The organism is Streptomyces sp. NPDC001549, assembly GCF_042894025.1.
GTDB classification, from domain to species: Bacteria; Actinomycetota; Actinomycetes; order Streptomycetales; family Streptomycetaceae; genus Streptomyces; species Streptomyces kutzneri.
In genome coordinates this window covers 55,347-112,254 of the sequence record NZ_JBIAVJ010000024.1, presented here as the reverse complement: position 1 = coordinate 112,254, position 56,908 = coordinate 55,347, and the positions used below count along the sequence as shown (strand labels likewise).

The window sequence follows — 56,908 nt, the reverse complement described above, 5'->3', positions numbered from 1 at the left end:
CGCCGGGCCGCCTGTACGTTCCCTGCCATGCCAGCCGAACGAACCGCCACGCACACCGTCCCGGTCGCCGCCGCGCGCCGGCGGCGACTGCGCGCGGACCAGGCTCGCCAGCTCGCCGACCTGCTGCGTGACGGGTACGCCCGTACCGCGGTGGCGGCCCTGGCCGACCCCGCCTGGCAGGTCCGGGCAGGGGCGGCGGCCGGGCTGTCGGCGGCCACCCCGGAAACGGCGGTACCGGCCCTGGCCAAGGCCTTGGCCGACGCCAACGCGGATGTCCGCAAGGCGGCGGTGCTGTCCCTGCTGGCGCATCGGGACGCCACGGAGGCCCGTGCGGCCCTCGCCACGGCGGTCTCCGACCCGGACGCGGACGTCCGCGCGTACGCCGCCCGCGCGGCGTGACCCTCACGCGGTGTCAGGCGGTGGTGTCGGCCCCCCGTTCGGGGGCCCGCGGCGTGCAGGGTCCGCGGGGCGCCGGGATGGTGGACGAAAGCCCGTCGACGGCAGGAGTCCCCATGTCCCCCCATGTCCGCAAGGCCGCCCTCGTGATCACCGCCGCCGTGTCGCTGGGCCTGGCCGCCGTGGTCCCGGCGCACGGGGTGGAGGGGCCCGCGCCCGACCCGCGCAACGCCAAGGCCATGCGGGACATGGCGACGGCGATCGCGGTGACGGCCAAGTACGCGGACGAGCGGGCGGCGCTCAGGGACGGGTACGTCCCGCACGGTGAGGAATGCATGACCAACCCGTTCGGGGTGGGCGCCATGGGTTACCACTACGTGAAGCAGGCCAACTGGGGTTCGAAGGACCCCGCCAGGCCGACCGCGCTCCTCTACAGCAAGGACAAGGACCGCAACGGCCGCCGCAAGCTCGAGACGGTGGAGTGGATGGCCACGGACCGGGACCAGGACCTGAAGACCAGCGACGACCGGCCGAGCATGTTCGGGCTGCCCTTCGACGGTCCGATGCCGGGCCACTGGGCGGGCATGCCCAAGCACTACGACCTGCACATGTGGGCGTACAAGGAGAATCCGGCCGGCCGCTTCCACAACTGGAACCCGGCGCTGACCTGCCCCAGGAAGAGCCCGGCCCCGGGAGGCGCCGGCCACCCGCACGGCCACTAAGGGCTCTCCCGGCCCGTGCGGTCAAGTGGCATGCACATATCTCCCCACACGCGACGGGCCCGGCTCCCCCGAAGGGGGCCGGGCCCTGTCCCGTACGACGAACCGGTCAGCGGACGAAGGTGCTCGCCTGCCCCGCCAGGTCCAGGAAGTACTGCGGGGCGAGGCCCAGGACCAGGGTGACGGCGACGCCCACCGCGATGGTGGTCATCGTCAGCGGCGAGGGGACCGCCACCGTCGGGCCGTCGGCCTTCGGCTCGCTGAAGAACATCAGGACGATCACCCGGATGTAGAAGAACGCGGCGATCGCGGACGAGATGACACCGATCACGACCAGCACCCCGGCGCCGCTCTCCGCCGCCGCCCTGAACACGGCGAACTTGCCCGTGAAGCCGGAGGTCAGCGGGATGCCCGCGAAGGCGAGCAGGAACACCGCGAAGACGGCCGCCGTCAGCGGCGAACGCCGGCCGAGCCCCGCCCACTTGGACAGGTGCGTGGCCTCGCCGCCCGCGTCGCGCACCAGCGTGACCACCGCGAAGGCACCGATCGTCACGAAGGAGTAGGCGGCCAGGTAGAAGAGGACGGACTGGACGCCCTGCGCCGAGGTCGCGATCACACCGGCCAGGATGAAGCCCGCGTGCGCGATCGAGGAGTAGGCGAGCAGTCGCTTGACGTCCGTCTGGGTCACGGCGATCACCGCGCCCGCGAGCATGGTGACGATGGCCACCGCCCACATCACCGGACGCCAGTCCCAGCGCAGCCCCGGCAGGACCACGTAGAGGAGGCGCAGGAGGGCGCCGAACGCGGCCACCTTGGTCGCCGCCGCCATGAAGCCGGTGACCGGGGTCGGAGCGCCCTGGTAGACGTCCGGGGTCCACATGTGGAAGGGGACCGCGCCGACCTTGAAGAGCAGGCCCGTCAGGATCAGCGCGCCGCCGATCAGCAGCAGCGCGTCGTTGCCCATGGTGGAGGCCAGCGCCGGGTCGATCTTCGCGACCGTGCCGTCGACCACGTCGGCGATCACCGCGTACGAGACCGAGCCCGCGTACCCGTAGAGCAGCGCGATGCCGAAGAGGAGGAAGGCGGAGGAGAAGGCGCCCAGGAGGAAGTACTTCACCGCGGCCTCCTGCGACATCAGCCGCTGGCGGCGGGCGACGGCGCAGAGCAGGTACAGCGGGAGGGAGAACACCTCAAGGGCGATGAACAGCGTCAGCAGGTCGTTGGCCGCCGGGAAGATCAGCATGCCGGCGATCGCGAACAGGGCCAGCGGGAAGACCTCGGTGGTGGTGAAGCCCGCCTTGACGGCGGCCTTCTCGCTGTCGCTGCCCGGTACGGACGCCGCCTGGGCGGCGAAGGAGTCCACCCGGTTGCCGTGCGCCGCGGGGTCCAGGCGCCGCTCGGCGAAGGTGAAGACCGCCACGACCGAGGCCAGCAGGATGGTGCCCTGCAGGAAGAGCGCCGGGCCGTCCACGGCGATGGCGCCCATCGCGGCGATGTGGGCCTTGCCGGACCCGTACCCGCCGGCCGCGAGGCCGACGACCGCGGCGAAGGCCGAGGCCAGCGCGGCAACGGTGAGGAACACCTGGACGTAGTAACGGGACTTGCGGGGCACGAAGGCCTCGACCAGGATCCCGAGCACCGCCGCACCCACCACGATCAGCGTGGGCGCGAGCTGTGCGTACTCGATGGTCGGTGCCGGGATCCGGTCGGCCGGTGCCTCGGCCGCCAGTGTCCACAGGCTGTGGGCGGAAGTCAGCGTGCTCACTTCGCCACCTCCCCATTCTTGGCGTGCTCGGCCTCAACGGCGATCTCGGGCTGCGGGTCCGTCTGCTTCACGTCCGACATGGTGTGCTCCACCGCCGGGTTCACGATGTCGGTGAGCACCTTCGGGTAGACGCCCAGCCCGATCAGCAGGGCGATCAGCGGGGCGACCACCAGCACCTCCCGCAGGCGCAGGTCCGGCATGGTGCGGACCTCCTCCTTCACGGGGCCGGTCATCGTGCGCTGGTAGAGGACCAGGGTGTAGAGCGCGGCGAGCACGATGCCGGTGGTGGCGATGATGCCGACGACCGGGTACCGGGCGAACGTGCCGACCAGGACCAGGAATTCACTGACGAAGGGCGCGAGGCCCGGCAGCGAGAGGGTGGCGAGGCCGCCGATCAGGAAGGTGCCGGCGAGGACCGGGGCCACCTTCTGGACGCCGCCGTAGTCGGCGATGAGCCGCGAGCCGCGCCGCGAGATCAGGAAGCCGGCCACCAGCATCAGCGCCGCCGTCGACAGGCCGTGGTTGACCATGTAGAGGGTGGCGCCGGACTGGCCCTGGGAGGTCATCGCGAAGATGCCCAGGATGATGAAGCCGAAGTGCGAGATCGAGGCGTAGGCGACCAGCCGCTTGATGTCCCGCTGGCCGACCGCGACCAGCGCGCCGTAGACGATGCTGATCAGGGCCAGCACCAGGATCACCGGCGTGGCCCACTTGCTGGCGTCGGGGAAGAGCCCGAGGCAGAAGCGGAGCATCGCGAAGGTGCCGACCTTGTCGACGACCGCGGTGATCAGTACGGCGACCGGAGCGGTGGACTCGCCCATCGCGTTCGGCAGCCAGGTGTGCAGCGGCCACAGCGGGGCCTTGATCGCGAAGGCGAAGAAGAACCCCAGGAACAGCAGCCGCTCGGTGTTGGTCGACATGTCGAGCGTGCCCGCGGCCCGGGCGGCGGTGATCTCCTGGAGGGAGAAGTTCCCCGCGACCACGTAGAGGCCGATGACGGCCGCCAGCATGATCAGGCCGCCGACCAGGTTGTAGAGGAGGAACTTGACCGCCGCGTACGAGCGCTGCGTGGCCGCGTTCTCCTCGGAACCGCCGTGGGCCCGGTCCCCGAAGCCGCCGATGAGGAAGTACATCGGGATGAGCATGGCTTCGAAGAAGATGTAGAAGAGGAAGACGTCGGTGGCCTCGAAGGAGATGATCACCATCGCCTCGACCAGCAGGATCAGGGCGAAGAAGCCCTGGGTCGGCCGCCACCGGGAGCTCTTGGTCTCCAGGGGGTCGGCGTCGTGCCAGCCGGCCGCGATCACGAAGGGGATCAGCAGCGCGGTGAGCCCGATGAGCACCACCCCGATCCCGTCCACGCCCAGCTCGTAGCGGACGCCGAAGTCGGCGATCCAGGGCCGGGATTCCGTGAGCTGGTAGCGGTCACCGCTCGGGTCGAAGCGGACCGCGACGAGCACGGCCAGGGCCAGTGTCGCCAGCGAGAAGAGCAGCGCGAGCCACTTGGCGGCGGTCCTGCGGGCGGCCGGTACGGCCGCCGTCAGGATCGCGCCGACCGCGGGGACCGCGGCCGTCACCGTCAGAAGCGGGAAACTCATTTCACACCGCCCTCATCAGCAGGGTCGCGGCGATCAGGACCACCGTGCCCCCGAACATCGAGACCGCGTAGCTGCGGGCGTAGCCGTTCTGCAGCTTGCGCAGGCGGCCCGAGAGCCCGCCGACCGAGGCGGCCGTCCCGTTGACCACCCCGTCGACCACGCTGTGGTCGAGGTATACGAGCGAGCGGGTCAGGTGCTCCCCGCCGCGCACCAGCACGACGTGGTTGAAGTCGTCCTGGTAGAGGTCCTTGCGGGCCGCCCGGGTGAGGAGCGAGCCGCGCGGGGCGACGACCGGGACGGGCTTGCGTCCGTACATGGTCCAGGCGATGGCGACGCCGATGACGAGGACCACCATGGTGGCCGCGGTGATCGTCATGGCGCTGACCGGCGGGTTGCCGTGCTCGTAGCCGGTGACGGGCTCCAGCCACTTCAGGAAGCGCTCGCCGATCTCGAAGAAGGCTCCGGCGAAGACCGAACCCAAGGCCAGGATGACCATCGGGATGGTCATGGACTTCGGGGACTCGTGCGGGTGCGGCGGGTGGCCCTCGGCGTCCGGCTGCCAGCGCTTCTCGCCGAAGAAGGTGAGGAGCATGACCCGGGTCATGTAGAAGGCGGTGATGCCGGCGCCCAGCAGGGTGACCCCGCCGAGGATCCAGCCCTCGGTGCCGCCCTTGGCGAAGGCCGCCTCGATGATCATGTCCTTGGAGAAGAAGCCGGACAGGCCCGGGAAGCCGATGATGGCCAGGTATCCGAGTCCGAAGGTCGCGAAGGTGACCGGCATGTACTTCCGCAGGGCCCCGTACTTGCGCATGTCGACCTCGTCGTTCATCCCGTGCATCACGGAACCCGCGCCGAGGAAGAGGCCTGCCTTGAAGAAGCCGTGCGTCACCAGGTGCATGATCGCGAAGACGTAGCCGATCGGGCCGAGGCCCGCGGCGAGGATCATGTAGCCGATCTGCGACATCGTCGAGCCCGCCAGGGCCTTCTTGATGTCGTCCTTCGCGCAACCGACGATCGCACCGAAGAGGAGCGTGACCGCGCCCACGACGGTGACCACCAGCTGGGCGTCCGGCGCCCCGTTGAAGACCGCGGCCGAGCGGACGATCAGGTACACGCCCGCAGTCACCATGGTGGCCGCGTGGATCAGGGCCGAGACCGGGGTCGGGCCCTCCATCGCGTCCCCGAGCCAGGACTGCAGCGGGACCTGGGCCGACTTGCCGCAGGCGGCCAGCAGGAGCATCAGGCCGATGGCCGTCAGCGTGCCCTCGGAGACCGGAGCGGTAGCGACTGATGTCCCTGTGCCCACGGAGGCGAACACCGGCTCGAAGGCGAAGGTGCCGAAGGTGGTGAACATCAGCATGATCGCGATCGACAGGCCCATGTCGCCGACGCGGTTGACCAGGAAGGCCTTCTTCGCGGCCGTGGCCGCGCTGGGCTTGTGCTGCCAGAAGCCGATCAGGAGGTACGAGGCGAGGCCCACGCCCTCCCAGCCGAAGTACAGCAGGAGGTAGTTGTCGGCGAGGACCAGGAGCAGCATCGCCGCGACGAACAGGTTCAGGTAGCCGAAGAAGCGGCGGCGGCGCTCGTCGTGCTCCATGTACCCGATCGAGTACACGTGGATGAGCGTGCCGACCCCGGAGATCAGCAGGACGAAGGTCATCGACAGCTGGTCCAGCTGGAAGGCCATGTCCGCCTGGAAGCCCTCGACGGGGATCCAGGTGTACAGGTTCTGGGTCAGGGTCCGGTCCTCGGCCGTGCGCCCCAGCATGTCGGCGAACAGTACGGCGCCGATCCCGAAGGAGACGGCCGCGAGCAGGGTGCCGATCCAGTGACCGACCTTGTCGAGGCGCCGGCCGCCGCAGAGCAGCACCACCGCTCCGAGCAGGGGCGCCGCGATCAGCAGCGCAATCAGGTTCTCCACAGCGACCCCTTACAGCTTCATCAGGCTGGCGTCGTCGACCGAGGCCGAGTGGCGGGTACGGAACAGCGACACGATGATCGCCAGGCCGACCACGACCTCCGCGGCGGCGACGACCATCGTGAAGAACGCGATGATCTGGCCGTCGAGGTTGCCGTGCATCCGGGAGAACGCGACGAAGGCGAGGTTGCAGGCGTTGAGCATCAGCTCGACGCACATGAACAGCACGATCGCGTTCTTGCGGATCAGGACCCCGGTGGCACCGATCGTGAACAGCAGGGCCGCCAGGTACAGGTAGTTGACCGGATTCACTTCGAGGCCTCCTCACGGCCGAGGCGCTCCGAGGAGGCCTGCTCCAGTGCCTTGAGGTCGTCGATGGCCTGGCTGGAGACGTCCCGGATCTGGCCCCGGGCGCGCAGCGTCCGGTTGACGGTCAGCTCGGAGGGGGTGCCGTCCGGCAGCAGACCGGCGACGTCCACCGCGTTGTGCCGGGCGTAGACGCCGGGCGCGGGCAGCGGCGGGAGCTGGACACCCTCGCGGACCCGCTTCTCGGCGAGTTCGCGCTGGGTGGCGGCCCGTTCGGTGCGCTCGCGGTGGGTGAGCACCATCGCGCCGACGGACGCGGTGATCAGCAGCGCGCCGGTGATCTCGAAGGCGAAGACGTACTTGGTGAAGATCAGCTGCGCCAGGCCCTCGATGTGCCCGCCGGAGTTGACCCGGCCGAGCCCGTTGAAGTGGGTGAGCCCGGCGTGTGAGATGCCGCCGATCAGCAGGGTGCCGAAGCCGAGCCCGCACAGGACGGCCAGCCAGCGCTGTCCCTTGATGGTCTCCTTCAGGGAGTCGGCGGCGGTGACGCCGACGAGCATGACCACGAAGAGGAAGAGCATCATGATCGCGCCGGTGTAGACGATGACCTGGACGACGCCCAGGAAGTACGCCCCGTTGGCGAGGTAGAAGACGGCCAGGATGATCATCGTCCCGGCCAGGCTGAGGGCGCTGTGCACGGCCTTCTTCATCAGGATCGTGGCCAGTGCGCCGATGACGGCGACCGTGCCGAGGATCCAGAACTGGATCGCCTCGCCCGTGGAGGTCATGGAGGTGGCGGTGGCGGCGATGGTGCTCACGCGTCCACCTCCTCGGACTGCCCGTTCTCCGGGGCGACTTCGCCCTTGGAGACGGCGACCTGCCGGACGGTGCCCGGGGCGGCCCCGGTCACCAGTCCTCGGTAGTAGTCCGTTTCGTCCATGCCGGGGAAGATCGAGTGCGGTGCCTCGACCATGCCCTCGGTCAGGCCGGCCAGCAGCTGCTCCTTGGTGTAGATGAGCGATTCGCGGCTGGAGTCGGCCAGTTCGAACTCGTTCGTCATGGTGAGCGCCCGCGTCGGGCACGCCTCCACGCACAGCCCGCACAGGATGCAGCGGGCGTAGTTGATCTGGTAGACGGCGCCGTACCGCTCACCCGGGGAGTAGCGCTCCTCCTCGGTGTTGTCCGCGCCCTCCACGTAGATCGCGTCGGCGGGACAGGCCCAGGCACACAGCTCGCACCCGATGCACTTCTCCAGACCGTCGGGGTGCCGGTTGAGCTGATGCCGTCCGTGGAAGCGCGGTGCGGTCGTCTTCTGCTGCTCCGGGTACTGCTCGGTGAGGCGCTTCTTGAACATGGCCTTGAAGGTCACGCCGAAGCCCGCCACCGGGTTCTGCCACTTCTCGTCGGACATCTCTCAAGCCTCCTCTCGGTCACTGTCAGTATTCGTCCCGCCACTGACAATCAGCTCCCGCTCGGCGCGGGACCGCCTGCGCGGTACGGGTGCCAGGTGCTGGCCGGGCTTCGGCGGTACGGGGAATCCGCCCGCCAGCGGGTCGAAGGGCTCGGCGTCGTGCACCGCCTCGGTGGCCGCCGTCTTCTTCTCGCGCTTGTCGCGGAAGACGTCCGCGACGAAGGAGAGCAGCAGGATCGCCACGACCGCGCCGCCGACGTAGAGGACGATCTCGCTGAAGTCGTACGCCTCGTTGCGCAGCGCCCGGACGGTGGCCACCAGCATCAGCCAGACCACCGAGACGGGGATCAGGACCTTCCAGCCGAGCTTCATCAGCTGGTCGTAGCGCACGCGGGGCAGCGTGCCGCGCAGCCAGATGAAGAAGAACAGCAGGAGCTGCACCTTGAGGACGAACCAGAGCATCGGCCACCAGCCGTGGTTCGCGCCCTCCCAGAAGGAGCTGATCGGGTACGGGGCCCGCCAGCCGCCCAGGAAGAGGGTGACCGAGACCGCCGAGACGGTGACCATGTTGACGTACTCGGCCAGCATGAACAGCGCGAACTTGATGGACGAGTACTCGGTGTTGAAGCCGCCGACCAGGTCGCCCTCGGACTCCGGCATGTCGAAGGGGGCGCGGTTCGTCTCGCCGACCATCGTGATGACGTAGATGATGAAGGACACCGGCAGCAGGACGATGAACCAGCGGTCCGCCTGGGCCTCGACGATCGCCGAGGTCGACATCGACCCGGAGTAGAGGAAGACCGAGGCGAAGGCCGCGCCCATCGCGATCTCGTAGGAGATCATCTGCGCGCAGGAGCGCAGGCCGCCGAGGAGCGGGTAGGTGGAGCCGGAGGACCAGCCCGCCAGCACGATGCCGTAGATGCCGACCGAGGCGACCGCGAGGATGTAGAGCATCGCGATGGGCAGGTCGGTCAGCTGCATCGTGGTGCGCTGGCCGAAGATGGAGACCTCGTCGCCCGGGGGCCCGAAGGGGATCACCGCGATGGCCATGAAGGCCGGGATCGCCGCGATGATCGGGGCCAGGACGTAGATGACCTTGTCGGCCCGCTTGACGATCAGGTCTTCCTTGAGCATCAGCTTCACGCCGTCGGCGAGCGACTGGAGCATGCCCCAGGGGCCGTGCCGGTTCGGGCCGATGCGCAGCTGCATCCAGGCGACGACCTTGCGCTCCCACACGATGGAGAAGAGCACCGTCACCATCAGGAAGGCGAAGCAGAACACCGCCTTGACGACCACGAGCCACCAGACGTCCCGGCCGAACAGGGACAGGTCCTCGGCAGCGAGTTGAACGGTGTTCACGCGCCCACCTCCGCAGTGGTGTCGCCTGCGCCGGCCGGGGTCGCCGGGCCGATGCGTACGAGGGTGCCCGGGCGGGCGCCGGCATCGGCGAGGACGCCGGAGCCGGTGGAGTTCAGCGGGAGCCAGACCACGCGGTCGGGCATCTCGGTGATCCGGAGCGGGAGTTCCACGGAGCCGGCCGGGCCGGTGACCGCGAGGACGTCGCCGTCCTTGACGCCGGTCTCGGCGGCCGTGGCGGCCGACAGCCGGGCGCTCGCCTCGTGCCGGGTGCCGGCCAGGGCGTCGTCGCCCTCCTGCAGCCGGCCGAGGTCCAGGAGGAGCCGGTGGCCCGCGAGGACCGCCTCGCCGGTGCCCGGGCGGGGCAGCACCGCCGTGTCCGCGCTCTGCGCGGCGGCACGCTCACCGGCCCACGGGCCGAGCCCGTCGATCTCCCGGCGTACGGCGTGTACGTCGGGCAGTGCGATCGGCCGGTCGGCGGCCTCGGCCAGCATGTGCAGCACGCGGGCGTCGGCCGGGGCGAGCCGGCGGGTCATCTGGTCGGGCTTGAGCGCGGCCTCGAACGGCCTGACCCGGCCCTCCCAGTTGATGAACGCGCCCGCCTTCTCGGCCACCGCGGCGACCGGCAGGACCACGTCCGCGTGGTCCGTGACCTCGCTCGGCCGCAGTTCCAGGGAGACCACGAAGGCCTCCTGGAGGGCGGTCCGCACACGGGCCGGGTCCGGCAGGTCGGCGACCTCGACACCCGCGATCAGCAGGGCCGAGAGCTCCCCGGTCGCCGCGGCCTCGACGATCTGGCCGGTGTCGCGGCCGTAGCGGTGCGGGAGTTCGTCCAGGCCCCAGGCGGTGGCGACCTCGTCACGGGCCCGCGGGTCGGTGGCCGGACGGCCCCCCGGCAGCAGGGTCGGCAGCGCGCCCGCCTCGATGGCGGCCCGCTCGCCGGCCCGGCGCGGGATCCACACCAGGGTGGCCCCGGTGACCCCGGCGGCCCGTACGGCGGCGGTCAGCGCGCCCGGCACCCCGGCGAGGCGCTCCCCGACGAGGATGACCGCGCCGGGCAGCCGCAGCGCCTCGGCGGCTTCGGCGCCGCCGGTCTCCAGCCCGGTCCGGGAGGCCAGCGCGTCGAGCCACTCGGGCTCGGTGCCGGGGGCGGCGGCCAGCAGGGTGCCGCCGGCCTTGTCCAGGCCGCGCGTGGCGAAGGGGGCCATGGAGAAGGTCCGCTGCCCCCGCTTGCGGTGGGCCTTGCGCAGCCGCAGGAAGACGCCGGGGGCCTCCTCCTCCGCCTCGATGCCGGCGAGCAGCACCGCGGGGGCCGCCTCCAGGGCGGTGTACGAGAGCCACTGACCGCCGAGGTCGACCCCGTACCCGGCGACCTCCGAGGCCAGGAACTCGGCCTCCTCCGCGCTGTGCACGCGGGCCCGGAAGTCGATGTCGTTGGTGTCCAGCACCACCCGCGCGAACTTGGCGTACGCGTAGGCGTCCTCGACGGTGAGCCGGCCGCCGGTCAGCACCCCGGCCCGGCCGCGCGCGGCGGCGAGGCCGTTCGCCGCGGCCTCCAGGGCCTCGGGCCAGCTCGCCGGCTCCAGCACCCCGGCGGCGCTGCGCACCAGCGGGGTGGTCAGCCGGTCCGGGCGCTGCGCGTAGCGGAACCCGAAGCGGCCCTTGTCGCAGATCCACTCCTCGTTGACCTCGGGGTCCTCGGCGGCGAGGCGGCGCAGCACCTTGCCGCGGCGGTGGTCGGTGCGGGTCGCGCAGCCGCCCGCGCAGTGCTCGCACACGCTCGGGGAGGAGACGAGGTCGAAGGGGCGGGAGCGGAACCGGTAGGAGGCCGAGGTGAGGGCGCCGACCGGGCAGATCTGGATGGTGTTGCCGGAGAAGTACGACTCGAAGGGGTCGCCCTCGCCGGTGCCGACCTGCTGGAGCGCGCCGCGTTCCAGCAGCTCGATCATCGGGTCGCCGGCGATCTCGTTGGAGAAGCGGGTGCAGCGCGCGCACAGCACGCAGCGCTCGCGGTCCAGCAGCACCTGGGTGGAGATCGGGACCGGCTTCTCGTAGGTGCGCTTCTTGCCCTCGAACCGTGATTCGGCGTTGCCGTGCGACATCGCCTGGTTCTGCAGCGGGCACTCGCCGCCCTTGTCGCAGACCGGGCAGTCCAGCGGGTGGTTGATGAGCAGCAGCTCCATCACCCCGCGCTGGGCCTTGTCGGCGACCTCGGAGGTCAGCTGGGTCTTGACGACCATGCCGTCGGTGCAGGTGATGGTGCAGGAGGCCATCGGCTTGCGCTGGCCCTCGACCTCGACGATGCACTGGCGGCAGGCGCCGGCCGGGGAGAGGAGGGGGTGGTCGCAGAACCGGGGGATCTCGATGCCGAGCTGCTCGGCGGCCCGGATGACGAGGGTGCCCTTGGGTACGGACAGCTCGACCCCGTCGATGGTCAGCGAGACGGTGTTCTCCGGTGGAACCGCCGCTCCGCCCCCGGAGGCCGCTGGAGTGGTGACGGTCATGCGTTCACCTCCGTGTCGGCCCAGAGGGTCGACTTCCTGGGGTCGAAGGGGCAGCCCTTGCCCGTGATGTGCTGCTCGTACTCCTCGCGGAAGTACTTGAGCGAGGAGAAGATCGGGCTGGCCGCGCCGTCGCCGAGCGCGCAGAAGGACTTGCCGTTGATGTTGTCGGCGATGTCGTTCAGCTTGTCGAGGTCGGACATGACACCCCGGCCGGCCTCGATGTCGCGGAGCAGCTGGACCAGCCAGTACGTGCCTTCGCGGCACGGTGTGCACTTGCCGCAGGACTCGTGGGCGTAGAACTCGGTCCACCGGGTCACGGCCCGCACCACGCACGTCGTCTCGTCGAAGCACTGCAGGGCCTTGGTGCCGAGCATCGAGCCGGCGGCGCCCACGCCCTCGTAGTCGAGCGGGACGTCGAGGTGCTCGTCCGTGAACATCGGGGTGGAGGAGCCGCCCGGGGTCCAGAACTTCAGCCGGTGCCCGGGTCGCATGCCGCCGCTCATGTCGAGGAGCTGGCGCAGGGTGATGCCGAGCGGGGCCTCGTACTGGCCGGGGCCGACGACGTGCCCGGAGAGCGAGTACAGCGTGAAGCCGGGGGACTTCTCGGTCCCCATCGACTTGAACCAGTCCTTGCCCTTGTTCAGGATCGCGGGAACCGAGGCGATCGACTCCACGTTGTTGACGACAGTGGGGCACGCGTAGAGCCCCTCGACCGCCGGGAAGGGGGGACGCAGCCGGGGCTGGCCGCGTCGGCCTTCGAGGGAGTCGAGCAGCGCCGTCTCCTCGCCGCAGATGTACGCGCCCGCGCCCGCGTGCACCGTGATGTCGAGGTTGCGTCCGGTGCCGTCGATGTCCTTGCCGAGGTATCCGGCCGCGTACGCCTCGCGCACGGCCTCGTGCAGGCGCCGCAGGACGGGCACCGTCTCCCCGCGCAGGTAGATGAAGGCGTGCTCCGAGCGGATCGCGTAGCAGGCGATGATCATTCCCTCGATGAGGGAGTGCGGGTTGGCGAAGAGGAGGGGGATGTCCTTGCAGGTTCCCGGCTCCGACTCGTCGGCGTTCACGACGAGGTAGTGCGGCTTTCCGTCGCCCTGCGGGATGAACTGCCACTTCATTCCGGTGGGGAAGCCCGCGCCGCCGCGTCCGCGCAGACCCGAGTCCTTCACGTAGGCGATGAGGTCGTCCGGGGTCATCGCGAGCGCCTTGCGCAGGCCCTCGTACCCCTCGTGCCGCCGGTAGGTCTCCAGCGTCCACGACCGCGGCTCGTCCCAGAAGGAGGACAGCACGGGGGCGAGGAGCTTCTCCGGGCTGGTCCCTCCGCCGGTCCCCGGGTGGGAGGTGCCCCCGTTGCCCCCGTTGCTCAGTTCGGAAGACACCGACATCACTCCCCTCCCTCGGTGGTGGCCTCGCCGCGCGGGTGGACGATCGGGGTGTGCGCGGACTCGCCGCGCGCGATGCGCAGCCCGATCAGGGAGGCGGGGCCGGCGCCGCCGGTCGCCTCGACCGCGCCCTCGCGCTCGTCCGGGAAGCCGGCCAGGATCCGGGCGGTCTCCTTGTACGTGCACAGCGGCGCGCCGCGGGTCGGCGAGACCTCGCGGCCGGCCAGCAGGTCGTCGACCATGGCCTTGGCGGACTGGGGGGTCTGGTTGTCGAAGAACTCCCAGTTGACCATCACCACGGGGGCGTAGTCGCAGGCCGCGTTGCACTCGATGTGTTCGAGGGTGACCTTGCCGTCGGGGGTGGTCTCGTTGTTGCCGACCCCGAGGTGCTCCTTGAGCTCCTCGAAGATGGCGTCGCCGCCCATCACCGCGCACAGGGTGTTCGTACAGACGCCGACCTGGTAGTCGCCGGAGGGCTTGCGGCGGTACATCGTGTAGAAGGTCGCCACGGCCGTGACCTCGGCGGTGGTCAGGCCCAGTACCTCGGCGCAGAAGCGGATGCCGGTGCGCGAGACGTAGCCCTCCTCGGACTGGGTCAGGTGCAGCAGCGGCAGCAGCGCGGAGCGGCTGTCGGGGTAGCGGGCGATGACGTCCCGGGCGTCGGCTTCGAGGCGCTCGCGTACCTCCGCCGGAAAGTCGGGGGCCGGCAGCTGGGGCATGCCCAGCGCGACCCCTTGGTTCGAAGGACTGGCGGTCATCGGTCGACGCCTCCCATCACGGGGTCGATGGAGGCGACGGCGACGATGACGTCGGCGACCTGGCCGCCCTCGCACATCGCGGCCATGGCCTGCAGGTTGGTGAAGGACGGGTCGCGGAAGTGGACCCGGTAGGGGCGGGTCCCGCCGTCGGAGACGACGTGCACACCGAGCTCGCCCTTGGGTGACTCGACGGCCGCGTACGTCTGGCCGGGCGGTACCCGGAAGCCCTCGGTCACCAGCTTGAAGTGGTGGATGAGGGCCTCCATGGAGGTGCCCATGATGTTCCTGATGTGGTCGAGCGAGTTGCCGAGACCGTCCGGGCCCATCGCGAGCTGCGCAGGCCAGGCGATCTTCTTGTCGGCGACCATCACCGGTCCCGGCTCCAGCCGCTCCAGGCACTGCTCGACGATCCGCAGCGACTGGCGCATCTCCTCCAGGCGGATCAGGAACCGCCCGTAGGAGTCGCAGCTCTCGGTGGTCGGTACGTCGAACTCGTAGTTCTCGTAGCCGCAGTACGGGTCCGACTTGCGCAGGTCGTGCGGCAGGCCGGCGGAGCGCAGGATCGGGCCGGTGGCGCCGAGCGCCATGCAGCCGGTGAGGTCGAGGTAGCCGACGTCCTGCATGCGGGCCTTGAAGATGGGGTTGCCGGTGGCGAGCTTGTCGTACTCCGGCAGGTTCTTCTTCATGGTCTTGACGAACTCGCGCAGCTGGTCGACGGCGCCCGGGGGCAGGTCCTGGGCGAGGCCGCCGGGGCGGACGAACGCGTGGTTCATGCGCAGTCCGGTGATCAGCTCGAAGATGTCGAGGATCAGCTCGCGGTCGCGGAAGCCGTAGATCATGATCGTGGTCGCGCCCAGCTCCATGCCGCCGGTGGCGAGGCACACCAGGTGGGAGGAGATCCGGTTGAGCTCCATGAGCAGGACGCGGATGACGGTGGCGCGGTCCGGGACCTGGTCGGTGATGCCGAGCAGCTTCTCGACGCCGAGGCAGTACGCCGTCTCGTTGAAGAACGGCGTCAGGTAGTCCATGCGCGTCACGAAGGTGGTGCCCTGCGTCCAGTTCCGGAATTCGAGGTTCTTCTCGATGCCGGTGTGCAGGTAGCCGATGCCGCAGCGGGCCTCGGTGACCGTCTCGCCGTCGATCTCCAGGATCAGGCGCAGCACTCCGTGGGTGGACGGGTGCTGCGGACCCATGTTGACGACGATCCGCTCGTCGTCGGCCCTGGCCGCGGACTGGACGATCTCGTCCCAGTCGCCGCCGGTGACGGTGTACACGGTGCCCTCGGTCGTCTCGCGCGCGGAGGCGTGATCGGCGGAGGCGTGGTTTGACGTGGACATCAGCTGTACGACCTCCGCTGGTCGGGAGCCGGGATCTGGGCGCCCTTGTACTCGACGGGAATGCCGCCGAGCGGGTAGTCCTTGCGCTGCGGGAAGCCCTGCCAGTCGTCCGGCATCATGATCCGGGTGAGGGCCGGGTGCCCGTCGAAGATCAGGCCGAAGAAGTCGTACGTCTCGCGCTCGTGCCAGTCGTTGGTCGGGTAGATCGAGACGAGCGAGGGGACGTGCGGGTCGCTGTCCGGGACGGACACCTCCAGCCGCAGGATCCGGCCGTGCGTGAGCGAGCGCAGGTGGTAGACGGCGTGCAGCTCGCGGCCCTTGTCTCCGGGGAAGTGCACGCCGGAGACGCCGGTGCAGAGCTCGAAGCGCAGGGCCGGGTCGTCGCGCAGGGTGCGCGCGACCCGGACGAGGTGCTCGCGGGCGATGTGGAAGGTGAGCTCGCCGCGGTCGACCACCGTCTTCTCGATGGCGTTCCCGGGGACCAGGTCCTGCTCCTCCAGGGCGCCTTCGAGCTCGTCGGCCACCTCGTCGAAGTAGGAGCCGTACGGTCGGCCCGTCGCGCCGGGCATGGCCACGGTCCGCACGAGGCCGCCGTAGCCGCTGGTGTCCCCGCCGCCCGCGGCACCGAACATGCCCTTGCGGACGCCGATGACCTCGGGGCCCTGGGCGCGCGGCGCAGGGACGTTGCTGCCGTTCTCCGGCTCTTGGGTCTCGCTCACCGGAGCAGCCCCTTCATCTCGATGGTGGGGAGGGCCTTGAGGGCCGCCTCCTCCGCCTCACGGGCCGCTTCTTCCCGGTTCACGCCGAGCTTGGAGCCCTGGATCTTCTGGTGGAGCTTGAGGATCGCGTCCAGCAGCATCTCGGGGCGTGGCGGGCAGCCGGGCAGATAGATGTCCACCGGGACGATGTGGTCGACGCCCTGGACGATCGCGTAGTTGTTGAACATTCCGCCTGAAGATGCACAAACCCCCATGGAAATGACCCATTTGGGAGCGGGCATCTGGTCGTACACCTGCCGCAGCACCGGCGCCATCTTCTGGCTGACCCGCCCGGCCACGATCATCAGATCGGCCTGGCGCGGGGAGCCGCGGAAGACCTCCATGCCGAAGCGGGCCAGGTCGTACCGGCCCGCTCCGGTGGTCATCATCTCGATGGCGCAGCAGGCCAGACCGAAGGTCGCCGGGAAGACGGACGACTTGCGCACCCATCCCGCGGCCTGTTCGACGGTGGTCAGCAGAAAGCCGCTCGGCAGCTTCTCTTCCAGTCCCATGGAAAATTCAGCCCCTCAGTCCCATTCCAGGCCGCCGCGGCGCCACACGTAGGCGTAGGCGACGAAGACGGTGAGCACGAAGAGCAGCATCTCGACGAGCCCGAAGATCCCCAGGGAGTCGAAGGTGACGGCCCAGGGGTAGAGGAAGACAACCTCGATGTCGAAGACGATGAAGAGCATCGCCGTCAGGTAGTACTTGATGGGGAAGCGGCCACCGCCGGCCGGCATCGGCGTCGGCTCGATGCCGCACTCGTAGGCTTCAAGCTTCGCCCGGTTGTACCGTTTTGGGCCGATCAGCGTGGCCATGACCACGGAGAAGATCGCAAACCCTGCGCCGAGGGCGCCGAGCACGAGGATGGGTGCGTACGCATTCACGCTCCTCGCTCCTTCCAGTCGTCCTTGACCGTTGGACCGCTGCCGGCCGGGGGCACCTCCCAGCGGTAGCTGGGGGCGTGAGCTGCCTCGCGAGGATCACGCTTTCGATCAAGCGCTTGCATGTGAGGCAGTTCACAAGCCGGACTGCTGCGCATCTTATGCCCGCTCCTCTGTGATCTGCGACACGGGTTGCAACACCGAGTTTGTGATCTCCACCACCTGACGAACGATCATGAAGTCCGATGAGTGGTGATCTTCATACGCGAAGCATCCGCATGGTTACCAAAGGTGACATCTGAGCCCATTACCGCAGGTAGAAGGCGGCTCGCCCTATCAAACGATGCTCAGTGCAGGCAAATTGGCAGGAGGGGTTTGGGGATGGTAAGGGGATCGGCGTCCCCCGGTCGGGGGAGCCCTTGTGTACGGAGGTGGACGCGGGGCAGACGCGGGGAGCGGATGGAGGGCGGGCGGGGGTGCCGGCGAGGGGCGCGGGACCGCCCGGGGGGCACATCGATGTCCGCACCGCCGCCGGCGCGGGGGACCGCGCGAGTGCGTGCATCCGTTCACGAACCTCTCGGCACGTTCACAGGAAGGTCACGGGAGGGGCACAGCGTCCGCATGGCGTGACGTTGCTGTGACCTGCGCCACTCTGAATCGAGCCTTCCGAAAGAGGGCTTGGCCATCTGTACGGAGTGATGGTAGGTCAAGGATCAATTCGGACTTAATTCCGAAACCCCATGATCACAGCCTTGTGAAGGCCTGTCCGATTCGCCCGTTACGGCGTCAATAAGAAGCCAGAGGCGCCCGGTTCGCGCCCTTCTCGCGCAACTGTGGCGCAACCCACGTTTCTTGAAGGGAACCCGGGCACCCTGATAGCGGTTGTCCTCATGTCCCACACCGCTCACATACCCAGCCACCGGAAGCCCCGCCGAAGCGCCTCGAAGCTCGCGGTCCGCGCCGGAGTTGCCGGTGGCGTCCTCAGCACCCTGGCCATGGCCGGCACCGCGAGCGCGTCCCCGTCCGCCGAGCCCGTGGCCGAGACGACGCTCGAAATGCCGGTCCTCAACCTGGACCTGGGCGCCGACGTCTCCTCCGCCGTCACCGTGGCCGCCGAGAACACCCGTCTCGCCGCCGTCGCGGGCGAACTGACCGCCCAGGAGGAGAGCGCCCGTACCGGCGCCGCCGCCGAGGCGAAGCAGGCCAAGGAAGAGGCCCAGAAGAAGGCCGACGCCGAGAAGGCCGAGAAGACGGCGAAGGAAGAGGCCGTCCGCAAGGCCGAGGCCGAGCGCTCCAGCCGCAGCTCCGGCTCCGAGCGCACGACGCTCAAGAGCACCGCCGCCCCGCAGGGCACCGGCACCGTCTCCGCCCCGGCCACCGGCTCCGCCGCGGCCATCGTCAACTTCGCCCGCGCGCAGGTCGGCAAGGCGTACGTGATGGGCGGCACCGGCCCGTCCTCGTTCGACTGCTCCGGTCTCGTCCAGGCCGCCTACCGCCAGGCCGGCATCAGCCTGCCGCGCATGTCCCAGGCGCAGTCCTCGGCCGGCACCTCGGTGTCGCTGAGCGCCCTGCAGCCGGGCGACATCCTGTACTGGGGCTCCAAGGGCAGCGCGTACCACGTCGCCATCTACGTCGGCGGCGGCAAGTTCGTCGGCGCGCAGAACCCCAGCACGGGCATCGTCGAGCGCAACCTCAGCTACGACAAGCCGACGGGCGCCGTCCGCCTCCTCTGAGCACGGCTCGGTCCACGGCACCAGGCACAGCCGAGAACGGCCCTGCGGCCGGTACTCCCCCGCTCGGGGGTGGAGTACCGGCCCTGGGGCCGTTCTCGGCGTTTCCCGGGCCGCCGGGGCGTGCTCCAGGGCTCCCCAGGGCTTCTCAGGCCAGCGAGGCCGCCAGCTTGAAGCGGGCCTCCCGCTGCTTCTTGTAGAGCGCGAGCGTCTCGGCGTGCTCCTCGACGAGCCGCTCCTGGTACGCCTTCTCGACCGCGCCCCAGATCCCGACGAGGTTCACCTCGCGCTTGCACGCGACATCGGCCTTGGCCGCCGTCACGGCCTTCGGACCGCCCTTGTCGTCCTGCAGGCCGAGCTTCTCCACGACGTCGTACGGCGATTCGATCCCGGTGTATCCCGACTTGTCCATGCATGACGACCACTTCTTGAGGGCGTCGACGACCCGGGAGTCCTGCCGGGAGCGGTCGTGCGCCTCCGAGGCCAGCCCGAACGTGAAGAGCAGGTCCACGCTGTCCTTGGCCGGGGCGTACAGCTTGCGGAACCCCTCGCGCCCGCACCCGCCGGCCGGCACCTTCTGCCCGGCCGCCGTCAGGCCGCTGTCCACCAGCGCGGCCTCCTCCTCGGTCTTCGCGTCGGGAGCCCGGCCGCCCTGCGCCCCGGGCTGCTCGCCGTTCATCACGACGTACGCGCTGTCGCTCAGCGGCGGCGGAGCGGGCTTCGCCGGACTCCCCTCCCCCGCGGACTTGTCGTACCCGTGGGCCGCCGCGTACGCCGGATCGGCCAGCCCGAAGAGGTACTCGTGCCGGTCCTCGGCCCCGGCGCCGGGGGCCTCGGCCGATCGCACGCCCTCGTAGGTGAACCCGTAGCGGGCCATGCACCGGGAGACCAGGGCCTGCTGGACCTGGCCCATCCGGATCCGTTCGGCCTCGGTGTCCGTGTACGCGTCCATCGGGAGGGACAGCGTGGCCGTCGCCGGGTTCACCTCGACGGGACCGAGCTCCGGTTCACCGCCCCCGGAGCCGCCGGTACCGGCGCAGCCGGCCAGGAGGGCGGCCGCCAGCAGGACGGCGGCCGGGGCGGCGGCCGCGGCGGGCCGGCGGCGCCGGGAGGTGTTCATCGCGTGGAACTCCTTCTGCCGGGTCCGGATCCGGATTACGGGTGGAGGGTGTACTTGGCCGAGCTGATCTTGTTCTTGAAGTTGGCCGAGGCGTTGCCCGTGTAGTTCGACGGGATCTCTCCGACGTTGCCGCCCAGGTCCTTGTCGGTGCCGACCTTCCAGGCGTAGATGTCCCGGTTCCGGTAGGACTCGGTGGTGTCGTTGATCCAGTTCCCGCTGGCCGAGCAGGAGCCCTGGTACTTGTCGTCGCCGAAGTTCAGGTCATTCGTCACCAGGTCGAAGACACAACCGGACTGGTTCTGCCAGTAGAAAAGTCCGAACTCCTGGTTCTCCAGATTTCCGTCGCGCCCCCAGGCGCCCGCCGGACCTGCGGTTCCCAGCAGAATGGCACCGGCCGAAACGGCGGCGACGCAGCCGGCGGTCAGCTTGCGCATTGCGTTGTCCATCACGCTTACCTCACTCCTCGGGTGAAAATCGGGGCGTTCGGGGCGGACCGGGGTCAGGCATTTCCGCCCGGCGGGATTCAACATCGAACCCCGTGCCGATTCAAGGTTCTTCTCAGCTGATGCACAGTCATGTCCGTTGTCCGATAGGTAACTTGTCGCGAACGGCCCCAGGTATCTACCATCTGGCGCGCGCCCTCCCCCACCCGCCAAACGGATGCACGTAATCCACTCCTACCGTCGCAAGGGAAGCCCGTCGTGCACGCGAGATATGTGACTCCTCTGCTTCTTCTGTGCATTTCACTGACGGGATGCGGCGGCGGCGGCAAAGAACCCGCGGCAAGCGACAGCCCGCCTCCCACCGCGGAGGAAATCGCTTACTACGACTGCCTGAAGAAGCAGGGCGTGGCGATCGTTTATACGGACTACGGCGCTCCGCGCGAGGACAAGTCGAAGCCCTGGAACGACGAGGCGCACAAGACCTGCGCACCGATGCTGCCGCCCCCGCCGAAGCCCCGGCCGGCCGACCCCGCCCGGATCGCCGCCGCGCAGAAGGAGTCCGTGTGCCTGCGGGCCGAGGGCATCTCCTGGTACCCGGACCCGGACCCGGTCACCGCCCAGATCGACGACCGCAAGGGCACTCCCGAACAGTGGAGCTCGCTCAAGCGCGACCACCTCGACGCGTTGAAGAAGTGCCGGCCCGAGAGATGAGCGAACCGGAGCAGGCCGTGGAGCACGCCGAGGCCCCGGCGGCCCCCGAGGACGACCGCGCCGGTCTCGCGCGCGGGCGGCGCGTGGTGCTCGCGGTCGTCGGCGGGGCCGCGCTGATGGCGGTCGGCGGACTGCTGGCGACCACGCTGGTGAAGTCCCCCGCGCAGGTGGCCGCGGAGACCGGCCCGCCCGCGCAGGGGGCCCTGACCGCGGACGTCGAGCGACGGGTGCTCGCGCAGACCGTGGTCATGCGCGGGACGGTGGTCGCCGACCAGAGCGTCGCCGTGACCCCGCAGGGGGTGCGCGCCGGCGAGGGGACGGGCGCGGCCCTGGTGACCAAACTGCCGCTGAAGGCCGGGGACCCGGTCACGGCGGGGCAGCTGATCGCCGAGGTGTCCGGGCGGCCGGTGTTCACCCTGCACGGCGCGCAGCCGATGTACCGCGACCTCAAGCCCGGGGCCACCGGCGACGACGTCGCGCAGCTGCAGCAGGCGCTGCGCGAGCTCGGGCACGGCACCGGCGGCGACGCGAAGGGCGTCTTCGGGCCCGGTACGAAGGCCGCGCTCGCCGCCCGCTACCGGGCCATCGGGTACGAGCCGCCGCCCGCGGTCGCCGACGGGGGCGCGGCCCTCAGATCGGCGCGGGAGGCCGTGCGGTCCGCGACGTGGGCCCTGGAGGACGCGAGCAGCCCCACCGGCCCGGTGGGCGCGCCCGCGGAGGGCGGGTCCGGCAAGGGCGGCGCCACGCCGGGCCCCGGCACGACAGCGAGCCCCGGCCCCGGCCTGCGCTCCGGCTCCGGCCGGGAGCTCGCACGGGCGCGGCAGGCCCTCGGCGAGGCCCAGGCCGCGCTCGCGGCCGCCGAGGCCGCCGACGGGCCGATGCTGCCCACCGCCGAGACCGTGTTCCTGGGTTCCTTCCCGGCCCGCGTCAGCTCCGTCGGAGCCCGCGCGGGCTCCCCCGTGGCCGGGCCGGTGCTCACGCTCTCCGGCGGGGAGCTCGTCGTCGAGGCCTACCTCAAGGACGACAAGAGGCAGCTGCTGCGTGCCGGAATGACCGTGGTGATCTCCTCCGAGCTCTCCGGCACCGATGTCCGCGGCAAGGTGGCGGTCGTCGCCACCGAGCGGTCCGCCGCGCAGCCCGCCGGACCGCAACCGCAGCAGGACCCCGGCCAGAACCCCAAGGGCGGCGGGAGCGGTGGCACGGGCGTCGGCGGTGCCGACCTCGGCTACCGGATGGTGGTCCGCGCCGACCAGCCGCTGCCCGCCGGCTTCGCCAGGCAGGACGTCCGGCTGACCGTCGAGTCGGCCGCCACCGACGGCGAGGCGCTCGTCGTCCCGGTCACCGCCGTCTCGGCGGGCGCGGACGGACGTACGGTCGTCACCGCCGTGTCCGCCGAAGGCACCCAGCGGCGCATCGAGGTGCGGACCGGCACCAGCGGCGACGGCTTCGTGGCCGTCACCCCGGCCCAGGCGGGCGCCCTCGCCGCCGGGACCAAAGTGGTGATCGGGGTCGCACCCCGCGAGACCCGGGGGAAGACCAGGTGAGGCTCCTGTCCCGGCAGGCGCGGCAGTCGCGGCAGTCCCGGCGGCCCCAGCAGTCCTCCGGCCGCGATGGCGGCAAGGGCGGCAACGGCGGCGATGGCGGCGACGACGAAAGCCCCGTGATCGAACTCCGCGGGGCCGGCCTCACCTACCCCGGGCCGCCGCCCGTCGCGGCCCTGCACCCCTGCGACCTGACCGTCCGGCGCGGCGAGTTCATCACCGTCGTCGGCCCCTCCGGCTCCGGGAAGTCCACCTTCCTCAACGTCGCCGGGCTGCTCGACTCCCCCACCAGCGGCCGGTACCTGCTCGACGGGATCGACACCGCCGCGCTCCCCGACCGGGAGCGCACCGCCCTGCGCGGCCGCCGGATCGGCTTCGTCTTCCAGTCCTTCCACCTCCTCCCCCACCGGTCCGCCCTGGAGAACGTCACCCTCGCCATGCTCTACACCCAAATCCCGCGCGCCCAGCGCCTCGTACGGGCCCGCGAGGCCCTCGACCGGGTCGGTCTCGGGCACCGGGCCAGCGCCGTGCCCGGCCGGCTGTCGGGCGGCGAGCGCCAGCGGGTGGCGATCGCACGCGCCCTGGTCGGGCGCCCCTCGCTCCTGCTGTGCGACGAGCCGACCGGCAATCTCGACTCCGTGAACGCCGCGTCCGTCCTCGGGCTGCTGGACGAACTGCACGGAGCCGGGTTGACCGTCCTCGTCATCACGCACGACCCCGAGGTGGCCCGGCACGGCGCCCGGACCGTCACCATCCGCGACGGGCGGCTGGATCCTTGAGCGCCGTCGCCCCCACCCGGCTGTCCGTGCGCGACGCCCTGGCCGAGGCCGTCGCCGGGATGCTGCGCCGGCCCGGCCGGGCCGCGCTCACCGCCCTCGGCACCGTCCTCGGCGTGGGCAGCTTCGTGGCCGTGCTCGGCCTCACCGCCACCATCTCCTCGCAGATCGACTCCAGGTTCAACGTCCTGACCGCCACCGAGGTCAGCATCGAGGACGTCGCCGCCCAGCAGAACGAGTTCGCCGGGACCGGCTTCCCCGCCGACGCCGAGCAGCGGCTGCGCGCCGTCGCGGGCATCGAGCACGCCGGGGTGCTGTGGACGGTGCGGCTCGGCTCACGCACCGCCGTCGGCCCCCTGCCGTCCGGCGCCGGCGACCCGACCACCGGCGCGGCCGTCGTGGCCGCCTCCCCCGGCGCCGTCGCCGCCCTCGTACCGACCCTCCAGCAGGGCCGGCTCTACGACGACTTCGCCGAGCGCGGCCACGAGCGCGTCGTCGTCATCGGCAGCGGGCTCGCCGCCCGCCTCGGCATCACCACCCTGGCCACCCGGCCCGCCCTCTACATCGGCCAGGAGCCGTTCACCGTGGCGGGCATCGTGGCGGACCTCCGGCGCCGGCCCGAACACCTGATGTCGGTGCTCGTCCCGCGCACCACCGCCGAGCAGCTCTGGGGGCCGCCCTCGCCCGGCGGCGCGTCCATGCTGATCTCCACCGAACTCGGCGCCGCCCGCCAGGTCGCCGACCTCGCCCCGCTCGCGCTGCGCCCCGACCACCCCGAGTACCTGAAGGCCGTCCCGCCGCCCGATCCGCGGGTGCTGCGCTCCGGTGTCACCGCCGACCTGAGCGCGCTCTTCCTGCTGCTCGCCGGGATCTGCCTGGTCATCGGCGCGGTCGGGATCGCCAACACCACCCTGGTCGCCGTACTGGAGCGGACCGGGGAGATCGGGCTGCGCCGGGCGCTCGGCGCCCGGGGGCGGCACATCTCGGCCCAGTTCCTCACCGAGTCCGCGGCCCTGGGGGCTCTCGGCGGCCTGGTCGGGACCTCGCTGGGCGAGCTGACCGTGGTCGCCGTCGCCCTCGCCCGGGACTGGACCCCGGTGATCCATCCGGCCACCGTCGCCGCGGCCCCGCTCGCCGGCCTGGTCACCGGGCTGCTGGCCGGGCTCTATCCCGCCTGGCGGGCGGCCCGTGTGGAACCGGCCGAGGCCCTGCGAAGATAGCGGGAGCGCGCCCGGCCGTCAGGGCCGCCCCGGCCCGCACCTGGAGGTGGTGGTCCCGTGAACCCGAAGCCGTACGCATCCCACGGCGTCGGCGACCCCACCGCGGTCCCGGCCGCGCTCGGGCTCGGCCTGCTCGCGGTGGGCGGCTGGCTGCTGACCACCGCCCGCCCCTGGCAGAAGCCCGGCCACCCGCTCACACTGGGCCTCGGCTGGACCGCCTCGGGGGCACTGCTGGTGTGCGGGCTGGTCCTGCTGGCCAGGTGCGTCCGTACCGTCCACCGCCGCCCGGTCCCGGGCGCGGACCCGGGCGCCGACCCGGGCGCGGACCGAGGCGCGGACGCGGACGTGCCCGCACCCACCGAAGCGGGCACGGGCACGGACGGCTGACCGGTCGGCTCAGGCCTTCGGGGCCACCTTCGAGAGGCCGTTGATGATGCGGTCCATCGCGTCGCCGCCCGTCGGGTCGGTCAGGTTGGCGAGCATCTTCAGGGTGAACCGCATCAGCACCGGGTGGGTCAGACCGCGCTGGGCGGCGATCTTCATGACCTTCGGGTTGCCGATCAGCTTCACGAAGGCGCGGCCCAGGGTGTAGTAGCCGCCGTAGGTCTCCTTGAGCACCTTCGGGTAGTTGTGCAGCGCCAGCTCGCGCTGGGCCGGGGTGGCCCGGGCCTGGGCCTGCACGATGACGTCGGCCGCGATCTGGCCCGACTCCATGGCGTACGCGATGCCCTCGCCGTTGAACGGGTTGACGAGCCCGCCCGCGTCGCCGACCAGCAGCAGGCCCTTGGTGTAGTGCGGCTGCCGGTTGAAGGCCATCGGCAGGGCCGCGCCGCGGATCGGCTGCGTCATGTTCTCGGGGGTGTAGCCCCAGTCCTCCGGCATGGAGGCGCACCAGGCCTTGAGGACCTCGCGCCAGTCCAGCTCCTTGAAGGCGGAGGAGGAGTTGAGGATGCCGAGGCCGACGTTGGAGGTGCCGTCGCCCATGCCGAAGATCCAGCCGTAGCCGGGCAGCAGCCGGTCCTGCGCGCCGCGCCGGTCCCACAGCTCCAGCCAGGACTCCAGGTAGTCGTCGTCGTGCCGCGGCGAGGTGAAGTACGTCCGCACGGCCACGCCCATCGGGCGGTCCTCGCGCCGGTGCAGGCCCATCGCCAGGGACAGCCGGGAGGAGTTGCCGTCGGCCGCGACGACCAGCGGTGCGTGGAAGGTGACCGGGGTCTTCTCCTCGCCGAGCTTCGCGTGCACGCCGGTGATGTGGCCGGTGCGCGCGTCGCGCACGGGCTCGCCGACGGTGCAGCGCTCGTACAGCCGGGCGCCGGCCTTCTGCGCCTGGCGGGCCAGGGTCTCGTCGAAGTCGTCACGCTTGCGGACGAGTCCGTAGTCCGGATAGGAGGCGAGTTCCGGCCAGTCCAGCTGGAGCCGCTGCCCGCCGCCGATGATCCTCAGGCCCTTGTTCCGCAGCCAGCCGGCCTCTTCGGAGATGTCGATGCCCATGGCCACCAGCTGCTTGGTGGCGCGCGGGGTCAGGCCGTCGCCGCAGACCTTCTCGCGCGGGAACGCCGTCTTCTCCAGCAGCAGGACGTCCAATCCGGCCTTGGCGAGGTAGTAGGCGGTGGTCGAGCCGGCGGGCCCGGCCCCGACGACGATCACGTCCGCGGAGTGTTCGGAGAGGAGCTCGGTCACTGCGGGATCTCCCGAAGGCTCGATATAGGGTGCCAGGCGGCACCGGACATGTGCAGTCTATGCAGCGAGAGAGATCGCGATCCGAAGGGTGCCTCCGATGACCACCTCGCCGACCCGGCCGCTTCCCGCCGTACAGCTCCGCGTGCCCACCGACGAGGACGCGCACGCCTGGCACGCGGCCTTCGCCGACCCCGACGTCATGGAGTTCCTCGGAGGTCCCGCGGAACTGTCCGCGTACGAGGAGTTGTCCGCGCGCCAGCGCATGCACGACGCCCAGCTGGGCTACTGCCTGTGGACCCTGGTGGACGCGCAGGGTGCGGTGATCGGCTTCACCGGCGCCCAGCCGTGGCCCCGGGAGAAGGAGTGGGGCCCGGTCGGAGAGATCGAGATCGGCTGGCGGCTGGGCCGCTCCGCGTGGGGCCGGGGCTACGCGTACGCCGCCGCGCTCGCCACGCTGGAGCGGGTCCGCGCGGCCGGTGTCCCGCACGTGGTGGCGATGATCGACGCCCGGAACGCGCGTTCGGTGGCGGTGGCGGAGCGTCTGGGCATGACCCTGGCCGAGGAGTTCACCACGCCGGGCGGCAACCCGGGCCGCCGCTACGACCTGTCCCTGCGGGGCGAGTGACCGGGCTGCGCAGTTTCGGCCCCGCCGGCGTTTGAGGCGCGGGCGCCGAGCGCCGTGTGGGAAGCCGCGGTTCAGAAGACGGACAGGCCCGTCAGGGTCGTGAACCGGTCCAGCGCCGCCACGCCCGCCACCGAGTTGCCCCGGGCGTCCAGGCCCGGGCTCCACACGGCGAGGGTGCACTGGCCCGGGACGACGGCGACGATGCCGCCGCCCACCCCGCTCTTGCCGGGCAGCCCGACGCGGTAGGCGAACTCGCCCGCCGCGTCGTACGTCCCGCAGGTCAGCATCACCGCGTTGATCTGCTTGGCCTCGCTGCGCGTCAGCAGCCGTGTGCCGTCGGCGCGGAGCCCGTGCCGGGCCAGGAAGCGCCCGGCACGGGCCAGGTCGGCGCAGCTCATCTCGATGGAGCACTGCCAGAAGTAGTGCTCCAGCAGCGCGGGCACCGGATTGTCGATGTTCCCGTACGAGGCCATGAAGTGGGCGACGGCCGCGTTGCGGTCGCCGTGCTCCTGCTCGGAGGCCGCGACCTCGGCGTCGAAGCCGATGTCCGGGTTCTGGCTCTCCTGCCGCAGGAACTCCAGCAGCTCGCTGCTCGCGTCGCCCGTCAGGGTCTGGAGCCGGTCGGTGACCACGAGGGCCCCCGCGTTGATGAACGGATTGCGCGGAATGCCGTTTTCGTACTCCAGCTGTACGAGCGAGTTGAACGGGTTGCCGGAGGGCTCCCGGCCGACCCGCTCCCACAGGCTGTCGCCGCCCTCCGCCAGGGCCAGGGCGAGCGCGAAGACCTTGGTGATGGACTGGGCGGAGAAGGGGACCCGCCAGTCCCCCACCCCGCAGACGTTGCCGTCGAGGTCGGCGATGGCCATCCCGAACTGCCGCCGGTCCACGGAGGCCAGCGCCGGGATGTATTCGGCCGGAGTGCCGCTGCCGATCAGCGGGGCGATGTCGGCGGCGATCCGCTCCAGCAGGGGCCCGTAGTCCGCGGGCGCGACGTCTGGCACGGCGGTCAGTCCTTGATGCCCCGGTGCAGCGCGACGATGCCGCCGCTGAGATTGCGCCAGGCGACCTTGGACCAGCCGGCCTTCTGCAGCAGGGCGGCCAGCGCCGGCTGGTCGGGCCATTCGCGGATGGACTCGGCGAGGTACACGTACGGGTCGGGGTCGGACACCACCGTGCGGGCCACCGGCGGCAGCGCCCGCATCAGGTACTCCATGTAGACCGTGCGGAACGGCGCCCAGGTGGGCTGCGAGAACTCGCAGATGACGACCTGCCCGCCGGGCTTCGTCACCCGGTACAGCTCGCGCAGGGCGGCGTCGGTGTCCTGGACGTTGCGCAGCCCGAAGGAGATCGTGACGGTGTCGAAGACGTCGTCCTTGAACGGCAGCTTCGTCGCGTCACCGGCGGTCAGCGGCAGCCAGGAGTGCCTCTTCTTGCCCTCCATGAGCATGCCCAGGGAGAAGTCGCAGGGGACGACGTACGCGCCGGTGGCGGCGAAGGGCAGCGAGGAGGTGGCGGTTCCGGCGGCCAGGTCGAGGACCACGTGCCCGGGGCGCGCGCCGACCGCCTTGGCGACCTCCTTGCGCCACAGCCGGGCCTGGCCCAGCGAGATGACGTCGTTGGTGAGGTCGTATTTCGCCGCGATGCCGTCGAACATGGAGGCGACTTCGTGCGGCTGCTTGTCCAGGGAAGCCCTTGTCACTGGCGTTCGCCCCTCGGTGTGCGATGCGGATCGGCGGGTACGCACCCATCCTCTCAGGCCGGGCCCCCCGCGAGCCGCGGGGGCTCCCGCCACCCCCGCCCGCCTTACCCACCGGACAGGTGTCGGAAACTGTTCCGAAGGACAGTTACGCGACGCCCCGGCGGACACGTTGACTGACACAGTGCGGCCCGGTGAGGGTCACCCACTGGATCGGTGACCGAATCGTGGCCGGTCCGGCAGGGGCCGCCGCGAACAGGAAGCTTCACGATGCCGGCAGGCCATTCCAGCGGTCGCTCCCGCCGCAGCAGCCCGCGCGCCCAGCGCCGGGCCGAGCGGCGCAAGCGGCTGCGGCGCACGATCCTCCTCGGCTCGGCGGCCCTCGCCGTGGTCTCGGCGACCGCGTACACGCTGCTGCCCCAGGACGACGACGCGAAGGCCGCCGCGGGCCGGACCGCGGCCAAGCCCGACCCGACGGCCGGGGAATCCGGCGACGGTTCCGCGAACGCGGTCCCGCAGGGCGGCCAGCAGTCCCCCTCCGCACAGCCGTCCAGCTCACCCGCGGCGTCTCCCCCGGCCTCGCCCACGCCGTCGCCCGACGCCGCGACACCTGCCCAGCCGGGTGCCTTCAAGGCCTCCGCCACCGCCGGCAAGGCGCAGGGCAAGGGGCCCGCGCGCCGCTGGCGGATCGAGGTCGAGGAGGGCAGCGGAGTCGAACCGGAGTCGGCCGCCCGCTCGGTCGAGGCGATCCTCGGGGACCGGCGCGGCTGGACCCAGGACCCGAAGTACGGCTTCCAGCTCGTCGGGGCGGGCCAGCCGGTCGATTTCACCATCAAGATCGCTACGCCCAAGACCACCGACCGCCTGTGCGAGGTGGTCACGCCCGAGCTCATCGGCGAGACCAACTGCAGCACGGGGCACACCGTCGTGGTCAACCTCAAGCGCTGGCAGGAGGGTTCGCCGCAGTTCAACGGCACGCCCGAGGAGTACCGGGCCCTGATCATCAACCACGAGGTCGGGCACGAGCTCGGCCGCGGGCACGAGGGCTGCCCGGGCGCCGGAAAGCCCGCTCCGGCGATGATGCAGCAGATCAAGGGACTTCAGGGCTGCAAGTCCAACGCCTGGCCGTACGACTCCGATGGAACCTACCTGTCCGGTCCACACGTCCTATAGGGGGGAGAGCCGGCCACAGGACGGACCGGCCGGGGGGCAAGGAGAAAACGTGCGCGTCGTCAGCTTCAGCGTCCCGGCGTGGTTCCCCTCGTACGAGGAGCCGGGCGCGGAGGCGCAGGCGCCGCGCGAGGACGTGCCGGGCGGCTCCGTGCCGGGCGGCTCCGTGCCCGACGGGGACCGGCCCGCCGACGTCCAGCTCACCGAGCAGGAATCGGCGGTGTTCCTGTGCCTGGCCACCGGCGCTTCCAACCGGGAACTGGCCGTCGAGCTCCAACTCTCCGTCAGCACCGTCAAGTTCCACGTGGTCAACATACGGGCGAAGCTGGGCGGCATCAGCCGCCTGCAGGCCTGCCTGCTGGCCGCCCTCGCCCGGGAGGACACCCGGCGCGCCGAGGACACCGCCCGCGGCGGGGAGAGCGGGCTCAGCGACGACGGTGCAGCAGCCGTCCGCCGATGACCGTGGCCACGCACGTGGTCGCACCCCGCTCCAGCAACTCGGCCTCGTCCGCCACCGCGAAGACCGCGAAGCGCGCCGGAACCCCCGCCTCCAGGATCCCGTGGAAGGCCTCCGCCGCAGCGCCCCGCCCGGCGAAGGGATCCAGGGCGGGCAGCCCCTCGTAGCCGGCGGGCGGCAGGATCGTGAGCCCGGACCGGGACACCGCCGTGCGCACCGCCGGGACCGTGAAGCGGCCGCAGACCGCCACCACCCCGCGGGCCAGCAGCCGCTGCGTACCGCGCCGGGCGCTGTGGCCCCACCGCGGCTCGGTCATCTTCAGCGCCTCCAGCGCGGTGGCCCCCCTGATCGGGTCGGCGCCGAGCTCGGTGACCTCGTACGGGTCGTCCGGGTAGTACGTGCGCTCCAGCAGCTCGTCCGCCCCGCGCACCACCAGCCCCGGGGTGATCACCCCGGGCCAGCGGCGGGTCCGGGCGTGCGGGTGGGCCGCGGCGACCTCCTCGTACGGCCCCACGCGTGCGATCCGGTCGCCGTCGACGAGGACCGCACCGCCGGGCAGCGGCGCGGACCCCGGCCCGGGGACCAGGAGTTCGGCGGTGTGCAGCGTCAGCATCGGTCGGCCGGCGTCGTCAGTTCGTGGAGATGAGCTTCAGCTCGGGGTGCGCCGTTCCGCCTTCGATGGCGGTGGAGGAGATGTGCGAGACCACGCGCTCGTCGACCGGGTCGTTCGCCGGGTCGTCGTGCACGAGCAGGTGCTCGTAGGTCGTCGCGCGCTGCGCCGGGGTGCGGCCCGCCTTGCGGATCAGGTCGATGATCTCCTGGCGGTTGGAGCGGTGCTTGGCACCGGCCGAGGAGACGACGTTCTCCTCCAGCATGATCGACCCGAGGTCGTCGGCGCCGTAGTGCAGCGAGAGCTGGCCCGCCTCCTTGCCGACGGTCAGCCAGGAGCCCTGGATGTGGGCGATGTTGTCGAGGAACAGCCGCGCGATCGCGATCATGCGCAGGTACTCGAAGATCGTCGCCTGGGTGCGGCCCTTGAGGCGGTTGTTCTCGGGCTGGTAGGTGTACGGGATGAAGGCGCGGAAGCCGCCCGTACGGTCCTGCGTGTCCCGGATCATCGCGATGTGCTCGATGCGCTCGGCGTTGGTCTCGCCGGTGCCCATCAGCATGGTGGAGGTGGACTCCACGCCCAGCGTGTGGGCGATCTCCATGATCTCCAGCCAGCGCTCGCCGGACTCCTTGAGCGGGGCGATCGCCGTGCGCGGCCGCTCCGGCAGCAGCTCGGCGCCGGCGCCCGCGAAGGAGTCGAGGCCGGCCGCGTGGATGCGCTGGATGGCCTCCTCCGCCGAGACGCCCGAGATGCGGGCCATGTGCTCGACCTCGGACGCGCCGAGGGAGTGGATGACCAGCTGCGGGAAGTCCTTCTTGATGGCGGAGAAGTGGTGCTCGTAGTACTCGACGCCGTAGTCCGGGTGGTGCCCGCCCTGGAACATGATCTGGGTGCCGCCGAGTTCGACGGTCTCCGCGCAGCGGCGCAGGATGTCGTCGAGGTCGCGGGACCAGCCCTTCTTCGCGTCCTTGGGGGCCGCGTAGAAGGCGCAGAACTTGCACGCCGTGACGCACACGTTGGTGTAGTTGATGTTCCGCTCGATGATGTACGTCGCGATGTGCTCGGTACCGGCGTAGCGGCGGCGGCGCACGGCGTCGGCCGCCTGGCCCAGCGCGTGCAGCGGCGCGTGGCGGTAGAGGTCGAGCGCCTCTTCCCTGGTGATCCGGCCCCCCGCGGCGGCGCGGTCGAGGACAGACTGGAGAACGGCCTGGTCGGTCACCGGTGAGTCACCTTTCGGCGGTGTGTCTGTGTCAAGGTCCGGACCGATCCAGCCTACGCCAGGGTGTGGCGACGGGATTCAGGGGCTTCGCCTGAGATCGCCTTCGGGGTTTCCGGCCGGGGCGTCGCCCGACTTGTAGTGCAGTGTCCCGTCCGCGTTGAGCGTGAAGCGCTCGTCGGCGGAGCCGTTGGAGCAGACGCCGGGGGCCGGGTTGGGGCCGGCCGAGGTGTCCAGGACCAGCGAACGGTCGGTGGCGGAGGAGAGCTTCCAGTCGCCGCTGCAGTCGGTCCCGAAGAGCGGGAGGATCGACTTGTCCCGGCCGACGACCTCACCGACCTTGCCGGCCTTGATGGTGATCTCGAACTCGGTGGAGAGCCGGGCGCGGGCGGTGGTGACCGTGCCCTTCCACGTGCCGATGAGCTCCTTGGGAACGTCGGTACGGCTCCCGGACGGCGGCGCGGAGCTCCCGCCGGTGGCCGCGGCCGAGGGTGCCGAGGCGCCCGGGGCGGGCGAGGAGGCGGAGGGCCGCCCGCCGGAGTCGGCCAGGTCCCGCTGGTCGCCGCCCTGGCCCGGCAGCAGGTCCAGGAAGTAGATCCCGCCGGACAGCACCGCGAGGACGGCCGCCGCGGCCAGTACGACGGTGCAGCTGAACCGGCGCCCCGCGGCGCTGACGGTGACCTGCCGCCCGTCGGCCGCGCTCCGCGGCTGCGGCACCGCGCCGCCGGCTCCGGGCAGCCCGCCGGCGGTCTCGGTGGGACTGCCGTACGGGCCCGCGGCCTGGGCGGCGTACGGGGAGCCCGCGCCCTGACTCCCGTACGGGCCCGTGCTCCCGTACGGGCCCTGGCTCCCGTACGAGGGGTCCGGCGCCCCGAAGCCGGCGCCGGCGGGGGCGTACGACCCGGCGGTGAACGGGACCGGGCCCGACGCGGCCTCCGGTGCCGCCGCGACCCCGGCTCCGGCCGGGGCCGGCCCGCCTCCCGCACCGCCCTCGGAGGAATCGGCGTCCAGGTCCAGCAGGGCCACGGCGGCCCGGCTGGCCTCCTCGACCAGCGGCCCGGGCAGCCAGCCGGGGGCGCCCAGCGCCCCGCCGAGGGCCGCCACGACCGCCTCGGGGGCCGGCCGCTCCGCGGCCGACTTGGCCAGGCAGGCCTCGATCAGGTCGCGCACGTCCCCCGCCGGGAGCGCACCCAGCTCGGGAGGCTCGTGGACCACCTTGTAGAGGAGGGTGGCCGAGTTGTCCCCGGTGAACGGCGGCCGCCCGGTCGCCGCGAAGGCCATGACCGCGCCGAGCGAGAACACGTCGGCCGCCCCGGTGATCCCCTTGCCCAGGATCTGCTCGGGCGACATGTAGCCGGGCGAGCCGACGGAGACCCCGGTGGAGGTCAGCGAGGCGGTGCCGTCCGTGGCCCGCGCGATCCCGAAGTCGATCAGCCGCGGCCCGTCGAGGGTGAGCATCACGTTCGACGGCTTCACGTCCCGGTGTACGAGGCCCAGGCCGTGCACGGCCACCAGGGCGCGGGCCAGCCCGGCGCCGATGGCCCGTACCGAGGCCTCGGGGAGCGGGCCGTGCGCGGCCAGCGCGCGGTCCAGGGAGGGCCCGGCCACGTACCCGGTGGCCACCCACGGCACCGGGGCCTCGGGGTCCGCGTCCAGCACCGGCGCGGTCCATTCGCCGCCCACCCGGCGGGCCGCCTCCACCTCACGGCGGAACCGGGCCCGGAACTCCTCGTCGGTGGCGAAATGCGGGTGCACGATCTTGACGGCGACGGTCCGGCCGCCCGCGCTGCGCCCCAGGTAGACCCGGCCCATGCCACCCGCGCCGAGCCGGCCGAGCAGCCGGTAGGCGCCGATGGTCCGCGGCTCACCGGCTTCGAGCGGCTGCATCGCGTCCCCCAATTCCCCGTGATCCCGGGCGCCTTGTGCCGCCCGGCCGAGCAGCAGCCTAGGCGGTGCCGGGGCGGGGGAAGGAGCGCAGTCACCCTTTTGCATTTCCATCCCGGGGCAGGAAATGCAAAAAGGGCGGGAATTCCCGGTAAACCTCACATTCGCCCGCCCACCTTTTGGACTAGCGGCGGGTAAACCCGGTCAGAACTCCTGGACCACCGTGCTCAGCAGCTCCACGGCGACATCCGCGGGATACCCGGTCGTCGATCCCGTACGGCGTGCGAATTCACGTACGCCGGCCAGCTGCTCGGGACCGAAGCGGAAGTCGAGCGTCGTGAAGTACCGCTCCAGCAGCTCCGCGTCGAAGGCCTCCCAGCGGGCCGCCTGCTCGGCCACCTTGGTGACCTCCTCCAGGGAGACGTCCCGGGAGGAGAGGAAGGCCTCGTGGACCTCCCGCACGACGGCGGGCTCGCGGGCGAGGTAGTCCTTGCGGGCGGCCCAGACGGCGAAGACGAACGGCAGCCCGGTCCACTCCTTCCACATGTGCCCGAGGTCGTGAACGGTCAGCCCGAGCCGGGGCGCGTCGTGCAGGGAGGCCCGCAGCGCGGCGTCTCCGATCAGTACGGCCGCGTCCGCCTCCTGCATCATCACGCTCAGGTCGGGCGGGCAGGTGTAGTAGTCGGGCCGTACGCCGTACTGCTCGGAAAGCAGCAGCTGGGCGAGGCGTACGGACGTACGGGAGGTGGAGCCGAGTGCGACGCGGGCTCCGTCGAGCTGCTCCAGGGGGACCTGCGAGACGATCACGCAGGACATCACCGGACCGTCGCAGCCGACGGCGATGTCGGGGAAGGCGACGAGCTGGTCGGCGTTGCGGAGGAACTCCACGAGGGTGATCGGGGCGATGTCCAGGTCCCCCTGGACGAGGCGCTCACTGAGTTTCTCGGGGGAGTCCTTGGTCAGCTCCAGGTCCAGCAGAGTGCCGGTTCTGGCCAGCCCCCAGTAGAGGGGCAGGCAGTTCAGGAACTGAATGTGGCCGACACGGGGCCGGCTGCGATAGACGTCCACATCGCGAGACTAGCCCCCGGGTCTGCGTCAGCCTTGCGGCGGGTCTCAAACGTCCGGGTGACGTGATCTTTCCCTCTGGTCTCGGCCGCAGGGTGCGTGCTAGGCTCGACGCAAGTTGCAGTTTGGTTTCCCTTGCAGTACGAGGCCTGCGGAGAATGTGACCCGCAGGCTTTTGTAGTTTTCAGACTTCTTAGCAGGTTCTGGAGCAGGGCGACCCTTTGGCCCATAGGAGGGCTCATGGCTACCGGAACCGTGAAGTGGTTCAACGCTGAAAAGGGCTTCGGCTTCATCGCCCAGGACGGCGGCGGCCCGGATGTCTTCGTCCACTACTCCGCGATCAACGCCTCTGGCTTCCGCTCCCTTGAGGAGAACCAGACGGTGAACTTCGACGTCACGCAGGGTCCGAAGGGCCCGCAGGCGGAGAACGTCACCCCGGCCTAGTCGCCTGGGCCAACCTAAATCGCGGGTTGGAAAAGCAGTACCCAAGGAGCCCTGTCCCCTCTGCGCGAGCAGATCCGGCAGGGCTCCTGCCTTTCCCCCTCTCCCCCGGCGGGGTGGGGCGGGGCGGGCAACGCAGTGGCCCCCGGCACCGTGGGAACGGTGCCGGGGGCCACTGGCGTACGTACGGCCTCAGGGGCGGGCGGCCGGCTCCTTCGCGGGAACCGGGGCCGGGACGACCGGGGTCGTGGGCGTGGTCGTGGTCGGGGGCGTGGTCGGCGTCGTGGCCGGAGCCGTGACCTTGAGCTCCAGGACCAGGGTCACCTTCTCCTTGGTCGTCAGGCGCACGAAGTAGGGGCCCGGGGCCACGTCCGTGGTGAACAGCTCCGGCAGGACGATCTTGCCGTCGGCGCCCGTCTTGGCCAGCAGCCGGCCGAGGACCGGCTTGCCGGCCTCGTCCTTGAAGAACGGGCTCTTCGCGGTCTCCGGGTCCACCGGGACCCACTTGCCGTCCGCGTCCTTCACGACCAGGTCGGCCACGGTCTCCGTACCCGCGACGGCCTTCCCGGCGGCGGTGGCGAAGACCTCCACGCCGGTGAAGCTCTTGCCGGCGACCGCCTCCAGCGGCTTCGCGTCACCCGCACGGGCCAGCTTGTCCGCGACCGTCACCGTCACCGTGACCTTGCCTTCGAGGTTCACGGTGAACCGGCCCTGCGGGTCGTAGGCCGAGGCCCGCAGCGTGAAGGTGCCGGCCTTGGGACCCGCCTTGAGCCCGGGCGCGGCGGCGATGCCGTCGGCGCCCGCCTTGACCACCAGGGAGTCCGCCGTCCCGAAGAGCGTGCCGCCGGTGGTGTCCCCCTCGACCGCGAAGACGACCTCCTGGTTGACGGCGGGCTTGCCGTCGCTGAGGAGCACCTTGACCCGGGGGACCTCCGCGAAGGCCGCACCGGCCTCGGCCGTGAGGCCGGAACCGCCGAGGACCGTCAGCTCCGACAGGCGCGGGGTGGCCGGCTTCGGCTGCTCCGGCGTCGGGGTCGGCGTGGGGGTCGGCTTGGGAGTGGGGGTCGGCGTCGGGGTCGGGGTCGGCGTCGGCGTGGGCGTCACCGGGGTCGACGGCGTGACCGGCACGCGCGGGGTGGGCAGGGTGCCCGGCGGCTGCGTCGGGTAGTCCCCGACGGGCGGGTTCGGCACCTCGCCGACGCCACCGGCCTGGTACTGGCGCATGTAGCCGAGCACGGTGTTCACGTACTCGCGGGAGTTGTTGTAGCTGAGGATCGCCTGGTCGAGCTTGGCCGCGTTCGACAGGTCGCGGTCGCCCGCGCACAGGTAGAGACCCGCGCCCAGGGCCGCGTCGTAGATGTTGTTCGGGTCGCGCTTGGAGTCGCCGTTGCCGTCGGCGCCCCAGGTGGCCCAGGTGGACGGGATGAACTGCATCGGGCCGACGGCCCGGTCGTACACCGCGTCCGCGTCCCACTCGCCCTTGTCCGTGTCCCGGATCTCGGCGAAGCCGTTGCCGTCGAGGCGCGGGCCGCGGATGGGCTTCTCGGTGTAGCCGTCCGCCTTGAGCCCGTAGCCCGAGGCGTGGACGGACTCCACCCGGCCGATGCCCGCGAGCAGTTGCCAGGGCAGCTTGCAGCCGGGGAGCGCGGCACCCACCGACAGTTCGGCACGGTGATAGGCGTCGAGGGCGGTCGCGGGTATCCCGCTGGCCGCCTCCGGAGCGCCCACCCCGGTGGGCGGCGGGTCGGCGACGATGTCGGGCAGATCCAGCCGGGCGTCACCGCGGTCGGCGGCCTGCGGACTGTCCGGAGTGGGCTCGGACTCTCCCGCGTCGGCGGTCGACGGGCTGGTCACGACCGCGGCGGTGGTCAGGCTGGCCGCGAGCGCGGCCGTGCACAGGACCTTGCGCGAGGTGTTGACGAGGTGGCGGTGAAGCGGCTTCACAGTGCGGCGATCCCCCCAAGGAGCCGTCAAATGTATGTGGCTGGTCGAGCCGTGAATATCCACTGTCTATCAGGTATTCGCCGCCGACTCGCCGTCCCTCCGGGAGATGTGACGCACCATTCGTCTCGGCTTCACCCGGGTCTCATGGCCGATTGGACAGACACCCCGACCCCCCGCCCGAATCGTCCCCATAACAGCCTATTTCTACCGCCTCCCGCCGACCGCACAGGCGACCGAAGACGGCCACGGAATCCGTCACGGCCGGTACGGCTCCCCCGGAGCGACCGGTGATGTGACCCGGCTCACTCGACAAAACCTGGCCGGGTAAGACGAATTCCGGGGAGCGTGGCGGTCTCCCCTGCGTACGCACGAACTGGTCTCCACGGCGATCAGCCCGGCCGGTGTGCACGTGTGCACCTACCGCCCGGCCGCCAAGAGCTAGCGACCGGGCGGGGCGCGGGGCGGCGGCCGTCAGCGCCAGACGACGGCCCGCCACTGGACCGGCCGGGTACGGGAGGAGCCCACGTTCCCGGCCACGCGGCCGGTCGTGTCGATCGCGATCGGGTCGGTCGTATCGACACCGGCGGGGACGGGAAGTGCGCTCACCCGGCCCTGCGCGTCGAGGTCACGGCAAATTCGTCGGAGGTGCCCACGCTGGTTCCTCCGTCGTTGATCCCCCGGGCGACGAGAACGGTTCGACGACCGCCCCCTCCCCGGGCGAAGGTGCGCAGAAACGACGGTCAGAAGATCAGCATGCCGATCTCGACCAGGATTCCGGCGACGGCGGCCGGCACGATGGCGATGACCAGGCCGGCCAGGGCCACGAAGACGTAGCCCTCGCCGTCCGCCACCCTGCCCTGGCGGGCGCAGGCGAACAGCCAGGCCGCCAGGCCGCCAGGACCAGGAACGGCAGGAGCAGCAGGCCGATGACGGTGCCGAAGTGGAACACCGCGCTGCCCGACAGTTCGTACGCCCGTCCCCGCGCCGTCCTGACCTCCACCTGGGTACCGGGCCGGTAGTCCTCGGCGGCCGTGTCCAGGACGATGTCGCGGGGCGGCCCGTCCGACCGCCGGGGGGAGTACCGGCCGGCGCAGTCGGTACCCGTCGCATAGCCCTCGGCGTCGCTCGCCTCGTAGCACTCCTGGATGGAGACGACCCCGTCGACGGGCCCGAACCCGAGCACGGCGGCCATCTGCGGCCCGGGCAGCAACCACGTCAACCACCCGGCGAAAGCAAGGGTCACCACCACCCCGGCCCCGGCAGCCCCCCGCCCCAACACCCGCACACCACGACGCACCACGCCCGCCCCCTCGGTCCCTTGGGTGGCGAATACCCACGGGGGCGGGAGGCGACGCGGGGGGCGGGCGGGCGGGGGCGGGGGCGGGAGCTGGCCGGCTCCCGCCCACCGAAGCCCCGGCCCCCGCCCCGACCCCGCCTCATTCCCCGTACAGCCCCGCGATCTCCCGCGCGTACCGTTCCGCCACCACGCCCCGGCGGAGTTTCAGGGACGGTGTCAGGGTGCCCGCCTGGGGGGGGTGAAGTCCTCCGGGAGGATGTGGAAGGCGCGGATGCGGGACGGGCGGACCGGGTTGCCTCCCGGACCGGTCGGTCCGACGGGTCCGACGGGTTCACTCTCCGGCGGGGCAGGACCGTGTCCCGGACGGCAGCCGCCCGTACAGGAGGAAGTCGTCGACGTACTGCCCTACGCAACGCGAGGTCCCGTAGCCGGTGTGCCCGTCGCCCTTGTGGTCCACGATCACCGCCGAACCCAGCCTCTCGGCCGTCTCCTCCGTCCACTCGTACGGCGTCGCCGGGTCGCCGCGGGTGCCGACCAGCAGCATCGGCGGTGCCCCCGGGTGGTCGATCTTCCGGATGAAGTCGGTGCCGGGGGGCCGCCCGTAGCAGGTGAGCACGGACAACAGCTGCGCCACCCCGAACACCTTCGAGACCTGGAGGAACTCCTCCGCCAGTTCGTTGATCTCCTTCTCCAGCGCGGCCGGGGTGGCCTTGTCGATCGACCGGTCCGGGTCGTCGGCGCAGGTCACAGCGGCGAGGGCGGCGGCGAGGTTGTCGGCGGGCACCGGATCGGATCCGTCGGCCTGCGATGCCGGGTCCGGCGGGTCGGTCGGCTCCGGCGGCTCCGGCGGGTCCGTTGGCTCCGGCGACTCCGTCAAGCCGACCAGGGCCAGCAGCCCGGCCGGATCGTGCTGGCGCTCGGCCTGTGCCAGCGCCTTGGCGAGCGCGGGCCACGTGCTCGGTGAGTACAGGGCCTGCCCGATCGCGAGGGTGGCGACCAGGCCGCTCACCGGTATGCCGTCGTGGCCGACCAGCGGCTCCGTGTCGAGCCGCTCCACCAGGGCGGCCACCTTCTCCTTGGCGGTACGGGTGTTCGTCCCGTAGACGCAGCCGGTCTGATGGGCGCACCAGGTCAGGAAGTTGTCCAGGGCCTGCTGCTGGCCGCGGGCCGATACGAGCGCCTGCTCGGTCAGCGATTCGGTGAGGGTGTCGACGCCGTCCAGGGCCATGCGGCCGGTGGTCCGCGGGAACAGGGCGGCGTACACGGCGCCGAGCCGGCTCCCGTAGGAGAAGCCGAGGAAGTTGAGCTTCTCGTCGCCGAGGACGCGGCGCAGCACGTCCATGTCGCGGGCGACGTCGACGGTTCCCATGTGCGCGAGGACCGGGCCGGAGTTGACCTCGCAGCGCTTGACCTCGTCCCGCAGGGTGGCCAGCGCCGCGGCCATGCCGGCGTTCGGGTCTGCTTCGGCCTGCCGGGCGCCGCCGCAGGAGACCGGGTCGCTGTGGCCCACGCCGCGGGGGTCGAAGCCGATCAGGTCGTAGCGTTCGCCGAGGTCGGCGAACAGCTTGGGATCGGCGGCGAGGCCGGCCATGCCAGAGGCGCCGGGGCCGCCGAAGTTGATCAGCAGCGAGCCGATGCGGCGGTCCGGGTCGGTGGCCGGGATCCGGCCCAGGGCCACCTTGACCGTGCCCTTGGCCGGGGCCGCGTAGTCGAGCGGGACCTCCACGACGGCGCACCGCATCTCGGCGGGGACGGGCTTCTCGGGGCAGTCGCCCCAGCGGACGCGCTGGGCGTGGAACCGCGCCAGGGGGTCGTCACCCCCGGTGGGCGCAGGGGCGGGAGCGGGCGCAGGGGCGGGCGTGGGCGCAGGGGCGGGCGTGGGCGCCGGGGCGGGCGTGGGCACCGGGGCGGGCGTGGGCACCGGGGCGGGAGCGGGCGCCGGGGTGGCAGCGGGCGCCGGGGCGGGAGCGGGCGCCGGTATGGGCGCCGGGGCCGCCCCCAGCGAGGCCAGGAGCATCGCGCCGGCGGCCAGGCCCGCGGCCGTGGCCCTACGGACTCGGGAACGGTGCACTGCGCCCTCCTCGGGCGGCCCCCCGGACCCATCTGCCCACCATAGACCGGCTCCGCGGTCCCCGCCGCCCGGCGCCGGCGGGGCACCGGGCCCGCCGCTCAGGCCTCCCGCGGCCCCCGGTACAGCTCCTGGATCCGGTCCGCGTAGTCCCGGGCGATCGCGCCCCGCCGGAGCTTCAGCGACGGGGTCAGGTGGCCGCGCGCCTCGGTGAAATCGCCCGGCAGGACGGCGAAGCGGCGGATCGACTCGGCCCGTGAGACCAGCCGGTTCGCCTCGTCCACCGCCCGCTGGAGGTCCGCCCGCAGTTCCTCGTCCCGCACCAGCTCGCGCATCGGCACGTTCTGCTTCTTGTGCATCTGGCGCCAGTGCTGCAGCCCGTCGGGTTCCAGGGTGATCAGTGCGGTGATGTAGGGCCGGTTGTCGCCGACCACCATGCACTGGCCGACCAGCGGATGGGCCCGCAGCCAGTCCTCCAGTGGCGCCGGGGCCACGTTCTTGCCGCCGGAGGTGATGATCAGGTCCTTCTTGCGGCCGGTGATGGTGAGGTACCCGTCGCCATCGAGCTCGCCGATGTCGCCGGTGGCCAGCCAGCTCCCGTACGGGGCCGCGTGCGCGGCGTTCCAGTAGCCGGCGAAGACGTGGCCGCCGCCCAGCAGCACCTCACCGTCGTCCGCGATCCGTACGGCCGTGCCCGGCAGCGGCCAGCCGACCGTGCCGAGGCGGGGCCGCAGCGGCGGGGTCACGGTGCTCGCGCCGGTGGTCTCCGTCAGCCCGTAGCCCTCGAAGACCTCGATGCCGGCGCCGGTGTAGAAGGCGGCGAGCCGCCGGCCCAGGGGTGATCCGCCGCTCAGGACGTAGCGGACGCGGCCGCCGAGCGCGGCCCGGATGCGCCGGTAGACGAGCGGGTCGTAGACGGACCGGGCGAGGCGCAGCACGAGCCCGGGGTTCCGGGCCTCGGCGGTCTCGGCGAAGCGCTGCGCGATGCGGGCGGCCCGGTCGAAGGAGGAGGCCCGGCCCATCTTCTCGGCGGTGGCCCGGGCGGTGTTGTAGACCTTCTCCAGTACGTAGGGGATGGCCAGGAGGAAGGTGGGCCGGAACCCGGCGAGGTCCGCGAGGAGGTCCTCGGTACGGATGCTGGGCGCGTGCCCGAGCTTGACCCGGGCCCGCATGCAGCCGACGGCGACCATCCGCCCGAAGACGTGGCTGAGCGGCAGGAACAGCAGGGTGGAGGCGGGGTCCTTGCTGACGGACTTGAAGACGGGGTGCAGCAGCTCCACCGCATTGTCCACCTGGGCGAAGAAGTTGGCGTGGGTGATCACGCATCCCTTGGGCTGCCCGGTGGTGCCGGAGGTGTAGATGAGCGTGGCGACGGAGTCCGGTGTACGGGCGGCCCGCCGGTGGTGCACCACCGCGTCCGGGATGCGTTCCCCGGCCTTGACCAGCCGGGCCACCGCGCCGGTGTCGAATTCCCACAGGTGGGTCAGCCAGGGCAGGTTGCCGCGTTCGGCGCTGATGAGCCGGGCCTGCGCGGTGTCCTCGACGGCACAGGCCACGGCCCCGGAGTCCTGGATGATCCAGCGCGCCTGGAGGGCGGAGGAGGTGGGGTAGATCGGTACGGTGACCAGGCCGGCGGCCCAGCCGGCGAAGTCGAGCAGGGTCCACTCGTAGGTCGTACGGGCCATGATGGCGAGCCGGTCGCCCGCCCGGAGCCCTTCGGCGATCAGGCCCTTGGCCACGGCGAGCACCTCGGCCGCGAACTGCGCGGCCGGGACGTCGTGCCAGACGCCGTCCTGGTCCTTGCGGGCGAGCACCGCCTCCCCGGGGGCCTCCCAGGCGTTGACGAAGGGGAGGTCCCCGAGGGATCCCCGGTCCGGAGGGCCCGCCAGCGCGGGCACCCGTACCTCGCGGACCACTCCGTCGATCACGGTCTTGACGGGTTCGACCGGTTCTACGGACCGGACCGGCCTCAGCTCGGCTCCCACGGCGCACTCTCCTTGGCTCGGCACGAGTGTTACCGCCGGTAATTTAGGTAGCGGTAACCCTCTCCGACCAGCCCCTGGAGCCCTTCTTCACGGACGCTCCACGCCACCGCCACCGCCACCGCCACCGCCCCACACCCCGGACACGGCGGTGGTCCGCACGTAGTCGGCGAAGTCACGGGGTTCCCGGCCGAGCACCCGCTGCACACCGTCGGCGAGGGTGGCGAAGCGGCCCTCGGCGATCCAGCCGTAGAGCAGGTTCAGCAGGCCGACGAACTCCTCCGGCACGCCCTGCCCCACGGCGTAGGCGGCGAACTCGTCCGCCGGGAGCGGACGGTAGGCGATCACCCGGCCGGTGGCCCGGGCGATCTCGTCGACCACGGAGTCCAGGCTCAGCAGCCGCGGACCGGACAGCTCGTAGGCCTGCCCGCCGTGCCCCTCCTGGGTGAGGGCGGCCACGGCGACCCCGGCGATGTCCTCGGCGTCGATGAACGGCTCGACGCCGTCCCCGGCCGACATCACGAGCTCGCCGCCCCGGACCTGCCCCTGGATGAACGGGTCCTCGCTGAAGTTCTGGAAGAACCAGGACGGCTTGAGGATGGTCCACTGCGCGCCGGACTCGCGGACCGCGCGCTCGCAGGGGAGTTTCTCCTCGCCCTCCGGCACCACCCAGTCGCGGGCGGACAGCAGCACCAGCCGCTCGACGCCGGAGGCCACGGCCAGCTTGGCGAAGGAGCGCATCGACTCGGCGGCGTCGGGGAGCTGCGAGTCGACCAGATAGGCCGCGCCGACCCCCTCCAGCGTCCGCTCCCAGGTGTTCTCATCGGTCCAGTCGAAGGCGACCGGCCCCTTCCGGGAGGCTCCCCGGACCTCGTGACCGCGCTGCCGCAGCTGCGCGGCCACCCGGCTTCCCGTCTTGCCGGTGCTGCCCAGGACCAGGATCGGCCTGGCCGTCGTGTCGTTCTTCGTCGTCGTGTTCGCCGTCGCGTTGTTCTTCGTCGTCGTCATGTGACCAGTCAATCCGGCGGCGCCCGGACGCGAAATGGTCGTCCCGCTCAGATACATGTCCCAGCGTCTAGGCTGTGGTCGCATGGATGCGCTGGCGAGCCTGCTGTACGAAGTCCGGTCCGACGGGGCCCTGTTCAGCCGGAACGTCCTCGCCCCGCCGTGGTCGATCCGCATCGCCGACCCGACACCGATCGCCCTGGCCACCATGCTGCGCGGCACGGGCTGGATCGTGCCCGGCGGTGGCGAGGAGCCCGTCGCGCTCGGCGAGGGCGACGTGGCCATCGTGACCGGGGCGCGGCCGTTCACCCTCGCGGACACCGCCGACGGGGACGTGCGGACGCCGCCGCTGTGGGTGGTGCACGGGCCCGGCCGCTGCACGACCGCCGACGGCGCGGAGATCGGCGAAGAGGCTGCTGGGCCTTCGCACCTGCGGGAACAGCACGGACGGCCCGACCGTCCTGCTCACCGGCAGCTACCAGGTCGGCGGCCGGGTCTCCGAGCGGCTGCTGAGCGCGCTCCCCCGGGTGCTCGTCGTACGCCACGACGGCGGGCCCGGACCCATCCTGGACCTCACCGCCCTGGAGATCGGCCGGGACGACCCCGGCCAGCAGGCCGTCCTGGACCGGCTCCTGGACCTGCTCCTGCTGTCCACCCTGCGGGAGTGGTTCACCCGCCCGGAGACCGATCCGCCCGGGTGGTACCGGGCACTCGGCGACCCCGTCACGGGCCGGGCGCTGCGGCTGATCCACGACGGGCCCGAACGGCCGTGGACGGTGGCGGACCTCGCCGAGGAGGCCGGGGTCTCGCGTGCGACGTTCGCGCGCCGCTTCGGTGAGCTGGTCGGCAGGCCGCCGATGGCCTACCTGACCGACTGGCGCCTGGCACTGGCGGCCGACCTGCTGGTGCGCACCGAGGACACGGTGGAGTCGATCGCCCACCAGGTCGGCTACCGCAGCGCGTTCGCCCTGAGCGCGGCCTTCCACCGCGTCCACGGAACCCGCCCCGGCCGGCACCGCGCGACGGCCGCCGCCCGACGGGCCGGTCAGGAGGGCGGGATGCCGGGATGACCGGGGGCGGGCGGCCCAGGGGCTGTCGGCGGCAGGAGGTAGCGTATGGGCGGCGTAAAGACCACGGGCAGGCATGCGTCGGTGCGTTGCGACTGCCGGGCCGTTTGACGCGTCTCACCCTCTGAGCAAGGAGCTCTCCACGCATGTCCATACCACCGCAGCCTCCGTCGTCCCCCGGCCCGTACGGACAGCCCGGACCGTACGGACAGCCGGGGCAGCCCGGTCCCCTGCCGCACGGCGCCGGACCGCAGGGCTGGTACCCGCCGCAGCCGCAGAAGACCAACACGCTGGCCATCGTCGCGCTCGTCATGGCGATCGTCTGCGGGATCCCGCTGGTCCCGATCATCCTCGGTATCGTCGCCCTCTCCCAGATCAAGTCCCGCGGCGAGAAGGGCAAGGGCCTCGCCATCGCGGCGATCGTCGTCCACGGCCTGGTCATCGTGCTGTGGGGCGTCATCGTGGCCCTCGGACTCTCCGGAGCGCTGGAGGACATCGCCAAGGAGAAGCGCGACACCGGCGGCCAGGTCACCGGCCCGGTCTCCAGCGGCGTGAACGAGATCCGCAAGGGCGACTGCTTCAACACGAACGACGATCTGGCCCAGTACGACGACAAGGACGGCAGCCAGGCCGCCCGCTCGGTGCGCATCGTGCCCTGCGACCAGCCGCACAAGGGCGAGGCCTACGCGGTCTTCGACCTGGACGGCGGAGCGTACCCGGGCACGGAGAAGGTCACCAAGGCCGCCGAGGAGAAGTGCAGCGGCACCGACCTCACCTCGTACGTGGGTAACGACCCGAAGATCTCGGAGAAGCTGGAGGTCTACTACTACTACCCGCAGGCCGCCACGTGGATCCTCGGCGACCGCGAGGTCACCTGCTTCGTGGGCGACCCCAGCGGCCCGACCACCGGCTCGGTCCGCGCCGCCGGCTCCTGACCCGCACGGTCGGGCCGGCCGAGGACGCCGGCTGAGGACGCCGGCGAGGCCGCCCGCTCACGCCGCCGCCGCGTCCTCCTCCGGCGGGCAGTCCCGGCAGCGGCCGGGGTGGGGGGCGCGGAAGGCGCGGTCGCAGCCGCCGCAGTTCTGCAGCGGGTCCGGCCGCCTGGCGTCCCTGACCACCGGAGCCGCCGGGGCCGGAGGCAGGTGCGGTGGGCGCAGCGCGGTGAGCCGGTACGCGAGTACGGACGCGGGGCGCCGCATCTCCTCGGGAAGGTCGGCGGACAGGGCCCTCGATACCGCCTCGGGTGTGACCCCGCGCTCCAGCCAGACCGATACGTCCGGCGCGAGCTGCCGTACGTCGCGCTCGGAGAGCAGGAGTCTCGGGTCGTAGCGCCTGAGCCCGGCGAGCAGTTCGGCCGCACCGGGGCGCACGCGCCGGGCGGGCGGCGGGGCAACGGCTTCCGGCCCGGGCGTCGGCTCGGGCGTCGGCTCGGGCGTCGGCTCGGGTGCGGGCCCGGATACGGGCTCGGGCTTCGGCTCCGGTGCGGGTTCCCGGGCCGGCGGCGGAGGCGGGGGCGGAGGCGGGGGCGGCGGCGGGGGCGGCGGCGGCTCTGCCGAGGTGGTCCCCGGCTTGTTGTACGAGTACGTCCGGGTCGCGACCCGCCCGTTCGCCAGTTGGTCGGCCCGCCGCTCCAGGTAGCCGTGCCGCTCCAGCTCCCGCAGGGCGGACCCGATCCGGATCTCCCCCTCCGGGAACCGCGCGGCCAGCGCCTTGATGCCGACCGGTGTCCCCTCCGGCAGCGACTGGATGTGCGCCGCGATGCCGATCGCCGTCGCCGACAGCTCCCGGTGCTGCAGGAGGTGGTTGCCCACCACGGTGTAGTGACTCGTGTGCCGCACGTTGACGTGGATGACACCGGATCGGGGGGTCGGGGAGGGAACAGCGGACGGGACGCGCGAGGGCGCGCTAGGGTGCTCGAGAGCCATGGGGAAGCGTCTACTTCCTACGATGGTCAGGCCCTCGGCCGGGATTCGCCGTCCCGTCGGGGGCCGTCTCATGTCTGCGGTGGTCGGGGCGAGCATATGCCCGCCAACCCGTATGAAATCCAGTCCGGTTGGCACGATTCACCCGACCGAGCGACGCGGCCCCGTCCGCCGGGGTGGGGTGGGGTCGGTTGGTCCTTTTCCCCCGGTTCTTTGGGTCTTTATGCGTCTGAGCCCGCCGGATCGCGGACCTTCGCGACACGGTCCAGGGGCCTTCTCCCCGACACCGCCCCGGGCCGCGTCGCGGACCCTCGCGACCCGGCCGGAGCAGCCGGAAGTCAGTCGATGGGGCGGAGCACGCGCTCCGAGCGGAGCAGGAGCTGGGCGAGGAGGGCGGCGGCCGCGGTGCAGCCGGCCACCAGGGCCGCGCCGACCGCAGGCGAGCGCTCCGATGTCGCCTGGACCCAGAAGTAGAGGCGGTACTGAGCCTCACCCGGCAGGGACATCAAGCCGGCGATCCACGCGTGGGGGACGAACGGGCCGACCGGGAGGAGCAGCAGCGGGGCGGTCACGAGCCAGGGGCCGATGCCCAGCGCCAGGGCTCCGATGGAGTTGCGGAGAACCGCCGCGGCGCACCACCCGAGGGAGAGGTACAGCGTCTGCGTCAGGAGGGCTCCGCCCGTGGCGGTGAGCGCCTCGGCCCAGCCGGCCGATCCGGCGTCGGCCATGCCGAGGGCGGGCGTACCGGTGTCGAAGGCGGTCGGTGGCCGGATCGGGGTCGGCCGGAGGGCCGCCATCCCCCGCATGACGATCCACAGGGTCAGGCCGTTCACCAACTGCACCACGGCGAGGAACACGACGGCCGCGCAGAGCCTGCGCCCGTAGAGGACGTGGCTCCGGTGCTCGTACAGCCGGAGCACGCCCCATGTGCCGCTCTCGATGAGCTGGGCCCCTCCGACCGTCACGATCACCGTGGCGAGGAGGAGCCCGCCGAAGGTGGATGACTGCCAGGCCGCGGCGCGCAGCGCGGAGGCGGGTTCGACCAGGGCCCCCACCGTGGGGTGCTGGGCGCCGTACTGCGCACCCCCCCACCATTTGAGGGCGCCTGCGGCTGCCGTGGCCACGATCAGCAGGACGGCGGTCAGGTACACCGGAGGCACCCGGAGGACCCGGAACTCGCCCGTCCAGACGATTCCCCGCCGATACCGTGGGCGCCTTCCCGCGACGGTCCCGCTCACACCAGGTCCCGGGTCCGGGAGCGGTGGTGCTGGAAGGCACAGAGCAGGGCGATGCCCACGAGCGTCGGCACGGCCCGCAGCAGGGCGGGTGCCGTGGACGGGTCGGTGGACGTCCACAGGTGATCCCACACGCTGTCGACTCCGCCGAAGCCGACCAGGTCGGAGAGGGCGCCGCCGGGCAACCACGCGCCCACTCCGGGGATCCCGGAGGTCTGCAGCACGAGCAGCAGGAGCACCATGCCCACGAGAGCGGTGCGCAAGGGCAGGCGGATGAGTGCCGCGAGCACCACGGCGGTGGCCGCGGCGCCCGCCAGGACCGCGGCGCCCGCGAGAAGGACCGTGGCCGTCTCGGCCAGGACCCGTCCCAGCGGACCGGGAGACGGCAACGGGAACGCCGAGCGGGCGTAGAGCACGCCGGCGGTTGCCGTCACGGCCGACGAGGCGGCCACCAGGGTGAGCATCCACATCCAGACCGCGACCGCTTTGGCGGTCAGCAGGCGGCCGAGCCGGGCCTCGTGCAGGAGGCGGGCGACGATGCTCCCCCGGCTCCACTCGCCCGCGACGAAGAACGCCGCCACCAGGACGACCAGCACCAGTCCCGGGACGGATGTCGCGAGCTTCGTGGTCCAGGTCAGGGCGGCCACGGGGTGTTGTCCGTTGGCCGCCCGGCGGCCCTGCTCGGTGAAGGACACCTCGTACCGCCGCAGGGTCTTGAGTCCGTAGGGGACGTCCTTGCGGCAGGCGGTCTTCTGCTCGGGGGTGTTCAGGGTCGTCTCGCACCCCTGGGCGACGTCCTCGATGTTGTGCCGGACGGACGCGAGACTCGCCGACGCGGAACTCTGGCTGCCGAGAGCGCAGTAGAGGGATCCGAGGACGAAGAGGACGGCGAGCGTCATCGCCAGGGGGTGGCGGCACAGCCGACGGTATTCCCCGAGGATCAAAGGCTTCATCGGGCACCTCCGCCGCGGTGACCGACCAGTCCGAAGAACCAGTCCTCGAAGGCGTCGGGTCCGCCGGCGGGGTCGTAGCCGAGCTGTTCCAGGGTTCCGGCGGCGGCCACGCGGCCGTCCGCCACCATGATCACGCGATGGCAGATGCGCTGGATCTCGTCCAGTTGGTGGCTGGAGACCAGGACGGTGGCGCCGCGGGCCGATTCCTCGGCGATGACGCGACGGACCATCCGCAGGCCCTCCGGGTCGAGGCCGTTGGTGGGTTCGTCGAGGATGAGGAGGTCCGGCTTCTTCAGCAGGGCCGCGGCAAGAGCGAGCCGCTGCCTCATTCCCTGGGAGTAGGTCCCGACCCGTTTGCCGGCCGCGTGGGCGAGACCCACGCGCTCCAGCACCGCTCCGGTCCGGCCGGCGTCGGGGCGTCCCGTGCTTTCGAGCAGCATGCGCAGGACCGCACGGCCCGTGAGCCAGCGGGGGAAGGAGGGCGCGTCGAGCGCGGCGCCGATCCGGGCGAGCTGCGCGGGTCGCATCGGCAGCGGCTCGCCGAACAGGCGGATGTCACCGGAGCTCGGCCGTGCGAGCCCGGTGATCAGACGCATGAGCGTGGTCTTGCCGGCGCCGTTGAGGCCCAGGAGGCCGACGATCTCACCGGCCTCCAGGCTCAGGCTGACCCCGTCGAGCACGGAGTGCTGCCGGAATCTCTTGGTCACATCGCGACAGGAAAGAACGGTCATCGTGCACGCACCACTTGCTGTAGCCGTACGCCGCATGCGCGGCGGGCGCCGAAGAAGAATCCCGCCCCATCGGCGACGGGACCGGGTGCCCGGTCGGCGGCACGCCATGCTGCTATGAAGATCATTCAAAGGTCAAGGAGCGAGATCGTCACGCCGCGGGGCCGCCCCCTCCCGAACCGCCATCAGGCTGCGGAACCGGGCCAGTTGGCTGGCGAGGGGCGATGACAGGACCGCCGCGCCGGTCCGTTGCGGAACCGGACGGCCGCCTACCGCGTCTCCGGTCCATATCGGCACCGCGAGGTTCCGTTGGCGGAAATCCCCGTATTAGCATGGACATGACCAGCTGATTCTGGCCATGTCCAGTTATCAACTATCCAGGGGATACATGTCGTTCGACGCGGAATGGGCCGGGCACAAGGCCGCCGTCCTCGCACAGCAGTCACCCGTCATGCGCCTCAACCACGCGCCGGCGGACGGCAGCGCGCCGGGGAGCCCCGCCGGGAGCCTGGTGGCCGGGGCCGCCTCCATCAACGGCAACGCCAACCTGCTGATCGAGATCGCCGCCCTCCTCCACGAGGGCCGGCCCGACGGCGACGCCGGCACGATGGCCCGCGCGCCGCGCGCCCACGGCGACGTCTCGGCGCAGGTCCTGCGCTTCGCCCAGTTCGCCGACGACCAGTTCAAGGACACGATCGGCCTGTTCGCCGCCCTGGCCACCCGCCTGAAGACGGCCGGCACCAGCTTCGCCCAGGTGGACGACGGCACCGCCCGGTCCTTCCTCGCGGGCCTCCTCGAATCGGGGCAGTACGTGAAGCCGGAGGCCAAGTGAGCGGGCTCAGCCATCGCAAGGACGTCCAGTTCCTGGAGGAGTGCAACCCGGCGCTGGTCGAGCGCAACGCCGCCGAGTTCAAGCGCCTGCGCGATCTGCTCGTGCAGGCCGAGGAGCCCGCCCGGCGCGCCGAGACCGCGGAATGGCACAGCGACAACAGCCACACCTACACCTCGCGCCTGGCCGAGGCGCGGCAGCTCGTACAGCACATCGCCGAGGGGTACGACAAGGCCGCGAGTGCCCTGCACGCGTACGCGGCGGCCCTGACGACCGCCAAGTCCCACTACGCGAACGGCAAGGGCTCCGAGCGCAAGCTCGCCGCCCTGATCGCCACGAAGGGCACCGCGGTCACCCGCACGGCCCAGGAGGCGGAGCCGATGTGCCAGTGGGAGGACATGCGGGCGACCACCGGATTCCTCGACGGTCTCGCCGAGCTCACGATGGACGTGGACGACATCCGCGACGAGGCCAACCGCCTCCACGACGACGCGGGCGGCAACTTCCACCTGGCGAAGACCACCGAGCAGGAGGCGCGCAGCTCTTGCGTCCACGCGCTGAAGCAGGCGTACGAGCTGCTGCCCGAGTTCAGGCTGAAGGGCGGTGCGAGCGGGGTCGACCTCTACGCGGCCATGGCCGACATGCGCCGCGAGGCGGCGGAGGCACGCGCCAACCCCCTGACCCATCTGCCGGGCAGCGGACCGAAGAAGGAGATGACCGGCCCGGTGGGGCCGGACACCCCGGTCTCCCCGCAGCTGCGCGACATCCGGATGCGGGTCGCCGGACTGCCGGGGGATGCCGCCGACAACTACTGGATCCCCCTGGTCACCGACGGCATGCACGCGGACTGGATCTCCCAGAACAAGGAGGTCCTGCGGGCGGCGGCCAAGAACGCGGGCCTGCCGGAGGAGCTGGTCGCGGGCGTGGCCTGGCAGGAGATCGGCGGCTACCAGCCCGGCCTGCTGGACGACGTGACCGGCACGATCCGCGAACAGGCCGCGGCCCCGTGGGGCCTGAGCCCGGTCACCCCCGAGAACCTTCCGTGGCGGCTCGGCGGGAAGCTGGACGAAACCTCGTACGGGCCGATCGCCATCCAGCTCCGGCGCGGCGCCGAAGTGCTCGGCTACGACCCGGCGAACCTCACCGACCACCAGCGGACCCTGGTGGAAGAGGCGCTCCAGGACCCCAAGCAGAATGCCTTCATAGCGGCCGGCTTCCTGGCCCAGATCAAGGCGGAGAGCGGTCTCGCCGACGTCCCGGCCGATCAGATGACGGAGGCCCAGATGCGGGAGATCGCCGCCCGCTACAACGGAGGTCCCTACTGGGACCTCCCCAAGGCCCAGGGCTACGGTGACCGGTTCGTCGGGAACCTCGCCCAAGCGAAGGACGCAATGCGATGACGTACCCCGGCGAGAGCATCGACCTGCCCGAGGACCGGGGCTGCCTGCGGTGGGTACTGGGCGTTCCGCTCGGGATCATCCACCTGCTGAACACCGCCGCCGTGTTCGGGGCCCTGTTCGCCGGGCCCCGGGGCGAGTGGGACGACCAGGGCTACGAGAACGTCGGCGCGCTGTGCCTGGTCTCCGTCTCCCTGAGCGTGCTGGGCCTGCTCATCACCGCGATACCGAGCGTGCGCCGGGCCATGGGCCCGTGGTGGCTCGCCCCGCCCCTCCTCCTCGGGCTGACCGCGTACATCCGCGGCGCGACGCTCGGCTGAGGCGCGCATGAGGCTCCCGCGCGAGAACATCGACCTGCCCGAGGACCGCGGCTGCCTGCAGTGGGTCCTCGGGATACCGCTCGCCCTCTCCTACATCCCCGCGCTGTTCACCTGCTACGTCGCCCTGTCGATGCGGCCGGAGCCCCGCGACGACCTGCTGCGCGAGGACGTCCGCTTCCTGGCCGGCTGCTGCCTGGTGCTGTGCCTCGCAGGACTGCTGATCACCATCACCCCGCTGTTCCGGCGGACCATGGGCCGATGGTGGTTCGCCCTGCCGTTCCTGCTGGCGACGGTCGCCTACGTCCGCGCGCAGACGGTCTGACCGGAGGAAGGCCGCAGGTCCGCGCCCGTCGGCACGCGGCATCTCAGCTGATGCTGACCACGGCGTAGCCCTCCCCGTTCCTCGGCGGCCGCCGCCACGAGCGGGTGGTGAACGTGTGCAGCCGTCCGAGCGTGAGCGCGTGGCGCGGCAGTCGGACACCGAACTCGGCGGTCACGGCCTCCAGCAGCGGCCGTTCCGTCCCGGTGGCCTCCGCCCGGGTGCCGAAGAACCGGTCCGGGTCCAGCGCCCCTGGTATCTCCCCGGTCCGGCTGATCTCCCCGTCCGCGTACGTGAAGGCGTACTGCTCGGCTCCGTCCCGCGCCACGGAGAGATGGAAGAACGGGTCCCCGCGCCAGTCCCGCAGACCGCACCAGACGACCACCGCGCGGGTGCCCGCGCCGGCGGCCGCAGCCGGGGAGACGAACCGCTGCGGGTCGAAATACGGAGGGTTGCCGTCGAAGGCGAAGCTCCACCGGGTGCCGGCCCGGCCGACCGCCACGAGGGCCTTGTCGTCGTAGGACGAGAACTCCCGCCGTCCGTCGATCAACAGGTGGCGGGCTTCGTCGTAGGTCATGGGATCACTGAGCACGGCCTCGCCGCCTTCCGCGAGGCGTCCGGGAAGGTCCTCCGGCTCCACGTCTTCGACCAGGACGAACCGGTAGGACGTGAGGCTGTCGTGGGGGCCCAGGTCCGCCGGCCACGCCAGGTCGTCCGGGTCGAGTCCGGCCGTCGGGCCCGGTGCCTCACCCGCCTGCCCGCCCCTGGGGGTGGACAGCAGCTCGCGGCCCCGTTCCGGGGTCAGCAGGGTTCCCAGCAGGGGGTCGGCCACCCACCCCAGCGGCGCCAGGTGGTCGGGGCCCAGCGGCTGCCATACCGGCAGGGCGTCCATCAGCGTCCGCCACGCGCCGTCGGTGTCGCCCCAGCGCGCCAGCTCCCGTGCCCGCTCGACCGCTTCCCCGAACGGCCCGGCCGCCGTGTACCGGTACGTGCCGCCTCGCACCTGCTCCAGCGTCGCGTACGCCAGCGACACCACGTCGTCACCGGCTCCCCGCAGGTGGTACTTCAGCGTGGAGTCGTTCCTGTACGACTGGACGGCATGGTCGATGACCAGCACCGGCAGCAGCTCGGGCGCGTACCGCGGGTCGGTCACCACGTCCTCGAAGTACACCATGCCGGTCTGTCCCAGCAGGCGGCGTATCTGGTCGCCCAGCCCGGCGGCCCGCGGTCTGCCGTACCCCTTGGCCTCGTCCAGCGTGTGCGTGGCGCGTTCCCCGTGACCGCGCAGCGCCTCCAGCCGGGCCTGTTCCATCAGGGCGTCCAGCTCGCGCGTCGTGTCGTTGGCGAACTCCGGCTCCCCGTCGGCCGCGCGTGCGCGCAGGCTGTGGAACTCCCGGTGCATGTCCCGCATGAACGCGACGAAGTTCGCGTACCGCTTGGGCGCCGTGCCGTGCCAGCTCGCCGACACGTACACGGCCCACTCGCCGTCCTCGTCCACGTCCTCGGGATCCAGGAGGACGACGGCCGCCTGGTACTCGACGTTGAGCTGGAGCCCGCGCCGCCAGATGCCCGCGGCCCGCCGAGCGGCAGGTCCGGCGTTGTCGTCCAGGTACCCCTCGTACATGTCCGCGAGCCCGTACGCGTCGTCGTGCCAGCGCGCGTCCGTGGTCCCCGCCAGCACCCGGACGAACCCGCCGGCGTGCCGCCACCCGTCACAGACCGCCAGGAACTCCCGGTACGACGGGGGCATCCGTCGGCCGAGGCGCTCCTCCATGGCTGCGATCCGCTCCTCGGACGCGGGCGGGAACCCCAGCCACCGATCCCGCCGGGCGGCTTCGTCCTCCTCGTCCCGCGCCTTGTCGCCGGGCAGGGAATCCGACCACTCCCCGCTCCAACGGAGCAGGAACGGGCGCCAGTCGAACGGTGTCGTATCCGTCTTCGTCATGCTCCCGATGCTGCCATCCGCCGCTGACAGTGCTCCGTGGTGCCTGCCGCGGTCGGCGCGAACGCCGCAGCCCCCGCCCGGTCGGGGCGGGGGCTGCGGCAGGTGGTGTGCGGTGCGGGTCAGGCGGCCGCGACCACGGCCGGCTCGGCGGCCGGGGCGGGCTCGTCCAGCGAGGAGGCCGAGGCGGAGGCGTAGGCCTCCTTGTCCAGGATCCCCTCGCGGGCCGCGACGATGACCGGGACCAGAGCCTGGCCGGCCACGTTGGTGGCGGTGCGCATCATGTCCAGGATCGGGTCGATCGCCAGCAGCAGGCCGACGCCCGCGAGCGGCAGGCCCAGGGTGGACAGGGTCAGCGTCAGCATGACGGTGGCGCCCGTCAGGCCGGCCGTGGCGGCGGAGCCGATGACCGAGACGAAGACGATGAGCAGGTACTCCTTGATGCCGAGCTGCACGTCGAAGATCTGCGCGATGAAGATGGCGGCGAGGGCCGGGTAGATCGCGGCGCAGCCGTCCATCTTGGTGGTGGCGCCGAACGGGACGGCGAAGGAGGCGTACTCCTTCGGGACGCCGAGGCGCTCGGTGACCTTCTGGGTGACCGGCATGGTGCCGACCGAGGAGCGGGAGACGAAAGCCAGCTGGATCGCGGGCCAGGCGCCCTTGAAGAACTGGAGCGGGCTGACCTTGGCGACCGTCGCGAGCAGCAGCGGGTAGACGCCGAACATCACGAGGGCGCAGCCGATGTAGACGTCGGCGGTGAAGGTCGCGTACTTGCCGATCAGGTCCCACCCGTAGGTGGCGATCGCGGTGCCGATGAGCCCGATGGTGCCGATCGGGGCGAGGCGGATGACCCACCACAGGGCCTTCTGGAGCAGCTCCAGGGCGGATTCGGCGAGGTCGAGGACCGGCTTGGCCTTGGCGCCGATCTGGAGGGCGGCGATTCCGGCGACGACGGCCAGGAAGACGATCTGAAGGACCTTCAGCTCGGTGAACGGCGTGACGATGTCCGTCGGCACGATCCCGGTGAGGAAGTCGATCCAGGAGCCGGTCTTCTTCGGGTCCTTGCCGTCGGCCGCGGTGAGGCCGGTGCCGGAACCGGGGTCGGTCAGCAGGCCGATGGCGATGCCGATGCCGACCGCGATCAGCGAGGTGATCATGAACCAGAGAAGGGTGCGGGAGGCGAGGCGCGCCGCGTTGTTCACCTTCCGCAGGTTGGTGATCGACACCAGGATCGCGAAGAAGACGAGCGGGGCGATGGCCAGCTTCAGCAGCTGGACGAAGATGTCGCCGGTCTTCTCCAGCGTGGTGCCGAGCCAGCTGATGTCCTGGCTGCGGGCTATCCAGCCGAAGAGGACACCGAGGGCGAGACCGGCGACGATCTGGGCCCAGAAGGGAAACTTGAACGAGGCCTTGGCAGGGGCCTGGGGGGTCGCGGACACGGACACTCTCCGGAGGTGGCGCACGAAGACAGGGGGGAAGTACTGCGGTGGTGAAGCGGTGCGGCAGCAGCCAGAAGGGCCGGCCGGGACGGCTGCTGTATCGATTCAGCTCAACAGCAACAGGCCGCGGACGCGCGGCGGCAGAGGTCGACGTGCAGGCGCATCGCGAGCGGAACGCTCGTGATCATGGGGTGCGCAACTGGGGTCAACATGTTGAACACGCTAACACTTCCCCTTTGGGAATCTCAAAGGGGTGCTTTGAGACAACGGCGCACGAGGCCCTCTTGCGCAGGCCCGGAAAACACCACCGCCCCAGCGTTACGGGCGGTATACCCGGAGCTGGGGCGGTTCGATGTGTGATGAAGCCAACTGGGGCGTTACGAGGCCACCCGCGCCGCGTCGTCCGCCCGGTCCTCCTGGCTGCGGTTCGCGGCGAGCCGCTCCTTCGCACCCGCGACGCGCCCGGAGATCTGCGTGGACATCGCGTCGCGCTGCTTGCGCAGAAGGACGAAGGAGAGCGGGGCGGAGATCACGATGGCGAGCAGCACGACCCAGGCGGCATTGGCCTCCCCGAGCCCTGCGGGCACCCAGCCGAGCCGGACGAGGCCCGCGACGGCGACGAGGCATCCGACGAAGATGCCCAGGCGCATCGCGGTGTAGCGGATCGTTGCGCTGGTCTTGAGGGACACGGTGACCCCTTCTCTCTCGTCGTGGTCTGCGGCGGCCGGTGCCCGGTGCCCGTCAAGTGAAGCACGCCGGGGTGCGGCCGCGGCCCTCCGGGGTCCGGCCGCGGGCAGGACCGCGTGTCAGTGCAGCGGCAGCAGCATCGTGATGTCGTCGCGGTCGTCGCCCGGGGCCACCCGGATGGCGCCGGGGACGCGGCCGACCTCCTTGTAGCCGCAGGAGGCGTAGAAGTGCTCCAGGCCGTGACCGCCGCGGCAGCCGAGGCGGATGGCGTCGATGTTCCCGACGGAGCGGGCCGCGGCC

Annotated in this window: 53 protein-coding genes and 1 pseudogene (1 of these 54 running past the window's edge); 18 read left to right on the top strand and 36 right to left on the bottom strand. The window is 71.7% G+C overall.

Annotated features, from left to right (window positions below; all coding sequences use genetic code 11):
* Positions 1-27: 27 nt before the first annotated feature.
* Both ACFY04_RS32215 and ACFY04_RS32210 read left to right on the top strand, forming a co-directional pair.
* Positions 28-399: a HEAT repeat domain-containing protein gene (locus tag ACFY04_RS32215; protein WP_389122200.1), complete on the top strand. Its 372-nt coding sequence runs from the start codon at positions 28-30 to the stop codon at positions 397-399.
* Between the two features lie 113 nt (positions 400-512).
* Positions 513-1,118 (top strand): hypothetical protein, encoded by a 606-nt coding sequence (locus ACFY04_RS32210; RefSeq protein ID WP_389122197.1) that lies wholly within the window; start codon positions 513-515, stop codon positions 1,116-1,118.
* Between the two features lie 106 nt (positions 1,119-1,224).
* Here the strand turns inward: ACFY04_RS32210 and nuoN are convergent, their stop codons facing one another.
* From nuoN to ACFY04_RS32140, 14 genes are read right to left on the bottom strand one after another with little or no spacing between them, the layout of a single operon-like run.
* The gene (gene nuoN / locus ACFY04_RS32205; protein WP_389122284.1) at positions 1,225-2,871 is read right to left on the bottom strand and encodes an NADH-quinone oxidoreductase subunit NuoN; all 1,647 of its coding nucleotides are present in this window, start codon (positions 2,869-2,871) and stop codon (positions 1,225-1,227) included.
* 5 nt (positions 2,872-2,876) lie between these two features.
* On the bottom strand, positions 2,877-4,478 hold the full coding sequence (locus ACFY04_RS32200) for an NADH-quinone oxidoreductase subunit M (protein WP_389122194.1): 1,602 nt from the start codon (positions 4,476-4,478) through the stop codon (positions 2,877-2,879).
* A gap of 1 nt (position 4,479) precedes the next feature.
* A complete protein-coding gene (gene nuoL / locus ACFY04_RS32195) occupies positions 4,480-6,399 on the bottom strand; it encodes an NADH-quinone oxidoreductase subunit L (RefSeq protein ID WP_389122191.1) in 1,920 nt (639 codons plus the stop codon).
* Positions 6,400-6,408: 9 nt separating this feature from the next.
* On the bottom strand, positions 6,409-6,708 hold the full coding sequence (gene nuoK / locus ACFY04_RS32190; RefSeq protein ID WP_030653455.1) for an NADH-quinone oxidoreductase subunit NuoK: 300 nt from the start codon (positions 6,706-6,708) through the stop codon (positions 6,409-6,411).
* Positions 6,705-7,520, bottom strand: a complete 816-nt coding sequence (locus ACFY04_RS32185) for an NADH-quinone oxidoreductase subunit J (RefSeq protein WP_389122189.1) — start codon at positions 7,518-7,520, stop codon at positions 6,705-6,707. Before ACFY04_RS32185 ends, nuoK begins: the two co-directional genes overlap by 4 nt.
* Positions 7,517-8,113 carry an NADH-quinone oxidoreductase subunit NuoI gene (gene nuoI, locus ACFY04_RS32180; protein ID WP_389122186.1) on the bottom strand — a complete coding sequence of 199 codons (597 nt, stop codon included), beginning with the start codon at positions 8,111-8,113 and terminating at the stop codon, positions 7,517-7,519. The genes ACFY04_RS32185 and nuoI overlap by 4 nt, the downstream gene beginning before the upstream one ends.
* A gap of 3 nt (positions 8,114-8,116) precedes the next feature.
* Complete coding sequence (gene nuoH, locus ACFY04_RS32175; protein ID WP_389122184.1) at positions 8,117-9,472, bottom strand: NADH-quinone oxidoreductase subunit NuoH; 1,356 nt, start codon at positions 9,470-9,472, stop codon at positions 8,117-8,119.
* Positions 9,469-11,973, bottom strand: a complete 2,505-nt coding sequence (locus ACFY04_RS32170; RefSeq protein WP_389122181.1) for an NADH-quinone oxidoreductase subunit G — start codon at positions 11,971-11,973, stop codon at positions 9,469-9,471. Before ACFY04_RS32170 ends, nuoH begins: the two co-directional genes overlap by 4 nt.
* A complete protein-coding gene (gene nuoF / locus ACFY04_RS32165) occupies positions 11,970-13,355 on the bottom strand; it encodes an NADH-quinone oxidoreductase subunit NuoF (RefSeq protein ID WP_389122179.1) in 1,386 nt (461 codons plus the stop codon). The genes ACFY04_RS32170 and nuoF overlap by 4 nt, the downstream gene beginning before the upstream one ends.
* Positions 13,355-14,110, bottom strand: a complete 756-nt coding sequence (nuoE, locus tag ACFY04_RS32160; protein ID WP_389122176.1) for an NADH-quinone oxidoreductase subunit NuoE — start codon at positions 14,108-14,110, stop codon at positions 13,355-13,357. Before nuoE ends, nuoF begins: the two co-directional genes overlap by 1 nt.
* On the bottom strand, positions 14,107-15,447 hold the full coding sequence (locus ACFY04_RS32155) for an NADH-quinone oxidoreductase subunit D (protein WP_389122174.1): 1,341 nt from the start codon (positions 15,445-15,447) through the stop codon (positions 14,107-14,109). The genes nuoE and ACFY04_RS32155 overlap by 4 nt, the downstream gene beginning before the upstream one ends.
* Positions 15,447-16,166: an NADH-quinone oxidoreductase subunit C gene (locus ACFY04_RS32150; protein ID WP_389122171.1), complete on the bottom strand. Its 720-nt coding sequence runs from the start codon at positions 16,164-16,166 to the stop codon at positions 15,447-15,449. Before ACFY04_RS32150 ends, ACFY04_RS32155 begins: the two co-directional genes overlap by 1 nt.
* Entirely contained in the window at positions 16,163-16,717 is a 555-nt protein-coding gene (locus ACFY04_RS32145) for an NADH-quinone oxidoreductase subunit B family protein (RefSeq protein ID WP_123079911.1), read from the bottom strand. Before ACFY04_RS32145 ends, ACFY04_RS32150 begins: the two co-directional genes overlap by 4 nt.
* A 15-nt stretch (positions 16,718-16,732) precedes the next feature.
* Positions 16,733-17,092: an NADH-quinone oxidoreductase subunit A gene (locus ACFY04_RS32140; RefSeq protein WP_030010013.1), complete on the bottom strand. Its 360-nt coding sequence runs from the start codon at positions 17,090-17,092 to the stop codon at positions 16,733-16,735.
* 887 nt (positions 17,093-17,979) lie between these two features.
* Here ACFY04_RS32140 and ACFY04_RS32135 point away from each other — a divergent pair.
* A complete protein-coding gene (locus ACFY04_RS32135; RefSeq protein WP_389122168.1) occupies positions 17,980-18,822 on the top strand; it encodes a C40 family peptidase in 843 nt (280 codons plus the stop codon).
* A gap of 145 nt (positions 18,823-18,967) precedes the next feature.
* Here ACFY04_RS32135 and ACFY04_RS32130 read toward each other — a convergent pair whose 3' ends face one another.
* A complete protein-coding gene (locus ACFY04_RS32130) occupies positions 18,968-19,939 on the bottom strand; it encodes a hypothetical protein (RefSeq protein WP_389122166.1) in 972 nt (323 codons plus the stop codon).
* Positions 19,940-19,974: 35 nt separating this feature from the next.
* The gene (locus ACFY04_RS32125) at positions 19,975-20,388 is read right to left on the bottom strand and encodes a hypothetical protein (protein WP_389122164.1); all 414 of its coding nucleotides are present in this window, start codon (positions 20,386-20,388) and stop codon (positions 19,975-19,977) included.
* A gap of 399 nt (positions 20,389-20,787) precedes the next feature.
* On the opposite strand from ACFY04_RS32125, the gene ACFY04_RS32120 reads away from it, so the two are divergent.
* From ACFY04_RS32120 to ACFY04_RS32100, 5 genes are all read left to right on the top strand, one after another.
* Positions 20,788-21,093 (top strand): hypothetical protein, encoded by a 306-nt coding sequence (locus tag ACFY04_RS32120; RefSeq protein ID WP_389122162.1) that lies wholly within the window; start codon positions 20,788-20,790, stop codon positions 21,091-21,093.
* Positions 21,090-22,637, top strand: coding sequence for a peptidoglycan-binding protein (locus ACFY04_RS32115; RefSeq protein WP_389122159.1), 1,548 nt, complete (start codon positions 21,090-21,092; stop codon positions 22,635-22,637). The genes ACFY04_RS32120 and ACFY04_RS32115 overlap by 4 nt, the downstream gene beginning before the upstream one ends.
* A 116-nt stretch (positions 22,638-22,753) precedes the next feature.
* Positions 22,754-23,413: an ABC transporter ATP-binding protein gene (locus tag ACFY04_RS32110; protein WP_389122282.1), complete on the top strand. Its 660-nt coding sequence runs from the start codon at positions 22,754-22,756 to the stop codon at positions 23,411-23,413.
* Positions 23,410-24,630, top strand: coding sequence for an ABC transporter permease (locus ACFY04_RS32105; RefSeq protein WP_389122158.1), 1,221 nt, complete (start codon positions 23,410-23,412; stop codon positions 24,628-24,630). Before ACFY04_RS32110 ends, ACFY04_RS32105 begins: the two co-directional genes overlap by 4 nt.
* 57 nt (positions 24,631-24,687) lie before the next feature.
* Complete coding sequence (locus ACFY04_RS32100; RefSeq protein WP_389122156.1) at positions 24,688-25,017, top strand: hypothetical protein; 330 nt, start codon at positions 24,688-24,690, stop codon at positions 25,015-25,017.
* Positions 25,018-25,026: 9 nt separating this feature from the next.
* On the opposite strand, the gene ACFY04_RS32095 is transcribed toward ACFY04_RS32100, so the two are convergent.
* On the bottom strand, positions 25,027-26,310 hold the full coding sequence (locus ACFY04_RS32095) for a geranylgeranyl reductase family protein (RefSeq protein ID WP_030722345.1): 1,284 nt from the start codon (positions 26,308-26,310) through the stop codon (positions 25,027-25,029).
* Positions 26,311-26,407: 97 nt separating this feature from the next.
* Between ACFY04_RS32095 and ACFY04_RS32090 the strand changes: the two genes are divergently transcribed.
* Positions 26,408-26,935 carry a GNAT family N-acetyltransferase gene (locus ACFY04_RS32090; protein WP_389122153.1) on the top strand — a complete coding sequence of 176 codons (528 nt, stop codon included), beginning with the start codon at positions 26,408-26,410 and terminating at the stop codon, positions 26,933-26,935.
* Positions 26,936-27,006: 71 nt separating this feature from the next.
* On the opposite strand, the gene ACFY04_RS32085 is transcribed toward ACFY04_RS32090, so the two are convergent.
* Both ACFY04_RS32085 and ACFY04_RS32080 read right to left on the bottom strand, forming a co-directional pair.
* On the bottom strand, positions 27,007-27,903 hold the full coding sequence (locus tag ACFY04_RS32085) for a glutaminase (RefSeq protein ID WP_389122279.1): 897 nt from the start codon (positions 27,901-27,903) through the stop codon (positions 27,007-27,009).
* Positions 27,904-27,941: 38 nt separating this feature from the next.
* Positions 27,942-28,634: a demethylmenaquinone methyltransferase gene (locus tag ACFY04_RS32080; RefSeq protein ID WP_301368029.1), complete on the bottom strand. Its 693-nt coding sequence runs from the start codon at positions 28,632-28,634 to the stop codon at positions 27,942-27,944.
* Positions 28,635-28,901: 267 nt separating this feature from the next.
* Here ACFY04_RS32080 and ACFY04_RS32075 point away from each other — a divergent pair, with 267 nt between their 5' ends.
* Both ACFY04_RS32075 and ACFY04_RS32070 read left to right on the top strand, forming a co-directional pair.
* Positions 28,902-29,804: a DUF3152 domain-containing protein gene (locus ACFY04_RS32075; RefSeq protein ID WP_389122151.1), complete on the top strand. Its 903-nt coding sequence runs from the start codon at positions 28,902-28,904 to the stop codon at positions 29,802-29,804.
* Between the two features lie 49 nt (positions 29,805-29,853).
* Complete coding sequence (locus ACFY04_RS32070; protein WP_389122149.1) at positions 29,854-30,261, top strand: helix-turn-helix transcriptional regulator; 408 nt, start codon at positions 29,854-29,856, stop codon at positions 30,259-30,261.
* Here the strand turns inward: ACFY04_RS32070 and ACFY04_RS32065 are convergent.
* The 4 genes from ACFY04_RS32065 to ACFY04_RS32050 all read right to left on the bottom strand — a co-directional run bounded on the left by ACFY04_RS32065 (position 30,227) and on the right by ACFY04_RS32050 (position 35,036).
* Positions 30,227-30,871: a hypothetical protein gene (locus ACFY04_RS32065; RefSeq protein WP_389122147.1), complete on the bottom strand. Its 645-nt coding sequence runs from the start codon at positions 30,869-30,871 to the stop codon at positions 30,227-30,229. The two genes, ACFY04_RS32070 and ACFY04_RS32065, sit on opposite strands and share 35 nt — an antisense overlap.
* 16 nt (positions 30,872-30,887) lie before the next feature.
* Complete coding sequence (gene mqnC, locus ACFY04_RS32060) at positions 30,888-32,087, bottom strand: cyclic dehypoxanthinyl futalosine synthase (protein ID WP_389122146.1); 1,200 nt, start codon at positions 32,085-32,087, stop codon at positions 30,888-30,890.
* 78 nt (positions 32,088-32,165) lie between these two features.
* Positions 32,166-33,971: a serine/threonine-protein kinase gene (locus ACFY04_RS32055; protein ID WP_389122144.1), complete on the bottom strand. Its 1,806-nt coding sequence runs from the start codon at positions 33,969-33,971 to the stop codon at positions 32,166-32,168.
* Between the two features lie 201 nt (positions 33,972-34,172).
* Positions 34,173-35,036, bottom strand: a complete 864-nt coding sequence (locus ACFY04_RS32050; RefSeq protein ID WP_389122142.1) for a menaquinone biosynthetic enzyme MqnA/MqnD family protein — start codon at positions 35,034-35,036, stop codon at positions 34,173-34,175.
* 237 nt (positions 35,037-35,273) lie between these two features.
* Between ACFY04_RS32050 and ACFY04_RS32045 the strand changes: the two genes are divergently transcribed.
* Positions 35,274-35,477, top strand: a complete 204-nt coding sequence (locus ACFY04_RS32045) for a cold-shock protein (RefSeq protein WP_030012116.1) — start codon at positions 35,274-35,276, stop codon at positions 35,475-35,477.
* A gap of 189 nt (positions 35,478-35,666) precedes the next feature.
* Here ACFY04_RS32045 and ACFY04_RS32040 read toward each other — a convergent pair whose 3' ends face one another.
* The 5 genes from ACFY04_RS32040 to ACFY04_RS32020 all read right to left on the bottom strand — a co-directional run bounded on the left by ACFY04_RS32040 (position 35,667) and on the right by ACFY04_RS32020 (position 43,773).
* Positions 35,667-37,418, bottom strand: coding sequence for a lytic transglycosylase domain-containing protein (locus ACFY04_RS32040; RefSeq protein ID WP_389122139.1), 1,752 nt, complete (start codon positions 37,416-37,418; stop codon positions 35,667-35,669).
* Positions 37,419-37,889: 471 nt separating this feature from the next.
* Positions 37,890-38,024 carry a hypothetical protein gene (locus tag ACFY04_RS32035; protein ID WP_389122136.1) on the bottom strand — a complete coding sequence of 45 codons (135 nt, stop codon included), beginning with the start codon at positions 38,022-38,024 and terminating at the stop codon, positions 37,890-37,892.
* Positions 38,025-39,046: 1,022 nt separating this feature from the next.
* A complete protein-coding gene (locus ACFY04_RS32030) occupies positions 39,047-40,786 on the bottom strand; it encodes an alpha/beta hydrolase (RefSeq protein ID WP_389122134.1) in 1,740 nt (579 codons plus the stop codon).
* A gap of 98 nt (positions 40,787-40,884) precedes the next feature.
* Complete coding sequence (locus ACFY04_RS32025) at positions 40,885-42,756, bottom strand: AMP-dependent synthetase/ligase (RefSeq protein ID WP_389122277.1); 1,872 nt, start codon at positions 42,754-42,756, stop codon at positions 40,885-40,887.
* Positions 42,757-42,855: 99 nt separating this feature from the next.
* Positions 42,856-43,773, bottom strand: coding sequence for an NAD(P)H-binding protein (locus ACFY04_RS32020; RefSeq protein ID WP_389122132.1), 918 nt, complete (start codon positions 43,771-43,773; stop codon positions 42,856-42,858).
* An 82-nt stretch (positions 43,774-43,855) separates the two neighbouring features.
* Between ACFY04_RS32020 and ACFY04_RS32015 the strand changes: the two are divergent.
* A pseudogene (locus tag ACFY04_RS32015) lies at positions 43,856-44,840 on the top strand (cupin domain-containing protein).
* A 143-nt stretch (positions 44,841-44,983) separates the two neighbouring features.
* Positions 44,984-45,772 (top strand): DUF4190 domain-containing protein, encoded by a 789-nt coding sequence (locus ACFY04_RS32010; protein WP_389122129.1) that lies wholly within the window; start codon positions 44,984-44,986, stop codon positions 45,770-45,772.
* A gap of 57 nt (positions 45,773-45,829) precedes the next feature.
* Here the strand turns inward: ACFY04_RS32010 and ACFY04_RS32005 are convergent, their stop codons facing one another.
* The 4 genes from ACFY04_RS32005 to ACFY04_RS31990 all read right to left on the bottom strand — a co-directional run bounded on the left by ACFY04_RS32005 (position 45,830) and on the right by ACFY04_RS31990 (position 49,654).
* Positions 45,830-46,675 carry a helix-turn-helix domain-containing protein gene (locus ACFY04_RS32005; RefSeq protein ID WP_389122128.1) on the bottom strand — a complete coding sequence of 282 codons (846 nt, stop codon included), beginning with the start codon at positions 46,673-46,675 and terminating at the stop codon, positions 45,830-45,832.
* A 422-nt stretch (positions 46,676-47,097) separates the two neighbouring features.
* Positions 47,098-47,910 carry a hypothetical protein gene (locus tag ACFY04_RS32000; protein ID WP_389122126.1) on the bottom strand — a complete coding sequence of 271 codons (813 nt, stop codon included), beginning with the start codon at positions 47,908-47,910 and terminating at the stop codon, positions 47,098-47,100.
* An 83-nt stretch (positions 47,911-47,993) separates the two neighbouring features.
* Entirely contained in the window at positions 47,994-48,947 is a 954-nt protein-coding gene (locus tag ACFY04_RS31995) for a hypothetical protein (protein ID WP_389122124.1), read from the bottom strand.
* On the bottom strand, positions 48,944-49,654 hold the full coding sequence (locus ACFY04_RS31990) for an ABC transporter ATP-binding protein (RefSeq protein ID WP_389122123.1): 711 nt from the start codon (positions 49,652-49,654) through the stop codon (positions 48,944-48,946). Before ACFY04_RS31990 ends, ACFY04_RS31995 begins: the two co-directional genes overlap by 4 nt.
* Before the next feature lie 409 nt (positions 49,655-50,063).
* On the opposite strand from ACFY04_RS31990, the gene ACFY04_RS31985 reads away from it, so the two are divergent.
* From ACFY04_RS31985 to ACFY04_RS31970, 4 genes are read left to right on the top strand one after another with little or no spacing between them, the layout of a single operon-like run.
* Positions 50,064-50,507: a hypothetical protein gene (locus ACFY04_RS31985; protein WP_389122121.1), complete on the top strand. Its 444-nt coding sequence runs from the start codon at positions 50,064-50,066 to the stop codon at positions 50,505-50,507.
* Positions 50,504-51,904 (top strand): hypothetical protein, encoded by a 1,401-nt coding sequence (locus ACFY04_RS31980; RefSeq protein ID WP_389122119.1) that lies wholly within the window; start codon positions 50,504-50,506, stop codon positions 51,902-51,904. Before ACFY04_RS31985 ends, ACFY04_RS31980 begins: the two co-directional genes overlap by 4 nt.
* Positions 51,901-52,221: a hypothetical protein gene (locus ACFY04_RS31975; protein ID WP_389122118.1), complete on the top strand. Its 321-nt coding sequence runs from the start codon at positions 51,901-51,903 to the stop codon at positions 52,219-52,221. The genes ACFY04_RS31980 and ACFY04_RS31975 overlap by 4 nt, the downstream gene beginning before the upstream one ends.
* A 7-nt stretch (positions 52,222-52,228) precedes the next feature.
* On the top strand, positions 52,229-52,543 hold the full coding sequence (locus ACFY04_RS31970) for a hypothetical protein (RefSeq protein ID WP_389122117.1): 315 nt from the start codon (positions 52,229-52,231) through the stop codon (positions 52,541-52,543).
* Positions 52,544-52,586: 43 nt separating this feature from the next.
* Here ACFY04_RS31970 and ACFY04_RS31965 read toward each other — a convergent pair whose 3' ends face one another.
* The 4 genes from ACFY04_RS31965 to ACFY04_RS31950 form a co-directional block, all read right to left on the bottom strand.
* Positions 52,587-54,485, bottom strand: a complete 1,899-nt coding sequence (locus ACFY04_RS31965) for an SMI1/KNR4 family protein (RefSeq protein ID WP_389122115.1) — start codon at positions 54,483-54,485, stop codon at positions 52,587-52,589.
* Positions 54,486-54,604: 119 nt separating this feature from the next.
* Positions 54,605-55,927 (bottom strand): dicarboxylate/amino acid:cation symporter, encoded by a 1,323-nt coding sequence (locus ACFY04_RS31960; RefSeq protein WP_389122113.1) that lies wholly within the window; start codon positions 55,925-55,927, stop codon positions 54,605-54,607.
* Positions 55,928-56,298: 371 nt separating this feature from the next.
* Positions 56,299-56,571, bottom strand: a complete 273-nt coding sequence (locus tag ACFY04_RS31955; protein ID WP_389122276.1) for a DUF4229 domain-containing protein — start codon at positions 56,569-56,571, stop codon at positions 56,299-56,301.
* 156 nt (positions 56,572-56,727) lie between these two features.
* Positions 56,728-56,908, bottom strand: the 3' portion of a protein-coding gene (locus ACFY04_RS31950; RefSeq protein ID WP_389122110.1) for a GNAT family N-acetyltransferase. The gene runs 344 nt beyond the window's last position; only the last 181 of its 525 coding nucleotides appear in the window; the start codon falls outside the window, past its right edge; its stop codon occupies positions 56,728-56,730.

Coding starts and splice junctions, on each gene's coding strand:
- ACFY04_RS32215 (WP_389122200.1), top strand. CDS start 28: ATGCCAGCCGAACGAACCGCCACGCACACCGTCCCGGTCGCCGCCGCG.
- ACFY04_RS32210 (WP_389122197.1), top strand. CDS start 513: ATGTCCCCCCATGTCCGCAAGGCCGCCCTCGTGATCACCGCCGCCGTG.
- ACFY04_RS32200 (WP_389122194.1), bottom strand. CDS start 4,478: ATGAGTTTCCCGCTTCTGACGGTGACGGCCGCGGTCCCCGCGGTCGGC.
- nuoI (WP_389122186.1), bottom strand. CDS start 8,113: ATGTCCGACGAGAAGTGGCAGAACCCGGTGGCGGGCTTCGGCGTGACC.
- ACFY04_RS32170 (WP_389122181.1), bottom strand. CDS start 11,973: ATGACCGTCACCACTCCAGCGGCCTCCGGGGGCGGAGCGGCGGTTCCA.
- nuoF (WP_389122179.1), bottom strand. CDS start 13,355: ATGTCGGTGTCTTCCGAACTGAGCAACGGGGGCAACGGGGGCACCTCC.
- nuoE (WP_389122176.1), bottom strand. CDS start 14,110: ATGACCGCCAGTCCTTCGAACCAAGGGGTCGCGCTGGGCATGCCCCAG.
- ACFY04_RS32155 (WP_389122174.1), bottom strand. CDS start 15,447: ATGTCCACGTCAAACCACGCCTCCGCCGATCACGCCTCCGCGCGCGAG.
- ACFY04_RS32145 (WP_123079911.1), bottom strand. CDS start 16,717: ATGGGACTGGAAGAGAAGCTGCCGAGCGGCTTTCTGCTGACCACCGTC.
- ACFY04_RS32135 (WP_389122168.1), top strand. CDS start 17,980: ATGTCCCACACCGCTCACATACCCAGCCACCGGAAGCCCCGCCGAAGC.
- ACFY04_RS32130 (WP_389122166.1), bottom strand. CDS start 19,939: ATGAACACCTCCCGGCGCCGCCGGCCCGCCGCGGCCGCCGCCCCGGCC.
- ACFY04_RS32115 (WP_389122159.1), top strand. CDS start 21,090: ATGAGCGAACCGGAGCAGGCCGTGGAGCACGCCGAGGCCCCGGCGGCC.
- ACFY04_RS32090 (WP_389122153.1), top strand. CDS start 26,408: ATGACCACCTCGCCGACCCGGCCGCTTCCCGCCGTACAGCTCCGCGTG.
- ACFY04_RS32075 (WP_389122151.1), top strand. CDS start 28,902: ATGCCGGCAGGCCATTCCAGCGGTCGCTCCCGCCGCAGCAGCCCGCGC.
- ACFY04_RS32065 (WP_389122147.1), bottom strand. CDS start 30,871: ATGCTGACGCTGCACACCGCCGAACTCCTGGTCCCCGGGCCGGGGTCC.
- ACFY04_RS32055 (WP_389122144.1), bottom strand. CDS start 33,971: ATGCAGCCGCTCGAAGCCGGTGAGCCGCGGACCATCGGCGCCTACCGG.
- ACFY04_RS32045 (WP_030012116.1), top strand. CDS start 35,274: ATGGCTACCGGAACCGTGAAGTGGTTCAACGCTGAAAAGGGCTTCGGC.
- ACFY04_RS32020 (WP_389122132.1), bottom strand. CDS start 43,773: ATGACGACGACGAAGAACAACGCGACGGCGAACACGACGACGAAGAAC.
- ACFY04_RS32010 (WP_389122129.1), top strand. CDS start 44,984: ATGTCCATACCACCGCAGCCTCCGTCGTCCCCCGGCCCGTACGGACAG.
- ACFY04_RS31995 (WP_389122124.1), bottom strand. CDS start 48,947: ATGAAGCCTTTGATCCTCGGGGAATACCGTCGGCTGTGCCGCCACCCC.
- ACFY04_RS31985 (WP_389122121.1), top strand. CDS start 50,064: ATGTCGTTCGACGCGGAATGGGCCGGGCACAAGGCCGCCGTCCTCGCA.
- ACFY04_RS31975 (WP_389122118.1), top strand. CDS start 51,901: ATGACGTACCCCGGCGAGAGCATCGACCTGCCCGAGGACCGGGGCTGC.
- ACFY04_RS31970 (WP_389122117.1), top strand. CDS start 52,229: ATGAGGCTCCCGCGCGAGAACATCGACCTGCCCGAGGACCGCGGCTGC.
- ACFY04_RS31965 (WP_389122115.1), bottom strand. CDS start 54,485: ATGACGAAGACGGATACGACACCGTTCGACTGGCGCCCGTTCCTGCTC.
- ACFY04_RS31955 (WP_389122276.1), bottom strand. CDS start 56,571: ATGCGCCTGGGCATCTTCGTCGGATGCCTCGTCGCCGTCGCGGGCCTC.